Below are 57,671 nucleotides of genomic sequence, written 5' to 3'. Positions count from 1 at the left end.
CAATTCAATTTCCTTATCGGAGTCTTTGAATGGCAGGCGCAGCTCTTTGGCCAGCAAACGGCCGATGGTGCTTTTTCCAGCCCCCATCGGTCCTACAAGAATCAAATTTCGCACAGAATCAACGACTCACAGCAATCGCCTGGTTATTCATAATACGCGGAGTCAGGAATACCAGCAGCTCGGATTTTTTCTCCGAAACCACATCCCGCCGGAAAAGGCGGCCAAGATACGGCACATCGCCCAAAAATGGCACTTTATCTACCACTTTGCTTTGAGTATTGGAGAAAACCCCGCCGATCACGATGGTCTCCCCGTCCTTGACCAGCACCTTGGCATTGACCTCGTTTTTCTTGATCGGCGGCACATCGTTGAGCCTGTTCAGGTAGTCGGGCTCGTCCTTGGTGACCTTGACCTCCATGATCACCCAGCCGTCCGGGGTGATTTGCGGGGTCACTTCCAATGACAAGGAGGCCTCCTTGAACGACACCGAGGTCGCGCCGGTGGAGCTGGACTCCTGATAGGGAATCTCGGTGCCCTTGAGGATTCGCGCGGTTTCCTTGTCGGAGGTGACGACCTTGGGCTGCGAAACGATTTCACCATTGCCGGTTTTTTCCATGGCGGTCAGTTCCAGGTCCAGCAGCAGGTTGTCGGTGATAAACGCGACACCCAGGCCGGCGCTGCCGTTGACCGCCCCCAGATCCACAAACGGCGAGCTGGGCGGGGTTTCAGGCGGCTCGGCCCCCTCCGCCAACGGCTTCCTGATCCCGCCAGCCCCCCAGTTACCCCGATTCAGTTGCCCGCCCCAGCGCACGCCAAGGCTTTTGTCGTAATCCACATTGGCCTCGACGATCCGCGCCTCGATCATCACCTGCCTTACCGGAATATCCAGTTGCGCCACAATCGTGCGCAGCTCCTCCAGCCGCTCCCGGGTCTGGTAGGCGATGATGTTGTTGGTGCGGTCATCCACCGCCACCGAGCCGCGCTCATCGGTGGCGCCTTCCAGGCCCACGGCCGACTGGAAGAGCTTGGCCAGGTCCGACGCCTTGGCGTAATTGACTTGCAGCAACTCGCGGCGCAGCGGTGCCAACTCAGTCATTTGCTTGCGCGACTCCATCGCCAGCAACTCGCGGGCGGCCAACTCCTCGGCCGGCGCGACCAGCAGCACATTGGCCGTCACACGCTTGTCCAGCCCCTTGGTTTGCAGCACCAGGTCCAGGGCCTGGTCCCAGGGCACGTCCTTGAGGCGCAGGGTGATCGAACCCTGCACGTCGTCGCTGGTCACCAGATTGAGGCCGGCAACGTCAGCAATCTGCTGCAACACCGCGCGCAACTCGATGTTCTGGAAGTTGAGGGACAGCTTGTCCCCGGTGAATGCCACGCGTCCGGTACTCAGGGGCGCATTGCCAGGTGGCGGCAGGTGAATCAAGTCGATTCGATTGGGCACAGCCATGACCATCGGTGCCGTGAACGCTATCCATAGCGCCACACCGAAGGACGAAAAAGTCCTTTTCATTGTTTGTTTCCGTTATGAGTTCACGTTCAGGGCAAGGGTTTGCGAGCGTTCCAGCCACGCGCCCTGGCCATCCGGGAAAAGCTCGGCCAGTTCGACATGGGAGTCATGAATCGCCGTGATGCGCCCGTGGTCCGGGCCCAGGTAATCGCCGATTGCCAGCCGATGGACAGACGACGCTCCGCGCAGCAGGGCGAAGGTTTGGGCCCCCAGGGACAGGGTCCCGACCATTTCGAACTGCTCCACGGCGAAGCCTTCGAGGATTCCGCGAGGCCTGGCGAGATCAGGTCCGGCAGCCGGTCGCCCGGCGGGTCGAACCAGTTGGCGAGAGGGCGGCTGGAAAGGGTCGCGCAAGGCTGCAAAATCGTACGCCACTTGCTGCGGCCCGGGCTCGGCGACAGCCTGTGCCGGCGGGTGCAAATCAACCTCTAGGTCATCGCCCGCCTGGCGGTTGTGACGATAGGTCCTGGCTACCAGACTGAGATGCAACTCCGAGGGGTCGACAGGACTGAATGCCAAGTCATGCACCGTGACAATTCCCGGCAAGCTGGCCATGCCGTTGATGAACGCCGCCAGGTCGTGAAAAGTCCCGGTGACGCCAATCTGCATGGGCGATTCGATGTACAGGGCGCGAGGCTGGTCATCCCGAAGTTCGATGGCCTCCAGCACCAAGCCATTGGCGGCACTCAGGCGGCCAATATCTTCAAGCAGGCCGGGTACCTGGGTGTCGGCAGGCAACCGCCGTAACAGGTTGGCGAAATGGCCTCGCGTTGTTTCGAATTCGCGGACCAGGGACTCCAGGCCGGCAGCCTGGATGGTTTTCAGCGCGACCTGCTGTTCAAGCGCCACTTCCTGCGACTCAAGCTGGCGCAGTTGCTCCCGCGCCCCACTCAAGTAGAAGGTATTGCCCACCGCCCACAGCAGGCAAACCACCGCGCCAGCCAGCAACGCCTTGCCCGGCAAGGGCCAGTTGGCGGCGTTCTGGCAGAGCTGGGTTATATCGGATTCCGTCAGCCCTGGCAGGCCTGACGCCCCTCTCATTGGCGCACCTCATCCGAGTGACCATGGCGAACCGTCAACTGGAAGCCATTGTCGTCGCCCTCCTGCGCGCCGCGAACCCGTTGAAGCCGGGGCGCTTCCAAGTCTTCGGCAGCTTCGAGGCCTCGCATGAACTGAGCAATGTCCCGGTTCGATCCGGCCGTACCGCTGATGGAAACAGAACCGCCGTCGACGCTCACTTCGCGCAACTGCACCCCCTCCGGCACGGCACGGGCCAACTGGTCCAGCAACTGAGCACCCGCCGCACGATCGTCCTGCAAACCCTGCACAACTTTCATCCGTTCCATCAACTGCTGGCGCTGCTCATGCAGTTCGTCGATTGCCTTGATCCGCGAGTCGAGCCCGGTGACACCCTGGCTCAACTGGTTATTGCGAGCCAACTGCCGATCGATTGCACGGTCGATCACCTGGTCTGCCAGCCAAACCGCAGCCAGCGCCACCGCTGCAGCCCCCGCCAAAAACACCAGAAAATATTTGCGCCGCCGCTCATTCCGTTCTGCGCGCCACGGCAACAGGTTGATTCGTGTCATCAGTCGAAACTCCTCAGGGCCAGCCCGCAGGCCACTCCCATTCCCTGGGCATCCACGGCCCATTGCGCGCCATCGACACGACGGCCTGGCGTGATGCTGTCCGAAGCCTGCCTGCCCGCGCGAGCCAATGCAAATGCTTCGACATCCACTATCCGCGTCGCCAGCCCCGCAAGGGCCAAAACCGCCTCACGGGCCTCTACCTGTTCCTTGAGGCAGGCAACCAGCAGCACATCGACGCTTTGCGGGTCATGGGCCGACGGGCCCTGCACCTGGAAGTCGATAGCCACATCCTCCAGCGGATAAGGAATGTACTGGTCTGCTTCCCCATGGATTCGACGCACCATTTCAGCATCCGTCAGCCCCGTGTCCATCTCCAGCACGCGGGTAATCACCGAGGGCCCTGCCACGGCCACGGCGGCATGCCTGAGTGATGTATGCGCCTGTACCAGCGCCCGGGAAAGTGCCTGCGCGACGGCATCGAAATCAACCACGCTGCTGTCGACCACCGCATGGGCCGGCAAGTGCTGCATGGCGTAGCCGCGTACGCTGTAGCCAGTGCCTGAAGCCTCCAGCTCCACCAGCCTGACGCCGGTGTCATTGATGTCGACACCCAGGACGGCATCGGCTTTTCGCCTGAAAAATCCCTTTCTCATAAAACTCCCCAAAACTTTCCCTGTCTTACGGACTGATTGCTGCCAGGCTTCCTGCATTCGGTCGGCTTGTGTGAGCGGCACGAATGACGCCCGAAGCCGAAAAATGCTTTAATGCCCAGCGTTTTTTCCCGCGTTTATCTGCTGGCCGGGTCGATCCACCACTTGCCGTGCATGTCCCGACGCCTAACCCATTCTTTTCCTTGGAAATCCAAAAGCCTTGATTCGTCTGCTGAAGTTTTTCGGGTACTCCATTGTCGCGATCGTCTGCGGGCTGATGCTCGTGCTCAGCGGGGCCTATCTCTACCTTAGTCCGGGTTTGCCCTCCGTAGAGGCCCTGAGAAGTATCCAGTTGCAGATTCCTTTGCGGGTCTACAGCAGCGATGAAAAACTGATCGCGGAGTTCGGCGAAATGCGCCGCACACCGATCCGTTTCGCCGACATTCCACCCAATTTCATCAACGCCCTGCTGTCGGCTGAAGACGATAACTTCGCCAATCACTATGGCGTCGACCCAAGCAGCCTGGTGCGGGCGGCCACGCAGTTGGTAAAAAGCGGACACATTCAATCCGGTGGCAGCACCATCACCATGCAGGTGGCGAAGAACTTCTTCCTCACCAGCGAACGCAGCTTTTCCCGCAAAGCCACGGAAATCCTCCTGGCGTTGCAGATCGAACGTCAGCTGACCAAGGACGAGATCCTTGAGCTGTACGTCAACAAGATCTATCTGGGCAACCGCGCCTACGGCATCGAGGCGGCTTCGCAGGTTTACTACGGCAAGTCGATTCGTGACGCCAGCCTGGCGCAGATGGCGATGATTGCCGGCCTGCCCAAGGCGCCTTCACGCTTTAACCCGCTGGCCAACCCGGCGCGCAGCAAAGAGCGCCGCGACTGGATCCTGGGCCGCATGTACAAGCTGGGCAAGATCGACCAGGCCGCGTACGAAAGTGCGGTGGCCGAGCCGCTGAACGCCAGCTATCACGTGCCGACCCCGGAAGTGAATGCCCCGTATATCGCCGAAATGGCCCGTGCCGAGATGGTCGGCCGCTATGGCAGCGAGGCGTACACCGAAGGTTTCCGCGTGACCACGACGATTCCGAGCAACCTGCAGGAAATCGCCAACAAGTCTGTACACGATGGCCTGGTCGCCTATGACCAGCGCCATGGCTACCGCGGCCCTGAATCGCGCCTGCCGGGCAAGACCCTGAGCGCCTGGACCGTCGAGCTGGGCAAACAGCGCCCGATCAGCGGCCTTGAACCCGCCATCGTCACCCAGGTGAAGAAAGATGGCGTGCAGGTACTGACCCGCACCGGCGAAGAGCATGTGTCGTGGGACAGCATGAAATGGGCCCGCCCTTTCCTGAACACCAACAGCATGGGCCCGATGCCCAAGCAGCCGTCGGACGTGGCCCAGGTCGGTGACCTGGTTCGCGTGCAGCGCCAGAAGGACGACAGCCTGAAATTCAGCCAGGTGCCCGTGGCACAGGGCGCGCTGGTGTCGCTTGACCCGCAGAACGGTGCAATCCGTGCCCTGGTCGGCGGCTTTGCCTTCGAGCAGAGCAACTACAACCGCGCCACCCAGGCCAAGCGCCAGCCGGGTTCCAGCTTCAAGCCGTTCATCTACAGCGCTGCACTGGATAACGGCTACACCGCCGCCAGCCTGGTCAACGATGCACCGATCGTGTTCGTCGACGAGTACCTGGACAAAGTCTGGCGCCCGAAGAACGACACCAACACCTTCCTCGGCCCGATCCGCGTCCGCGAGGCGCTGTACAAGTCGCGTAACCTGGTGTCGATCCGCCTGCTGCAGGCGATGGGCGTAGGCAAGACCATCGACTACATCACCCGCTTCGGCTTCAACAAGTCGGACCTGCCGCCCAACCTGTCCCTGGCACTGGGTACCGCCACGCTGACGCCGATGGAAATCGCCACCGGCTGGAGCACCTTTGCCAACGGCGGCTACAAGATCACCCCGTACCTGATCGACAAGATCGAAAGCCGTAGCGGCGAAACCCTGTTCACCGCCAACCCGCCACGGGTCCCGGGCGACGTGGTCAATGGCGTCGCGGCCACTGACGGCCAGGCAGCACCGGCCAACGGCGGCATCACCATCGAGCCGACGCCAGGCGAAGCGCCGGCAGCTGGTGCACCCGCCGCACCACAGGCGCCAGCCGTGGCCGAGCGTGTGGTGGATGGCCGTACCACTTACATCCTCAACAGCATCCTGGAAGACGTGATCAAGAAGGGTACTGGGCGTCGCGCCCTGGCCCTGGGCCGTGCCGATATCGCCGGCAAGACCGGTACCACCAACGATTCCAAGGATGCCTGGTTCTCCGGCTACAACGCCGACTACGTGACCACCGTATGGACCGGTTACGACCAGCCGGAAAGCCTCGGTCGCCGGGAGTTCGGCGGCACCGTCGCGCTGCCGATCTGGATGAGCTACATGGGCGCCGCGCTGAAGGATATGCCGCTGCATACCCAGCCGGAACCGGAAGGCATCCTGAGCCTGCGGATCGACCCGATCAGCGGCCGTGCAGCAGCGCCGAGCACGCCGAATGCGTACTTCGAGCTGTTCAAGAGCGAGGACACGCCGCCGTCGGTCAACGAGCTGGGCAATGGTGTTGCACCGGGCAGCCCGCTGCCGGCGGACGAGGCGGCGCCGATCGATTTGTTCTAACACGCAGTTCCAATGTGGGAGCGGGCTTGCTCGCGAAAGCGGAGTATCAGGCTCAGATGGGCCGACTGACACACCGTCTTCGCGAGCAAGCCCGCTCCCACAGTTGGATCACTGCCAGGCTCGAGCCAATTGCCAGCCACAAAAAAAGCCCCGACTCGCAAGAGCCGGGGCTTTTTGGTGGTGCGCTACAACGGCTTAGCCGTTGAACACATCATCCACGCTTTGCAGCGGGTAGTTCTTCGGATACGGCAGGGTGGCCACACCCGTCTCGATTGCGGCTTTGGCCACGGCATCGGAGATCAGGGTGATCAGGCGCTTGTCCATTGGTTTCGGGATGATGTACTCACGACCGAATTCCAGCTTGATGCCGCCGTAGGCGTCGCACACTTCCTGAGGAACCGGCAGCTTGGCCAGTTCGCGCAGGGCGTTGGCGGCCGCGACTTTCATCTCTTCGTTGATGCGCTTGGCGCGAACGTCCAGGGCACCACGGAAGATGAACGGGAAGCCCAGTACGTTGTTGACCTGGTTCGGGTAGTCCGAACGGCCGGTGGCCATGATCACGTCGTTACGGGTGGCGTGGGCCAGTTCCGGGGAGATTTCCGGATCCGGGTTGGAGCACGCGAACACGATCGGGTTGGCCGCCATGGACTTGAGGCCTTCGGCGCTCAGCAGGTTCGGGCCGGACAGGCCAACGAACACGTCTGCACCGTCCAGGGCATCAGCCAGGGTACGCTTGGAGGACGGATGCGCGAACATCGCCTTGTACTGGTTCAGGTCGGTACGCTCGGACTGCACAACGCCCTTGCTGTCGACCATGTAGATGTTTTCCAGCTTGGCGCCCATGCTCACCAGCAACTTCATGCAGGAGATGGCCGCGGCGCCGGCGCCCAGGCAAACGATCTTGGCTTCGCCAAGGGTTTTGCCGGCGATTTCCAGGGCGTTGATCATGCCGGCCGCGGTAACGATCGCGGTGCCGTGCTGGTCATCGTGGAATACCGGGATGTCGCACTGTTCGATCAGGGCCTTTTCGATCTCGAAGCACTCAGGTGCCTTGATGTCTTCCAGGTTGATGCCACCGAAGGTGATGGAGATGCGCTTGACGGTGTCGATGAAAGCCTGCGGGCTTTCGGAATCCACTTCGATATCGAATACGTCAATGCCGGCGAAGCGCTTGAACAGCACGCCTTTACCTTCCATGACTGGCTTGGAAGCCAATGGGCCGAGGTTACCCAGGCCGAGGATCGCGGTGCCATCAGAGATCACTGCAACCAGGTTGCCTTTGCCGGTGTACTTGTAGGCCAGTTCAGGATCGCGGGCGATTTCACGTACGGGCTCGGCAACGCCAGGGCTGTAGGCCAGCGACAGGTCGCGGGCGGTGGCAGTGGCTTTGGTGAGCTCTACACTCAGCTTTCCTGGACGAGGATGGGCATGATATTCGAGAGCGGCAGTTTTCAAATCAGACATATCGGCATTCCGCTTTTACTGTTGGTCGACGGACCGCCGAGGATACGCGTGTCGCAAAGTCCCCACAAGACTGGGCAGTCACAGGTGTCAAGGGCCCTGCCCTACGACTTTTGGCCAAGAGCCACGGGATACAAGGGCTCAACTGTTCACAATCGACCTGAAAAATGTCTACAATTTTTTCTTACGGCGCCTGCTCGAGCATGCCGGGATCGGTCAGTGGCAACAGCCAGCGTGCCTGGCCCTTTTCCAGGCCGCCGCGTCGGGAGCGGTCCAGCACCCAGCCGCGGGCTTCGATGGACTGGCCCTGCAAACCTTTCAACAGCGCACTGTCGAATCGGCCCACCAGATTGGGTGCAATGCGCAGTACCAGCGAGCCCTGCAACTCAATCCAGACTCCGCCGCGATTGCGTTCGATTTTGCTCACTCGGCCGTTGACCACGGCAAAGCCCGAGCGCTGGATCTTCGCCGCATCGACCACCGGTGACCGGCGCCACACCCCCAGCCGGGCCTGCCGGGCGCTGCGTTCGGCGGCTTGCTGGCAGGCCACCAGTTCCACATTCGGCGCGACCGCCACCTGGAAGCCAAGGCCTTCGGCGAGCAACTGCGCTTCCAGATTTGCTCCATTGGCACCGTAGAGATGGGCCAGGGTGCGGCCGTAACGGTCCTTGCTCTCCCGTCCGGGCACCACGCCAACGCGCCCACCGCTCGCGCCCACAAGACTTTGCAGGCGCTCGCGAGCGGCCACGGCGAAGGGCTCGTCAGTGCGCCCCTGCTTGCCGGTTTCCGGGGCATTGACGCCGATCATGCGTATGCTGCGGCCATCCTTGAGGCGCACGGTGTCGCCATCCACTACCCGCTGCACGTCGAAGGTCGCGACATCGCCGGGCGCCGGGCAGAACACCTCGGCCTGGGCGGGCGCCAGCCAAATCGCAGACACAAAAAAGGCGCCCACAAGGGACGCCTTTTTCATCAGCGAGGACAAGCCATACAGGCCATCCAAGCGGACCAGCCTTACTCGGCTTTAGGAGCAGCTTTAGCGCCGAAAGCACCGAAGCGGGTCTTGAAGCGGTCAACACGGCCGCCAACATCCAGAGTCTTCTGCTTACCGGTGTAGAACGGGTGGCACTCGTTGCACACGTCGATTGGCAGAGCTTTGCCGAAAGTCGAACGGGTTTCGAACTTGTTACCGCAGCTGCAGGTAACGTCGATGGCAACATAGTTTGGATGGATATCGGCTTTCATGGTGTATTCCTCAGGCTAGCGTGCCGCCAATCAACACTATTGTTGAATACCGCACGTAATTAGGCCGCGGATTCTACCAGACCTTTTTAAACGCGCAAGAAGCACAACGGCCCCTTTCATCAGAAAAGCGCGGCATACACAAGGCCCTGTGGGAGCCGGGCTTGCCCGCGATGCAGGCGCCGCGGTGCCTCAGGTGCACCGTGTCGATACTATCGCGGGCAAGCCCGGCTCCCACATCCACCGCTGGTCTGCTAGGCTCCCGCCCTTCTTCGCCGCCCGTCATATGAGAACCCCCGCGTGCCCGACGCCATTTTGCGCCTCGCCCTGCCCTCGCCCCTGCGCCGCCTGTTCGATTATCGGGCCCCTGCCGGCGTATTGCGGTCGCAGTTGCAGCCCGGCATGCGCGTACGGGTACCGTTTGGCCGGCGGGAGATGATCGGCATCCTGGTGGAGGTCGCCGATCACAGCGAAGTGTCCGCCGAGAAGCTCAAGCCGGCCGTGGCCATCCTCGACAGCACGCCGCCGCTGCCGCCTGCGCTGTTCAAGCTGTGCCTGTGGACCTCGCAGTATTACCAGCACAGCCTCGGCGACACCTTGAGCTGGGCGCTGCCGGTGCTGTTGCGCCAGGGCGAACTGGCCGAGGCGCGCCAGGAGCGTTTCTGGTCGATGGTCCCGGGGGCGCGCATGGACGACCCGCGCATCGCCCGCGCCCCGCGCCAGCGTGAAGCCCTGGCAACCCTGGCCCAGCATCCCCACGGCGTCGCCCATCAGCTGTTAAGCAAGCTGATGCTGAGCAAGGACAGCCTGGACTTGCTGCTGGCCAAGGGCCTGGTGCAGGTGGAAATCCGCAAGCACGCCCCCGGCGAGCGCCACGAACACTGGCTGGCTCAGCCGGAATTGCCGCTCAACCCCGAACAACGCGCCGCCTACGAGGCAATTCGCGCCGGCTTCGACAGCTTCCACGCGTTCCTGCTGGCCGGCGTCACCGGCAGCGGCAAGACCGAAGTCTATTTGCAACTGATCCGCGAAACCCTCGAAGCCGGCAAACAGGCACTGGTGCTGATCCCCGAGATCAACCTCGGCCCGCAAACCCTGGCGCGTTTCGAGCAGCGTTTCAACGCGCGCATCGCCCTGGTGCACTCGGCGGTCAACGACCGCGAGCGCCTGGAATCCTGGCTCGCCGCCCGGGACGGCGAGGCCGACATTATTATCGGCACCCGTTCGGCGCTGTTCACCCCGATGAAAAATCCCGGGCTGATCATCATCGACGAAGAACACGACGGCTCCTATAAACAGCAGGAAGGCCTGCGCTACCACGCCCGCGACCTGGCGCTGGTGCGCGCCCGCCAGGAAAACATCCCGATTGTGCTGGGCTCGGCCACGCCTTCCCTGGAAAGCCTGCACAACGCCTACACCGGGCGCTACGGCCTGCTGCGTCTCAATGAACGTGCCGGCGGTGCCAAGCAGCCCCGCTTCCTGCGCCTGGATGTAAAAAGTCGCCCGCTGGACAGCGGCATTTCCGGGCCGATGCAGCAAGCCATCGGGCAAACCCTCGCGGCGGGCCAGCAAGTGCTGGTGTTCCTCAACCGCCGGGGTTTTGCGCCGACGCTGCTGTGCCACGACTGCGGCTGGATGTCCGAGTGCAATCGCTGCGATGCGCGAATGACCGTGCACCAGCGCTCCGGCGAGTTGCGCTGCCATCACTGCGGCCATGTGGAACGGGTGCCGCGTCACTGCCCGCAGTGCGGCAAAGTCGACTTGCGACCGGTGGGTGCGGGCACCGAGCGCGCCGAAGAACGACTGGGCATCCTGTTCCCGGATTACCCGGTGCTGCGGGTCGACCGCGACAGCACCTCGCGAAAGGACGCGATGAATCAGTTGTTCGCCACGATCCAGAAGGGCCAGCCGTGCATTCTGGTGGGCACGCAGATGCTTGCCAAAGGGCATCACTTCCCACGGGTGACCCTGGTGTCGATCCTGGATGCCGACGGCGGGCTGTTCTCCGGGGATTTTCGCGCCAGCGAGCGCATGGCGCAGTTGATCGTGCAGGTCGCAGGCCGGGCCGGGCGGGCCGAAGAGCCGGGCAAGGTGATCATCCAGACGCACCTGGCCGACCACCCGCTGCTGATTCAACTGACAGAACAAGGCTACTTTGCCTTCGCCGAACAGGCCTTGAGCGAGCGACGCTCGGCAGGTCTGCCACCGTTTGCGCATCTGGCGCTGCTGCGGGCCGAAGCGCACAAGCCGGGGCAGGCCGAAGGTTTCCTGGATGAAGCGTGCAGCGAGGCTGAACGTTTGCTGGGGGAACTGGGTCTGACCGGCATCGAGCTATTGGGCCCGGTGCCAGCACCGATGGAACGCCGCGCCGGGCGTTACCGCGCCCAGCTACTCTTGCAAGCCAGCGCCCGCGCGCCGCTGCATCGTTTATTAAGCAGCTGGTTACTTGCGCTGGAGCAAATGCCCAGTGGTCGCCAGGTGAGATGGTCGCTGGACGTAGACCCGGTAGATTTGTATTAACCCCCTGTGGCGAGGGAGCTTGCTCCCGCTGGGCTGCGTAGCAGCCCCAAAAAAGCCGGGAGCGCTACGCACTCCAGCGGGAGCAAGCTCCCTCGCCAGAGCAAGCTCCCTCGCCACAGGTTAATCGTCCGTCAAGGTCCCGCGAAGGTTGGCAAGCCCGCCCTCGCCACGGATAATGCCCAGTTTTTCCACCTGCGCATCGCGCGCCACCGCTTGCGGTCGAAAGAGAACACCATGAAAGACACCATTCGCCAGCTGATCCAACAAGCCCTCACCCAACTCGTCAACGAAGGTGTGTTGCCTGAAGGCCTGACGCCGGCGATCCAGGTGGAAAATACCCGCGACAAGACCCACGGTGATTTCGCCAGCAACATCGCGATGATGCTGGCCAAGCCGGCCGGCCTGAAGCCGCGCGACCTGGCGGAAAAAATCATCGCCGCGCTGCCGGCCGACCCTCAGGTGACCAAGGCTGAAATCGCCGGCCCAGGCTTCATCAACTTCTTCCAGAACACCCAGGCCCTGGCTTCGCGCCTGGACGCGGCCCTGGCCGACGCGAAAATCGGCGTGCGCAAGGCCGGCCCGGCACAGCGCGTGGCCATCGACCTGTCGGCACCGAACCTGGCCAAGGAAATGCACGTGGGCCACCTGCGCTCCACCATCATTGGCGACGGCGTGGCGCGGGTCCTGGAGTTCCTCGGCGATGACGTGATCCGCCAGAACCACGTGGGCGACTGGGGTACCCAGTTCGGCATGTTGATGGCCTATCTGCAGGAAAACCCGATCACCAGCAACGAGCTGTCGGACCTGGAGAACTTCTACCGCGCCGCCAAGAAGCGTTTCGACGAATCCGAAGAATTCGCCGACCGTGCCCGTGGCCTGGTGGTCAAGCTGCAAGCCGGCGATGCCGAATGCCTGGAACTGTGGGGCCGCTTCCGCGAGATCTCGCTGTCCCACTGCCAGGAAATCTACGAGCTGCTCAACGTCAAATTGACCATGGCCGACGTGATGGGCGAAAGCGCCTACAACGACGACCTGATCAACGTGGTCAACGACCTCAAGGCCAAGGGCCTGCTGGTTGAAAGCAACGGCGCGCAGTGCGTGTTCCTCGAAGAATTCAAGACCGCCGACGGCGACCCGCTGCCGGTGATCATCGTCAAGGCCGATGGCGGCTACCTCTACGCCACCACCGACCTGGCCGCCGTGCGCTACCGCAGCGGCGTGCTGAAAGCCGACCGTGCCCTGTATTTCGTTGACCAGCGCCAGGCCCTGCACTTCCAGCAAGTGTTCGAAGTGGCGCGCCGCGCCGGTTTCGTCACCCACCCGATGCAGATGGAACACATGGGCTTCGGCACCATGAACGGCGCCGATGGCCGCCCGTTCAAGACCCGTGACGGCGGCACCGTGAAGCTGATCGACCTGCTGAACGAAGCCCAGGACCGCGCCTACAACCTGGTGAAGGAAAAGAACCCGGAGCTGGCCGAAGCCGACCTGCGCAACATCGCCCGCGTCGTGGGGATTGGCGCGGTGAAATACGCCGACCTGTCCAAGCACCGCACCAGCGACTACAGCTTCAACTTCGAACTGATGCTCAACTTCGAAGGCAACACCGCGCCGTACCTGCTGTATGCCTACACGCGGGTGGCCGGTGTGTTCCGCAAGCTCGGCAAGGACTTCAGCGAAGTCGAAGGCCAGATCAACCTTGAGGCGCCACACGAGCAGGAACTGGCCGCCAAACTGGCGCAATTCGGCGAAGTGCTGAATAGCGTCGGCGAAAAAGGCACACCGCACATCCTCTGCACCTATTTGTACGAAGTCGCCGGTTTGTTCTCCAGCTTCTACGAGAACTGCCCGATCCTGACCGCAGACGACGAAGCCCAAAAGCAGAGCCGCCTGCGCCTCGCCGCACTGGCAGGACGGACCCTCAAGCAAGGCCTGGAATTGTTGGGCCTGGAAACTCTGGAGCGTATGTAAGTTGGCTGCCAAGAAAAAACCTGCACCCAAGCGCGGCGCCAGCCGCTACCAGGCACCGGCGAAGAAGCCTATTCCGGGCTGGTTGTGGATGGCCATCGGCCTGACGGTCGGCGCGTTTGTGGTGTTCCTGATGAAGCTCGACCCGGGCAAGGGCGATGACGTCAAACGGGTCAAGCAAGAACAGCAGAAGGCCACGAAAATGGCCGAGGCGAACAAGACACCGCCTAGCCCGACTGCGCCGGTGAAGCCGAAGTACGACTTCTACACGCTGCTGCCGGAATCGGAAGTGATCGTGCCGCCGGACGCCGTGCCGGAGAAAACCCTGCCGACGCCGCAGCCGGTGCCGACTACGCCGGTTACCCCGGCGGAAGCAGCGAAGATCGACACGGCCCGGGCCCAGGCTGCGTTGGCCGGGATTACCCCGCCGCCACCGCCGCCGGTTGCCACGACCAAGGCCGCGCCGGTGACCAAGTTCTTCCTGCAGGCGGGCTCGTTCCCGAAACAGGCGGATGCGGACCGTGTGCGCGCGCAGATTATTCTGTTGGGGCAGGCGGTGACGGTGGAGTCCGGGACGGTTAAGGATGCGACCTGGTATCGCGTGCTGGTGGGGCCGTTCAGCAACCGTGAACAGCTGACCGTGGCGCAGAAGCAACTGGCCGGCGCCGGGTTTAGCAACCTGTTGTTACAACAACGCCAGAGCCGCTGATTCCGGAAACAGCATCGGGTTAATGTGGGAGCGGGCTTGCTCGCGAATGCGGTAGATCAGTCAATATTTTAGGTGACTGACACACCGCATTCGCGAGCAAGCCCGCTCCCACATTTGATTTTCATCGGCCTCAGGACCGAGTCCGACACATAAACACCACTCGTCCGCCCTCCCGTCCTACAGTTGAAATCCCCCCCGCCACCCCCATATGAGTTCCATCAGGGCATTTTCGCCCCGCAGCGTGGAGACTCTCCCCTTGACCACCATCGTTTCAGTTCGCCGCCACGGCAAAGTCGTCATGGGCGGCGACGGCCAGGTTTCACTTGGCAATACCGTGATGAAAGGCAACGCGAAAAAAGTCCGTCGCCTGTACCACGGCCAGGTCCTCGCCGGTTTCGCCGGCGCCACCGCTGACGCCTTTACCCTGTTCGAGCGCTTTGAAGGCCAACTTGAGAAGCACCAGGGCCATCTGGTCCGTGCCGCCGTCGAACTCGCCAAAGAATGGCGCACCGACCGCTCCCTCAGCCGCCTGGAAGCCATGTTGGCCGTCGCCAACAAAGACGCCTCGCTGATCATCACCGGCAACGGCGACGTGGTTGAACCCGAAGAAGGCCTGATCGCCATGGGTTCCGGCGGCGGTTACGCCCAGGCCGCTGCCAGCGCCCTGCTGAAGAAAACCGACCTGTCGGCCCGGGAAATCGTCGAGACTGCCCTGGGTATCGCTGGCGACATCTGTGTCTTCACCAACCACAACCTGACCATTGAGGAGCAGGACCTCGCCGAATAAGCCGCAGGCTTATTCCCGCTTGAGGACCGCCAATTACTATGTCCATGACTCCCCGCGAAATCGTCCATGAACTCAATCGCCATATCATCGGCCAGGACGATGCCAAGCGCGCCGTTGCCATCGCCCTGCGTAACCGCTGGCGCCGGATGCAACTGCCCGAAGAATTGCGCGTTGAAGTAACCCCCAAGAACATCCTGATGATCGGCCCGACCGGTGTCGGTAAAACCGAGATCGCCCGGCGCCTGGCCAAGCTGGCCAATGCTCCGTTCATCAAGGTCGAAGCCACCAAGTTCACCGAAGTGGGCTATGTGGGCCGTGACGTCGAGTCGATCATTCGTGACCTGGCCGACGCTGCCCTGAAGCTGCTGCGCGAACAGGAAATGACCAAGGTCAGCCATCGCGCCGAAGACGCCGCTGAAGAACGCATCCTCGACGCCTTGCTGCCACCGGCACGCATGGGCTTCAACGAAGACGCCGCGCCAAGCTCGGATTCCAATACCCGCCAGCTGTTCCGCAAGCGCCTGCGTGAAGGCCAGCTGGACGACAAGGAAATCGAGATTGAAGTCGCCGAAGTGTCCGGCGTCGACATCTCCGCACCGCCTGGCATGGAAGAAATGACCAGCCAGTTGCAGAACCTGTTCGCCAACATGGGCAAGGGCAAGAAGAAAAGCCGCAAGCTCAAGGTGAAGGAAGCGCTGAAACTGGTGCGTGACGAAGAGGCCGGGCGCCTGGTCAATGAGGAAGAACTCAAGGCCAAGGCCCTGGAAGCAGTCGAGCAGCACGGCATCGTGTTCATCGACGAGATCGACAAGGTGGCCAAGCGCGGCAATTCCGGCGGCGTCGACGTGTCCCGCGAAGGCGTGCAGCGCGACCTGCTGCCGCTGATCGAAGGTTGCACCGTCAACACCAAGCTGGGCATGGTCAAGACCGACCACATCCTGTTTATCGCGTCCGGTGCCTTCCACCTGAGCAAGCCAAGCGACCTGGTGCCGGAGCTGCAAGGTCGCCTGCCGATTCGCGTTGAACTGAAAGCGCTGACGCCGGGCGATTTCGAACGCATCCTCAGCGAGCCGCACGCGTCGCTGACCGAGCAATACCGCGAGCTGCTGAAAACCGAAGGCCTGGGGATTGAGTTCCTGCCGGACGGTATCAAGCGTCTGGCGGAGATTGCCTGGCAGGTCAACGAGAAGACCGAGAACATCGGTGCCCGTCGCTTGCACACCCTGCTTGAGCGCCTGCTGGAGGAAGTGTCCTTCAGTGCCGGCGACATGGCGGGCGCGCAGAATGGCGTGGCAATCAAGATCGACGCCGACTACGTCAACAGCCACCTGGGCGAATTGGCGCAGAACGAAGATCTGTCTCGTTATATCCTGTAAGCCTCACGCAGGAACCGCTCTGCTTTAATGTGGGAGCGGGCTTGCTCGCGAATGCGGTGGGTCAGTCACAATTGCATGAACTGACCCACCGCATTCGCGAGCAAGCCCGCTCCCACAGTTTAAAGCCGGTTCCTTCAGGATCATCTCTGAGCGGTTCCCCAAATGACCAAACTGCCTACCGCCATCAACCTGCACAAAGCCTCCAGGACCCTGGGCCTCACCTACGGTCCCGACGAGGTGTATCAACTGCCCGCCGAATTCCTTCGCGTGCACTCCCCCTCCGCCGAGGTCCAGGGCCACGGCAAACCGATCCTGCAATTCGGCAAGCTCAATGTCGGCTTGACCAAGATCGAACCCGCCGGCCAATACGCACTGAAATTGACCTTCGACGATGGCCATGACAGCGGATTGTTCACCTGGGACTACCTCTATCAACTTGCCGTGCGTCAGGACGCGCTGTGGGCTGACTATCTTGCCGAGCTGAAAGCCGCCGGAAAAACCCGCGACCCGAGCCAGTCGGTCGTGCGGCTGATGCTCTAGCCCAGGCCTCTTGCTCATTAGTGGGCATTTTCTAATTCCATCTGCTTGAATGCCCCTCTGTCGTGGCCAACGATTGGCCCGCTTGCGAAAAAAATTAAACTCGGGTAACCAATGGAACTGGCAAGTTCCCTGCATTTGACGATGCGGTATTAACGGTCACCCGAGCAGTAGTACCAGGCTGTGCTGTGTGGCAAGTAGTGGTACACAGCGGTACCCGGTACTCGTCTGTCGGACAATGGAGCGTCGTAGATGAGTAACAAGAACAACGATGACTTGAAACGCCAGGCCTCGGAAAACACCCTGGGGCTGAACCCGATCATCGCGTTACGGAAAAAGGATTTACTGGCATCCGCTCGGATGGTGCTGACCCAGGCCATCAAACAACCGTTGCACAGCGTCAAGCATGTCGCCCATTTCGGCGTCGAATTGAAGAACGTGGTGTTCGGCAAATCACAGCTGACACCCGAGGCCGACGACCGTCGTTTCAACGACCCGGCGTGGACCCAGAACCCGCTCTACAAACGTTACCTGCAAACCTACCTGGCGTGGCGCAAGGAGCTGCACGACTGGATCGGTGACAGCAACCTGTCGGAACACGACATCAGCCGCGGCCACTTCGTCATCAACCTGATGACCGAGGCCATGGCGCCCACCAACAGCGCGGCCAACCCGGCGGCGGTCAAACGCTTCTTTGAAACCGGCGGCAAGAGCCTGCTGGATGGCCTGTCCCACCTGGCCAAGGACATGGTGCACAACGGCGGCATGCCGAGCCAGGTCAACATGGGCGCCTTTGAAGTGGGCAAGAGCCTGGGCACCACCGAAGGCGCCGTAGTGTTTCGCAACGATGTGCTGGAGCTGATCCAGTACCGGCCGATCACCGAGCAGGTGCACGAACGCCCGCTGCTGGTGGTGCCGCCGCAGATCAACAAGTTCTATGTATTCGACCTGAGCCCGGACAAGAGCCTGGCGCGCTTCTGCCTGCGCAATAACCAGCAGACGTTTATCGTCAGTTGGCGCAACCCGACCAAGGCCCAGCGCGAGTGGGGCCTGTCGACCTACATCGAGGCGCTGAAAGAAGCGGTCGATGTGGTGAGCGCGATCACCGGCAGCAAAGACATCAACATGCTCGGCGCCTGCTCCGGCGGCATCACCTGCACCGCCCTGCTGGGCCACTACGCGGCGCTGGGCGAGAAGAAGGTCAACGCCCTGACCCTGCTGGTGAGCGTGCTGGACACCACCCTGGACACCCAGGTGGCGTTGTTCGTCGACGAACAGACCCTGGAAGCGGCCAAGCGCCATTCCTACCAGGCCGGTGTGCTGGAAGGCCGCGACATGGCCAAGGTGTTTGCCTGGATGCGCCCCAATGACCTGATCTGGAACTACTGGGTCAACAACTACCTGCTGGGCAACGAGCCACCGGTGTTCGACATCCTGTTCTGGAACAACGACACCACCCGCTTGCCGGCCGCGTTCCATGGCGACCTGATCGAACTGTTCAAGAACAATCCCTTGGTGCGGGCCAATGCCCTGGAAGTGTGCGGCACGCCGATCGACCTGAAGCAGGTCACTGCCGATATTTATTCTTTGGCCGGCACCAACGACCACATCACACCGTGGCAGTCCTGCTACAAGTCGGCGCAGCTGTTTGGCGGCAAGGTGGAGTTTGTGCTGTCCAGCAGCGGGCATATCCAGAGCATTCTGAACCCGCCGGGCAATCCAAAATCGCGTTACCAGACCAGCGATACGATGCCGGGCAAGGCCCTGGACTGGCAGGAGAACGCCACCAAGCACACCGATTCGTGGTGGTTGCATTGGCAGGCGTGGCAGGCGGAGCGGTCGGGCAAGTTGAAGAAGGCGCCTGCGAACCTGGGCAACAAGACTTATGCAGCGGCGGAAGCGGCGCCGGGCACATACGTTCACGAAAGGTAGGCGGGAATGGGATCAAATGTGGGAGCTGGCTTGCCTGCGATGGCATCAACTCGGTGTGCCTGATACACCGTAGCGTCTGCATCGCAGGCAAGCCAGCTCCCACATTGACCGTGTTCCCGCAGGGAAATAGCGCCATTTTGCAGGGTAAGCCCATGCCGCAACCGTTCATCTTCCGTACCATCGACCTGGATGGCCAAGCCATCCGCACGGCGGTACGCCCGGGCAAGCCTCACTTGACGCCGCTGCTGATTTTCAACGGCATCGGCGCCAACCTTGAGCTGGTGTTTCCGTTCGTCCAGGCCCTGGACCCGGACCTGGAAGTGATTGCCTTTGATGTGCCAGGCGTCGGCGGCTCGTCGACCCCCAGCCGGCCTTATCGCTTTCCCGGCCTGGCCAAACTCACCGCGCGCATGCTCGATTACCTGGACTATGGCCAGGTCAACGCGGTGGGCGTTTCCTGGGGCGGCGCGCTGGCGCAGCAGTTCGCCTATGACTATCCGGAACGCTGCAAGAAGCTGATTCTGGCCGCCACCGCCGCCGGTGCCTTCATGGTGCCGGGCAAGCCGAAGGTCTTGTGGCTGATGGCCAGCCCCCGGCGTTATATCCAACCGTCCCACGTGGTGCGCATTGCACCGATGATCTACGGCGGCTCCTTCCGTCGGGATTCGAAACTGGCCGCCGAACACGCGAGCAAAGTGCGTTCGGCGGGCAAGCTGGGTTACTACTGGCAACTGTTCGCCGGGCTTGGCTGGACCAGCATCCACTGGCTGCACAAGATCAAGCAGCCGACCCTGGTGCTGGCCGGCGACGACGACCCGCTGATCCCGCTGATCAACATGCGCATGCTGGCCTGGCGTATTCCCAACGCCCAATTGCACATCATCGACGACGGCCATCTGTTCCTGATTACCCGGGCCGAGGCCGTGGCGCCGATCATCATGAAGTTTCTCCAGGAGGAACGCCTGAGGGCGGTGATTCACCCGCAACCCGCACTTTAGACGGCGGTGGTCAGGACGACCGCGCCGCGCAACTTGGCCAGAACCGACTATGGTTCTGAATTGGCGTGCTTGTTGATGGCTTGACGAAGGAGTGTTGGCGCATGCGAGAAAGACCCGTATCGAACCCGGTGCCCACACCCGCCGCGTTCATCAATATTGAAAGTGCGATCACCGGCCTGCGCGGCCGGGATTTGCTCTCGACCCTGCGCAGCGTCGCCGCACACGGCTTGCGCAATCCGGTGCACACCGCCCGCCACGCCCTGAAGTTGGGCGGGCAATTGGGCCGCGTGCTGCTCGGGGAAACGGTGCACGAGCCGAACCCGAAGGACAGCCGCTTCGCCGACCCGACCTGGCAGCTCAACCCGTTTTATCGGCGCAGCCTGCAAGCCTACCTGAGCTGGCAAAAACAAACCCGCCACTGGATCGACGACAGCAACCTCAGCGCCGACGACCGGGCGCGGGCGCACTTTGCCTTTGCCCTGCTCAACGATGCGGTGTCGCCATCCAACACCCTGCTCAACCCGCTGGCGATCAAGGAGCTGCTCAACTCCGGCGGCAACAGCGTGGTGCGTGGCGTCAGCAACCTGTTCGACGACCTGCTGCACAACAACGGCTTGCCGCGCCAGGTCACCAAGCAGGCCTTTGAAGTCGGCAAGACGGTGGCCACCACACCCGGTTCGGTGGTGTTTCGCAATGAACTGCTGGAGCTGATCCAGTACAAGCCCATGAGCGAAAAACAGTACGCCAAGCCGCTGCTGGTGGTGCCGCCGCAAATCAACAAGTACTACATTTTCGACCTGAGCCCGAACAACAGCTTCGTCCAGTTCGCCCTGAAAAATGGCCTGCAAGTGTTTATGGTCAGCTGGCGCAACCCGGATGTACGCCACCGCGAATGGGGCTTGTCCACCTACGTCGCGGCTTTGGAAGAAGCGCTGAACGTAACCCGCGCAATCACCGGCGCCCGTGAGGTCAACCTGATGGGCGCCTGCGCCGGTGGCCTGACCATCGCCGCGCTGCAAGGCCATCTGCAGGCCAAGCGCCAGCTGCGCCGCATCTCCAGCGCCAGCTACCTGGTGAGCCTGCTGGACAGCCAGATCGACAGCCCCGCCACCCTGTTCGCCGACGAACAGACGCTGGAAGCCGCCAAGCGCCGCTCTTACCAGCAAGGCGTACTCGACGGCCGGGACATGGCCAAGGTATTCGCCTGGATGCGTCCCAACGACCTGATCTGGAACTACTGGATCAACAATTACCTGCTGGGCAAGGAACCGCCGGCCTTCGACATCCTGTACTGGAACAACGACAACACCCGCCTGCCCGCCGCGCTGCACGGCGACTTGCTGGACTTCTTCAAGCACAACCCGCTGAGCCACCCCGGCGGCCTGGAGGTGTGCGGCACGCCCGTCGACTTACAGAAAGTCACGGTGGACAGCTTCAGCGTGGGCGGCATCAACGACCACATCACGCCGTGGGACGCGGTGTACCGCTCCACCCAGCTGCTGGGCGGCGACAAGCGCTTCATTCTGTCCAACAGCGGGCATGTTCAGAGCATCCTCAACCCGCCGGGCAACCCCAAGGCCAACTACGTCGAGAACCTCAAGCTGAGCAGCGACCCGCGCGCCTGGTACTACGACGCCAATCATGTCGAGGGCAGCTGGTGGCCCAACTGGCTGGCGTGGATCCAGCAGCGCTCCGGTGTGCAGCGCGAAACACTGACCGCCCTGGGCAACCAGAATTACCCACCGATGGAAGCGGCGCCGGGCACCTATGTGCGAGTCCGCTGAGCCCCACGACGACTTTAAGAAGACTGGATGAAGACCCGCGACCGTATCCTTGAATGTGCCTTGCAGTTGTTCAACCACAAGGGCGAGCCGAACGTGTCGACCATGGAGGTGGCCAATGAAATGGGGATCAGCCCCGGCAATCTCTATTACCACTTCCATGGCAAGGAACCGTTGGTGCTCGGGCTGTTCGAGCGCTTTCAAAACGAATTGGCGCCGTTGCTCGATCCGCCGGAAGACGCACAACTGGCGGCCGAGGATTACTGGCTGTTCCTGCACCTGATCGTGGAGCGCATGGCGCACTATCGGTTTCTGTTCCAGGACCTGTCGAACCTGGCGGGCCGCCTGCCGAAATTGGCCAAGGGCATCCGCAACCTGCTGACGGCGCTCAAGCGCACGCTGGCCTCGTTGCTGGCCCGCCTCAAGACGGATGGGCAACTGGTCAGTGAAACCCAGGCGCTGGGGCAGTTGGTGGAACAGATCACCATGACCTTGCTGTTTTCCCTGGACTACCAGCGGATTCTCGACCGAGCAGGTGAGGTGCGGGTGGTGGTGTACCAGATCATGATGCTGGTGGCCCCGCATCTGCTGATGCCGGCGAGGCTGGCGACAGAGAGGTTGGCGCTGCGCTACCTGGACGACGCGGACTAAAATGTGGGAGCGGGCTTGCTCGCGAAAGCGGAGTGTCAGTCAGCACATGTGTGACTGATCCACCGCTTTCGCGAGCAAGCCCGCTCCCACATTGGATTTGTGTTGTTCTGTAGATTCCATAAAAAACGCCCGACCTTCGCAGGCCGGGCGTTTTTATGTGTCCCGTAAAAATCAGGACTGACTGGTAGGCGTCGGGCTTGCCGGCGTTGCAGTCGGGGTAGCAGCAGGCGTCGGTGGCGTGACCGAGTTGGTCGCCGGCGCTGCAGTTGCAGGCTTGGCCGCTACCGCTGGCTTCGGCGCTGCTGGCTTTTTGGCTACGGCAGGCTTCTTCGCCGCAGCCGGTTTTGCAGCTGGCTTGGCCGCTGCAGGTTTTGCAGCCGCAGGCTTGGCGGCGGGTTTGGCAGCAACCGGCTTGGCTGCAGGTTTCGCAGCGGCTGGCTTGGCAGCAGCAGGTTTGGCGGCAGCGGTTTTCGCCGCTGGCTTGGCTGCTGCTTTTGCTGCCGGCTTGGCTGCAGGTTTCGCCGCAGGTTTTGCAGCTGCTTTAGCGGCCACTGGTTTAGCGGCAGGCTTGGCGGCCGGTTTAGCCGCTGCGGTTTTCGCCGCAGGCTTGGCAGCCGGTTTTGCAGCAGCTTTGGCCGGCGCCTTGGCGGCTGGCTTGGCTGCCGGTTTGGCGGCGGCCTTGACCAGCGGTTTAGCGGCGGTTTTAGCAGCAGGCTTGGCCGCGGCAGTTTTTGCGGCAGGCTTGGCAGCCGGTTTAGCCGCTGCAGTTTTAGCCGCAACTGGCGCAGCTTTCAGGCCGGTGAGTTTTTCGATTTGTCTGGTCAAGGTATCGACCTTGCTGTGCAGCGCTTTCACTTCAGTACGGCTAGGTACGCCCAGTCGCGAAATGGCACTGTTCAGGCGCTTGTCAAAAGCCCCTTCCAGTTCGCCCCACTTGTCGCTGATACGTGATTTGGCAGAACCGGCGGAAGCCTTTGCCGCATCGACTTGTTTACCCACTGTGCTCTTGGTCAACTTCTCGGCCTTCTCGCCGTCCTTAACCAAAGTCTCGAAGTATTTACCGCCGTCACTGCTCACCTTCGAGTACACGCCTAAACCGGCCAGCCAGATCTTGCGGGAGTATTTTTCAACTTCCCCGATCCACGAGCTGCCTTCTTTATCAGTAGTCTTTTTACCAGCCATCCCGTTGTCTCCTTAGTGTTTACGCGCGACACGTTCGAGCAATGCCGTCAGCTCATCGAGCTTAGCAGAGAGTGTCTCCACGTCATGTTTAGACGGAATGCCGATCCGATTCAAGGCACTTCCAACACGACTATCAAAAGCGCTTTCAACTTTATCCAGTTGCACTTCGACTCGACCTTTGATGCCGAAGACTTCGCTCTTGACTTGATCAATCTGACTGTTGGCTGCATCAAGTTGTTCAATCACAACTTTTTTGCCTTTACTTTCAACACGTTGACCAGTCTTAACCAGCTCTTTGAAGTACTCGGCGCCCTCGCTTCCGACCTTGGCGTAAGCCCCCAAACCGGCCAGCCAGATCTTGCGGGCATAGGATTTAACGTCAGTCAGGGCGTTAGTTCCGGTAGCAATTTTTTTCTTCAAAATAACTTTGGCCATGGTGCACCTCACGCATAAAGGGGGGAGGAACTGCCCACAGAAGTTGGGGGCTTGGGCACAAAGTAGGCAGAAAAATTAGAATCGGCACCCTAAGAAGGTCGCAAATCAGGCCAGGGCTTTATCCAGTGCCTTCTCGATTTCCGACTTGATGGTGCCACTCATGGCCGACATCAACAGGCCCAGCTCGACTTCAATCCGCAGGGAATCTTCCGCCACTTTCACGGTGCCTTTAACTCCCGAACGTTTGAGGTTCAGTGTGTCGCCGGCCCACGAAGACTCCAGGCCATATTGCTCCTTGAGTTTGCTCGCCAACTTGTCGGCTTTTTCTCGGGCAGCGTCTTTGCCCAGTGTGTGGGCACGTTCAACCTGTATACGGGCCATTTGAATGACTCCTCGTTATAGAGACTTGTCGACCCGCCATGCGGCAAAAGGTCTCGGTGACCACCTATCTTACCTTCAGCCTTGCCAAGACAAAGCATGCCTTGGGGATTAGAATGCCCCCATTCTCTTTTGGTGACAGCGATATGACTGATCAGCGCAAAGGCAGCGATGCCGAACCCACCACTCACTTCGGCTTCAAGAACGTCCCGGAAAGCCAGAAAGCGGAAAAAGTCGCCGAGGTGTTTCACTCGGTCGCCGCCAAGTACGACTTGATGAACGACGTGCTCTCCGGCGGCATGCACCGTCTGTGGAAGCGCTTCACCATTGAGTTGTCGGGTGTACGCACCGGCAACCGTGTGCTGGATATCGCCGGTGGTACGGGCGACCTGGCCGCCAAGTTCTCCAAGCTGGTGGGCCCCACCGGCCAAGTGGTACTGGCCGACATCAACGGCTCGATGCTCAAGGTCGGTCGTGATCGCCTGCTGGACAAAGGTGTGGCGGGCAATATCGAGTTCGTCCAGGCCGACGCTGAAAAGCTGCCGTTCCCGGACAACCACTTCGACTGCGTGACCATCGCCTTCGGCCTGCGTAACGTGACCCACAAGGAAGACGCACTGCGCTCGATGCTGCGCGTACTCAAGCCCGGCGGTCGCCTGCTGGTGCTGGAGTTCTCCAAGCCGACCAACGCACTGATGTCCAAGGTCTACGACACCTACTCGTTCGCCTTCATGCCGTTGATGGGCAAGCTGATCACCAATGACGCCGAAAGCTACCGCTACCTGGCCGAATCGATCCGCATGCACCCGAACCAGGAAACCCTGAAGTCGATGATGGTAGAGGCCGGTTTCGACCGCGTGACCTACCACAACATGACCTCGGGCATCGTCGCCCTGCACCGCGGCATCAAGCCCTGATGCTGTTCGCAGGCCTTCTCGCCAGCGTCGAACACGGCCTCAACCGTGTACTGCGCCTGGACAGCACCGCCCTGGCACGGCTGGCGCACCTGAACGGCAGGATCATCGCCGTCGACTGCACCAGCCCCGCCTTGCAGCTGTTTATCCTGCCCAGCGATGAAGGCCTGTTGCTGGCGTCCCACTGGGCCGCCGACGCCGACTGCACCCTGCGTGCTTCCGGCTCAAGCCTGCTGCGCCTGGCCCTGAGCCGGGACAAGACGGCGATCCTCCACGGCCCGGACGTGGAACTTGAAGGCGACAGCGCGGTGCTGATGGACCTGGCCGCCGTGCTGCAAGACCTGGAACTGGACTGGGAATACGAGCTGTCACGTTGGCTCGGCCCGGTGGCCACCCAACTGATCAGCGGTCATCTGCGCAGCCGTACGCGCTGGTACCAGCAGGGTTTCGCCAGCCTGAACCAGAACCTCGCCGAATACCTGAGCGAAGAATCGCGCACCCTGGTCGGACAACGGGAAGCGGAAGCGCGCTTTCGCGAACTCGACCAGGCCAAACTCGACCTGGAACGACTTGAGGCGCGCTTCGAGCGCCTGAGCCGCTCCCTTGATTCAAGCGATAACGCATGAAGCTGCTCGCCGTCCGCCGTTTGTTTCGTATCCAGCGCGTCGTAATCCGCTACCGCCTCGATGACCTGCTGTTCGCCCTGCCGCTGCCGTGGTTTCTGCTGGCGGTGCGCTATGTGCTGCCGTGGCGCTGGTTCCCGCGCAAGACCCTCGAGCTGAGCCGTGGCGCGCGCCTGCGCCTGGCGTTGCAGGACCTGGGGCCGATCTTCATCAAGTTCGGGCAGATCCTCTCCACCCGCCGCGACCTGTTGCCCGAAGACATCGCCGACGAACTGATGCTGTTGCAGGACCGCGTGCCGCCGTTCGACTCGCAACTGGCAGTCACGCTGATTGAAGAACAGCTGGGCAAGAAGATCAGCGAAGTCTTCAGCCGCTTCGACATCGCGCCGCTGGCCTCGGCCTCGGTGGCCCAGGTGCATGCCGCGCAACTGAAAAGCGGCGAAGAAGTGGTGGTGAAGGTGATCCGCCCGGGCCTCAAGCCGATCATCGGCCAGGACCTGGCGTGGCTGTTCATCCTCGCCCGCGCCGCCGAGCGCTTCTCTGCCGATGCGCGCCTGCTGCACCCGGTGGACGTGGTGCTGGACTACGAAAAAACCATCTACGACGAACTCGACCTGCTGCGCGAAGCGGCCAACGCCAGCCAGCTCAAGCGCAACTTCGAAGGCTCGCAGCTGCTGTACGTGCCGCAAGTCTATTGGGACTGGTGCCGCCCGAAAGTGCTGGTGATGGAGCGCATCTACGGCGTGCAGGTCACCGACCTCGCGACCCTGGCCGACCAGCGCACCGACATGAAGATGCTTGCCGAGCGCGGCGTGGAAATTTTCTTCACCCAGGTATTCCGCGACAGCTTCTTCCATGCCGACATGCACCCCGGCAACATCTTCGTCAGCACCGTGAACCCGTGGAGCCCGCAGTACATTGCGATCGACTGCGGCATCGTCGGCAGCCTGACCCCGGAAGACCAGGATTACCTGGCGCGCAACCTGTTCGCTTTCTTCAAGCGTGATTACCGCCGCGTGGCGCAGTTGCACATCGATTCGGGCTGGGTGCCGGCCGAAACCAAGCTCAACGAATTCGAAGCGGCGATCCGCACTGTGTGCGAGCCGATCTTTGAAAAACCGTTAAAGGATATTTCCTTCGGTCAGGTGCTGATGCGTCTGTTCCAGACGGCGCGGCGCTTCAATATGGAAGTGCAGCCGCAGTTGGTACTGTTGCAAAAGACCCTGCTGAACATCGAAGGCCTGGGCCGCCAGCTGTACCCGGACCTCGACCTGTGGAACACCGCCCAGCCGTTCCTCGAGCGCTGGATGCGGGACCGTATCAGCCCGAAAACCCTGCTGGGCAACCTGCAAAGCCAGGTCGAGCAACTGCCGCACCTGGCCAACATGACCCGCGACCTGCTGGAGCGCATGTCCCAGCCCCACGCCAAGGACCCCGCACCGCCGTGGCACAAGCGCAAGGACGACTGGTTCCTGCGCCTGCTGGGCGCCGCGCACCTGGTGGGCGGTACGATACTGGCCGCCGGCGGGCCGCTGAATGAACTGGGCCACTGGCCGGCCGGCATCATGGTCGCGGTGGGCGTGTATCTGATCGTGCGTCGATAGCCAATCCGGTTATACACTGTCGCAAATTGCCGGAGCCGAAAATGAAAGACTGGCTGGACGAGATCAAGTGGGACAGTGACGGCCTGGTGCCGGCCATTGCCCAGGACTACAAGACCGGGCGCGTGCTGATGATGGCCTGGATGAACCGCGAGGCCCTGAGCCTGACCGCCGCCGAGAACCGCGCCATCTACTGGTCACGTTCCCGTGGCAAACTGTGGCGCAAGGGCGAAGAGTCCGGGCACGTGCAAACCCTGCATGAGATGCGCATCGACTGCGATGCCGATGTGGTGATCCTCAAGGTCGAGCAGATCGGCGATATCGCCTGTCACACCGGCCGTCACAGCTGCTTCTACCGCGTGTTCCAGAACGGCGAGTGGAAGACCGTCGAGCCCGTGCTCAAAGACCCGCACGCTATCTATTCGGCAGGACACTGAACATGAGCGATACCCTCAACCGTGTGGCCCAGGTGCTGGAAGACCGCAAAGGCGCGGACGCCGACAGCTCCTACGTCGCCAGCCTGTACCACAAGGGTCTGAACAAGATCCTGGAAAAACTCGGCGAAGAATCCGTCGAGACGATTATTGCGGCCAAGGACGCGCAAATCAGCGGCGACTGCAGCGACGTGATCTACGAAACTGCCGACTTGTGGTTCCACAGTCTGGTCATGCTCGCCCAACTGGGGCAGCATCCACAGGCAGTGCTTGATGAACTGGACCGTCGCTTCGGCTTGTCCGGGCATGCCGAAAAGGCCTCGCGCCCGTCCGCCTGACCAACTTTTACAGAGGAATTGCAGCATGGGCATTTTTGACTGGAAACACTGGATCGTCATTCTTGTGGTCGTTGTGCTGGTGTTCGGCACCAAGAAACTGAAAAACCTCGGCACCGACGTCGGTGAATCGATCAAGGGCTTTCGCAAGGCCATGAACGACGACGAAAAGCCTGCCGACCCGGCCGTCAATCCGGTGCCACCGGCGCAGCCTGTACACCCGCAGGCCACTCAGCCGATCACTGAACGTCGCACCTTCGACGTGCAGGCCGAGCACGTCAAAGAGCAGAACCAAAAAGACTCGTGAGTACTGAATAATGTTTGGTATCAGCTTCTCTGAACTGCTGCTCGTCGGCCTCGTGGCCCTGCTGGTACTGGGGCCGGAACGCCTGCCCGGTGCCGCGCGCACGGCCGGCCTGTGGATCGGGCGCCTGAAACGCAGTTTCAACGCCATCAAACAGGAAGTTGAACGGGAAATCGGCGCCGACGAGATTCGCCGGCAACTGCACAACGAACACATTCTGTCGTTGGAGCAGGAGGCACGGAAGATTCTCTCGCCGGTGCAGGAAACGCCCAAGCCGGTCGAGCCTGTGGCCGAGCATTCGATTGCTCCGCCCGCCGCACCCGCGTCTGCACCGGTCGCTGAACCCGTGCACGCCGTCGAGCCTGCGCCCACTGCGCCCGTGACCCCGACCGAACCCGCGCCGACACCTGCCGTGTCGCCCGCGCCCCACGACCCTACATTGCCGCCGCGAGCCCCATGAGCGCTGATAAACCGGAAACCGACCAGCACATGCCACTGGTCTCGCACCTCACCGAGTTGCGCACCCGCCTGCTGCGCTGTGTCGCGGCGATCTTCATCATCTTTGCCGGGCTGTTTGCCTTCACCCAGCAGATCTACACCTTCGTCTCCACGCCGCTGCGCGACTACTTGCCGGCTGGCGCGACGATGATCGCCACCGACGTGTCATCGCCGTTCCTCACGCCGTTGAAGCTGACGATGATGGTTTCGCTGTTCCTGGCGATCCCGGTGATCCTGCATCAGATCTGGGGCTTTATCGCGCCGGGCCTGTACAAGCATGAAAAACGCATCGCCGTGCCGCTGCTGGTGTCGAGCATCCTGCTGTTCTACACCGGGATGGCCTTCGCCTACTTCCTGGTGTTCCCGCTGATCTTCAAGTTCTTCGCCGCCGCCACCCCGGCCGGCGTGGAAATGATGACCGACATCACCAGCTACCTCGACTTCGTGATGACGCTGTTCTTCGCCTTCGGCGTGGCGTTCGAAATCCCGGTGGCCGTGGTGCTGCTGGTGTGGATCGGCGTGGTCGACGTCAAATACCTGAAGAAGATCCGCCCGTACGTGATCATCGGCTGCTTCGTGGTCGGCATGATCCTGACCCCGCCGGACATCTTCTCCCAGACCCTGCTGGCCGTACCCATGTGGATGCTGTTCGAGATTGGCATCCTGTTTGGCAGCCTGGTGAGCAAGCGTGGCGATCACCCCGATGACCAACCCGCCGACGACGACCAGCCGCCAGCGACCCAGCCGTGAACCTGCTGCTGCTTGAGGAGGCCGACTTTATCGCGGCCGACCGGGTGGTGCTGCGTGATCGGCGCCTGGTGCATATGCAGGAAGTCCACCGTGCCGCCGTAGGCGACAGCCTGCGGGTCGGACGGATTGGCGGGTTGATGGGCAACGCGCAGTTGCTGCGCCTGGAAGCCCGGGAAGCCGAGCTGGAAGTGACCTTCGACCAGCCGCCGCCGGCCAAACTGCCCCTGACCCTGCTGCTGGCCCTGCCCCGTCCGAAAATGCTGCGCCGGGTTCTGCAAACCGTGGCGTCCATGGGCGTGCCGCGAGTGGTGCTGGTGAACAGCTATCGCGTGGAAAAAAGCTTCTGGCAGACGCCGTTCCTGGAGCCGGAAGCGATTCGCGAGCAATTGATCCTCGGCCTGGAACAGGCCCGGGACACGGTGCTGCCCGAGATCGTGATCGAAAAGCGCTTCAAGCCATTCGTCGAAGACCGCCTGCCCGCCATGGCGCAAGGCACCCTCGGCCTGATTGGTCACCCCGGCGACTATCCGCCCTGCCCTCGCGGGCTGGATGAACCGGTCACCCTGGCCATCGGGCCGGAAGGCGGCTGGATTCCCTACGAGGTGGACCTGCTGGCCAAGGCCGGGTTGCAGCCGGTGCAACTCGGCGCGCGCATCCTGAGAGTCGAAACCGCCGTCACCGCGCTGCTCGCCCGCCTTTTCTAACACCGCCCTCTCCTGTAGGAGCGAGCTTGCTCGCGAAAAACTCAAGGACACCGCGCTCACTCAGAATGCCCGCGTTATCGTTGACGACCTTCGCGAGCAAGCTCGCTCCTACAGAAACATCCGAATCTGCCGATACGCTCTGAATAAGTCCAAGCCTTGTTCCAGGGGAGTTCGCAGCATGTATCGTTGGTTAGCCGAGAAACTGGGGAATGTCAGCGTCAACCGCAAGCTGAGCATAGGCTTCGGCCTGGTATTGGTCTTGACCCTATTGATCACCTTCACCGGCTGGACCGGCCTCAGCGGCGTGATCAGCCGTGGCGACAAGCTGGGCTACATCTCCAGCCTCAACGGGCTGACCAAGGACCTGCGCCTGGCGCGACTGGACTTCGAAATGCGCCGTGGCGAACAAGGCACCAGCGCGGTCAACGACCTGATCACCCAGCTGGACAGTGGCCTGAAAACCGCCGCAGACCTGATCGAGCAACCCGACGACAAGCTCGTGGTAGAGCAGCAACAGGATGCCTTGGGCCAATACAAAAAAGCCTTCGGCGCCATGGTGCAGGCCGGCCTCAAGCGTGAAGGCGCCCGCAGCAAACTGGGCGATACCGCCGACAACGCCGTCGCGAAAATCAACGAAGTGGAAAAATCCCTGCTGCAAGGCGACAGCGTCACCCTGTTCAACAGCGTGGTCGACCTGAGCAAACTGATCCAGCAAGCGCGCTTCCAGGTGCGCGGCTACACCTACAGCGGCAAGGTCGAGGCCGAACAACCGGCCCTGGATGCCATCGACAACGCCCTGAAGAAAATCACCGACCTCAACGACCCGTTGCCCGAGCAATATCGGGCCAACCTGCAAGAAGCCAGCGTCTCGCTGCAGGCCTACCGCGCCGCCGTGAGCCAGTACCGCGACTCCCAGGTGGCCAGTGCCGCCGCGATGAAAATCATGGGCGAGCAGGGCGATATCCTGCTCGACCGCAGTAACAAACTCACCACTTCGCAAACCGTGGTGCGTGATACCGATGCCGCCCACGCCAAGAACCTGCTGTTACTGGCCACCGCCCTCGCGCTGGCGTTTGGTGTACTCGCCGCCTGGGCCATTACCCGGCAGATCGTGATTCCACTGAACCAGACCCTCAAAGTCGCCGAGCGCGTGGCGTCCGGCGACCTGAGCCACAACCTGATCTCCCGGCGCCAGGATGAACTGGGGCAACTGCAACGGTCGATGCAAAGCATGACCGTGGGCCTGCGGGAGCTGATTGGCGGTATCAGCGACGGCGTCACCCAGATCGCCAGTGCCGCCGAGCAGCTATCGGCCGTTACCGAGCAGACCAGCGCCGGGGTCAACAGCCAGAAGGTCGAGACCGACCAGGTGGCCACCGCCATGAACGAAATGGCCGCTACCGTGCAGGAAGTCGCCCGTAACGCTGAAGAAGCCTCGGAAGCCGCCGTAGCCGCCGACCAACAGGCCCGTGAAGGCGACAAGGTGGTCGGCGAGGCCATCGCCCAGATCGAGCGCCTGGCCAGCGAGGTGGGCAACTCCACCGAAGCCATGGGCCATCTCAAGCGTGAGAGCGACAAGATCGGCAGTGTGCTGGACGTCATCAAGTCGGTGGCCCAGCAAACCAACCTGCTGGCCCTTAACGCAGCGATTGAAGCGGCGCGCGCCGGTGAAGCAGGACGCGGTTTTGCGGTGGTTGCCGATGAAGTGCGCAGCCTGGCCCAGCGGACGCAGAAGTCCACCGAGGAAATCGAAGAGTTGATCGTCGGCCTGCAAAGCGGCACCCAGCAGGTGGCAACCATCATGGACAACAGTCGCGGCCTGACCGACAGCAGCGTCGAGCTGACCCGTCGGGCCGGCAATGCCCTGGAGAACATCACCCGTACCGTCTCGGCGATCCAGGCGATGAACCAGCAGATCGCCACCGCCGCCGAGCAGCAAAGCGCCGTGGCCGAAGAGATCAACCGCAGCGTGCTCAACGTGCGGGACGTTTCCGAACAAACCTCGGCGGCCAGCGAAGAAACTGCGGCTTCCAGTGCAGAGCTGGCGCGCCTGGGGGTTTACCTGCAAAGCCTGGTAGGTCGCTTCAAGGTCTGACCCGCTTGCGGCGGCCATCAGGGCCGCCGCTCCGACAATATGTGAAATTTCCTACGCGTTTTTCAGGTCGTGGATCACACACCTGGCGCCGAATAAAAGTAGCGTTTCAACTCCCCTGACCATTGTTGGCCGGACGCTTGAGACGCTCCTTTTGATTCGTTGGAGGTTCACCATGTTTCGTCCACTGACCCGCCTGCTCGGAAACATCAGCATCAGCCTCAAACTTGCCCTGGGCTTTGGCCTGGTGCTCAGCCTCAGCCTGATCATCGCCTCTACCGGTTGGCAAGCCTTGAGCGCATCCCTCGAGCGCTCCCAAAAACTCACGCTGCTCTCGCAATTGGCAGTCGTCGGCGAAGAGTTGCGCGCTGATCGCATCGTCTATCGCACCCTTAACGACCCGGCCAGCCTGTCCAAAATAGAGCTGCATATGGACAAGATCGACCAGTTCCTGGTGGATCTTTCCCCGCGATTTACCGACCCGGTCAACCAACAACAGCTGCAGGAAAGCCGACGCTTCGTCACCAGTTTCAAGACCGCCTTAAGCGGCCTGGAGGGGCTGATCAAGCAACGTGAAAACGCCCGTGAACAGCTCAAGCGCAGCTCAGTCCAGAGCAGTGACAGCCTCTCTGAACTGTCGAGCAACCTGCCCAATCAAGACGATGAAAAGGCTCTCGATGCCGTGGAACAATTGCGCCAGGCCCTGGAACAAGCCGAAGACCGCGCCCAGAGCCCCGCCTGGGCCGCTGCGTCATTGGACGCCTACGCCAAGGGCGTGAGTGATGCGCTACTGGCCCTGGATGGCGCCCAGGCGGCGGTAGGCGCGCTGCCGGTTGACGCCAGCGCCCTGAAAAAAGTCCTGCTCGACTTTCGGACTCACCTGACACGCCTCAAGGACGCCCAACTCAGCGCCGAAACCACCCAGAACCAGCTTGAACAGTGGCTGGATCAATTGCTCACGGAAAGCGACCTGCTGAGCCAGGACCAGACCGCCAAGCGTGACAACGAAGCCAGCCTCGCCCGCACCCTGCTGCTCAACGTTACTGCAGCGGCGCTGTTGCTCGGCGTCGTGGCCGCCTGGTTGATCGCCGGCCAGATCGTCGCGCCGCTGCGCCAGGCCCTGTCCGTAGCCAACCGGATCGCCGAAGGTGACCTGAGCCACGACATCCAGGCCTCGCGCCAGGATGAACTGGGGCAGTTGCAGCGCAGCATCGGGCAAATGACCCTCAACCTGCGGGGCTTGATCAGCGGCATCGGCGACAGCGCCCAGCAGATCGCCAGCGCCGCCGAGCAACTCTCGGCGGTCACCGAGCAAACCCGCGACGGGGTCGACGGCCAGAAGCAGGAAACCGAACAGGTGGCCACCGCCATGAACGAGATGCTCGCCACCTCCCAGGAAGTTGCGCGCCATGCCGAGCAAGCGTCGCTGGCTGCTGCCGAGGCCGACCGGCAGGCGGCCCAGGGCGATCAGGTGGTGGCTGAGGCCATTACCCACATCGAGCACCTGGCTCAGGAGATGGCTCGTTCAAGCCAGGCCATGCAAGGCCTGCAACAGGAAAGCCGGAAGATCGGCAGCGTGCTGGAAGTGATCAAGTCGGTATCGGAACAGACCAACTTGCTGGCCCTCAACGCCGCGATTGAGGCGGCTCGCGCAGGCGAAGCCGGCAGGGGGTTTGCCGTGGTCGCCGATGAAGTGCGCAGCCTGGCACAACGCACCCAGCAGTCGGCCGAGGAAATCGAGGAGTTGATCAGCGGCCTGCACCGGGGCACGCAGCAGGTGGCCGACATCATGGACAACAGTCGCAGCCTCACCGACAACAGCGTGCAACTGACCCGTCGCGCAGGAGACGCACTGGCGGGTATCACCCGTACCGTGTCAGTGATTCAGGAGATGAACCCGCAGATTGCCGCTGCCGCCGAGGAACAAACCGCGGTCGCCGAGGAGATCAACCGCAGCGTGTTGAAGGTCAAGGATGTATCGGAACAGACCTGGGCCGCGAGTCAGGACACAGCGGCGGCCAGTGTCGAACTGGCGCGCCTGGGGGCGGATTTGCAGGTGTGGGTGGGCAAGTTCAAGGTCTGAAAAAACCCAACCTGTGGCGAGGGAGCTTGCTCCCGCTGGAGTGCGCAGCGCTCCTATCTTTTTTGGGAGCCGCTACGCAGCCCAGCGGGAGCAAGCTCCCTCGCCACAAGAAGCATTCCCACGCATTTATAGAACCTGGCGCAGGAAGGCTTGGGCGCGAGGGTCCTTCGGCGCATCGAAGAATTGCGCCGGGGCGGCGTCCTCCAACAGTTTGCCGTGATCGAAGAACAGCACGCGATCAGCCACTTCTCGGGCAAAGCCCATTTCATGGGTGACGCAGACCATGGTCATGCCTTCCAGGGCCAGGGTCTTCATCACGTCCAGCACTTCGCCGACCATTTCCGGGTCCAGGGCCGAGGTGGGCTCGTCAAACAGCATCACCTTGGGCTCCATCGCCAGCGCGCGGGCAATCGCGACGCGTTGCTGCTGGCCACCGGAAAGCCGCGACGGGAACTCGTGGGCTTTCTGGGCAATGCCGACTTTCTCCAGGAGCGCCAGGGCCTTGGCCTCGCGCTCTTTCTTGCCGCGCTTGCGCACGACTTTTTGCGCCAGGCAGAGGTTTTCCAGCACGGTCATGTGGGGGAACAGGTTGAAGTGCTGGAACACCATGCCGACTTCACGGCGGTAGGCGTTCACGTCGGTTTTCGGGTCTGCCAGTTGCAGGCCGTCGATGCTTACCGAGCCGGAATCGAATTCCTCCAGGCCGTTAAGGCAGCGCAGGAACGTCGACTTGCCGGAACCGGACGGGCCGATCACCACCAGCACTTCACCCCTGGCCACCTGCGTGGTCACGTTATCCACCGCGCGCACGACGTGGCCACGGGTGTCGAAGACTTTTACCAGATCGCGGACTTCAATCACTTTGCGCGAGCCTCCGCTCAAGCCGGCTGGCGATTTTCGACAGCGGCAGGTTGATCAGCAGGTACAGGCCTGCGACGCAGAACAGGATTTCGAACGGCGAGAACGAGGTGGTGATGACCTCGCGGCCGCTTTTGAGCAGCTCGGTAATCGCGATCACCGACACCAGGGACGTGTCCTTCACCAGGCTGATAAATTGCCCGGCCAGGGGCGGCAGCACGCGCTTGAAGGCTTGCGGCAACACCACATGGCGCATCGACTGGCCAGCACTGAGCCCCAGGGAACGTGCCGCTTCATTCTGGCCCCGGGCAATCGACTGCACGCCGGCACGGATGATTTCCGCCACATACGCGCCGGTAAACAGTGACAGCGCGGCGATCCCGGCGAATTCCCGGGACAGGTTGAGCACCGTGCCGATAAAGAAATAGAAAATGAAGATCTGCACCAATAGTGGCGTACCGCGTACCAGTTCGACGTAGATCGTCGACAGATCGCGTAAAGTCGGGTTGTTCGACAGGCGACACAATCCGGTCGCTAGGCCGATCAACAGTCCCAGCACCCCGGACACCACCGATAGCCACAACGTAGTCCACAAGCCCCACAGCAGAGGGCCCGCAGCCCAATGCCGGGTGACGCCGACCACATCGCCCTCGGCCACGTCATCGCCCTTGGCCACTTGCAGACTGTTCTCGGCCACGGTCAGGTGCTGTTCGTTGCCCTCGTCATTACGCAGGGTGACGTCAGCCACATCGCCCTTGCGTACCAACTCGCTGACGGTGGAAATGTCCGACGCACGCTGGGATTCTTCGGCCTGGTAGACGAAGTACTGCGGCACGCGGTTCCAGCGCCATTCGTAGGACATCAGCGAGGTGGCGTAATACAACGCGCCGGCCAGGCCGACCAGCACCAGCACCGTCAGCAGGTGCCAGGGCCATTGGGCTTTTTTCTGTTTCATTTCAGGTTCCGGGATGTGTATCGCCTGGCAGGCCCTATTCGCGAGCAAGCCCGCTCCCACATTTCGACCGCGATCTAATGTGGGAGCGGGCTTGCTCGCGAAGGGCTCGACTCGGTATTAAGCCAACCTTATTCCATGTCCTTGAGCCACTCAGAGCTCTTGAACCACTTGTCATGGATGCGATCGTAGGTGCCGTCGTTGCGGATCTGGTGCAGGAAGTTGTTGATGAAGTTGATGCTGTCGTAGTCGCCCTTCTTCAGGCCGAACGCCAGGGGTTCAAAGGTGAACGGCTGATCAAGGAACACCAGTTTGCCGGCGCCGACCTTGTTCACGGCCACCACGTTGTACGGGGCGTCATAGACGAAGGCGTCAGCCTTGCCGTTGACCACGTCCAGAACAGCTTCCTGCTCGTTGTCATAGCCGTGGTACTTGGCTTTGGAGATCAGCTTCTTGGCCACCATCTCGCCGGTGGTGCCGAGCTTGGAGGTCAGGCGGTATTTCTCGTCATTCAGGTCTTTGTAGGACTTGATGGTGCCCTCCAGCTCCTTGCGGATCAGCAGGGTCTGGCCGACCACGATGAACGGTTCGCTGAAGTTCAGGCGCAGGTTGCGTTCCTGAGTCAGGGTCATGCCGCTGCCGATCATGTCGAACTTGTCGGTCAACAGGGCCGGGATGATGCCGTCGTAACCGGTGGAAATCGGCTCGAACTTCACGCCCATCGACTTGGCCATGGCCTTGAGGATGTCGACTTCAAAGCCGATGATTTCACCGCGTTTGTTGGTCATCTGGAACGGCATGTAAGTCGGGTCCATGCCGACTTTCAGCGTACCGCGCTTGACCGCATCATCGATGGCGCCGGCATGTGCCGCGTTGACCGCCACCAGTGCGGTGACACCCAGCAGCAGCATCGAAAGATACTTTTTCATCATCAAGTCCCCTGAACTCATTTTCTTGTGAGGTCGGCGCGCAAAAGGGCTGCACCATTTCGGGGTGCGATCCTAACTCACTCACCGCCGGGTACAAAGGTTTCGCCGGGATTTGTTGCCAAGGTATGACAGAAAAGCCCCACAACCGTGCAGAGAAAGGCATGGCTAGACACCTCGACCCACGGCCCAGCCAATTGCTTGATGTGTAAGCAGTTATGACTACCAGCCCACTTCCGCCATCCAGCCCGAGTCCTTGAACCACTTGTCATGCAGCCGATCGTAGGTGCCGTCCTGGGCCACCTGGTTGAGGAAATGATTGATCCAGTTGAGGCTGTCGTAATCGCCCTTTTTCAAGCCGAACGCCAGGGGCTCGTAGGTGAAGGGTTGCTCCAGCGCCAACAGCGCACTGTTCTGGGGCTTGGTAATGGCGATCAGGTTATACGGCGCATCATGGATAAACGCATCGGCCTTGCCCTCCACCACCTGGCGCACGCCTTCTTCAGGTGTTGGAAAACTGCGCAGCCGTGCAGTGCCGAGAAACCTTTTCGCCGCCGCCTCGCCTGTGGTGCCTTCGGCGGCCACGATCCGGTAACCGGCCTCGTTCAAGTCCTCGATGCTCTGGACCTTGTCGGCCAACCGAGGGTTCAGCAGCACGGTCTGGCCGACGATGATGAACGAGTCGCTGAAATTGAGGGTCAGGTTGCGCTCCTGCGTGACAGTCATGCCGCTGCCGATCAGGTCGAACCGGCTGGCCAGCAGGCCGGGAATCAGGTCGATATACGGTACCGAAACCAGCTCCAGCTTGACCCCCAGCGCCTTGCTCATCTCCCGAAGCAGGTCAATTTCAAACCCGACGATCCGGCCTTTCTTGTCGGTCATCTCAAAGGGCACGTAGGCCGGATTGGTGCCGACTTTCAACACACCCCGCCGAACGGCCTCATCTATGGCTCCGGCATGCGCCAGGTAACCGTGGGAAAATGTGACGATGCCGAGCAGCAGCATCGACAAATACCTTTTGATCATGAAAAAAGCCCCTGTTCCATTTAACACTCCCACACCCGGCCACGCGCAAGATCGCGTAAGCCGCAGGCTTCGAGTCAGATTTGGGGGGCGATGCTAACCCACTCGCAGGCACGGCAATATGCCTCGGAGAAGGGTCTTTTGTTTCGAAATAACAAGGAGTTAGCGCGATGCAGCAGAAGGGAAAAACAACGTAGGACGGTTATCGCAAACGCCCCCGAGGTGGCACCTCGGGGGCGTCGGAATCAGGCCGGTTGAGCCTGGGACGACAGCGGCTTCAATGGCAGCAATGGCGCATGCGGATCGGCCTTGACCGATTCGCGCCAGGCGCTCAGCCACTCGGCGTGGCCTTCGCTCCAGACCTGCTCGTGCAAGCGTGCCAGGGCGACCGGGTCGCTGAGCAAGGCCAGGCGTTCACCGTTGTTGAGGCCGGCCGGGCCGACTTTCAACGCGTGGCGAACCCGGTCAACACGCAGCCACTCAATCGGCTCCGCCTGCCCGTGACGGGAAGTTGCCAAGGCGCACGCCAGGGCGTTCTGCTGCGGATCGACCACCGCCCGCACAAAACCGTCATTGAGCGCATGCCAACGGTTTTCGTGGGTGTACTTGTCGGTCGACAACAGCGCCTGGGGCGGATTGTATTCCTCGGGGATCAGGAACAGGCTCTCGTCGCGAGACTTGAGGCCCAGTTTGACCCGGCTGGAAATCACCGACACCGGAATCGACAGCATCAGCGAACCGACGATCGGCACCAGCCACCACAGGAAGCTTGGGTTCAACCACACCACCAGCAGCGCCCAGAAGAAGCCGAGCAGGGTCTGCGGACCGTGGCGCTTGACTGCCTCGCTCCATGGTGTGGAGTCGTCGTCACGCTGTGGCGAGTTCCAGGTCGCCGCCCAGCCGAGGAACGCGGCCAGTACGAAACGGGTGTGGAAAATCATCCGCACCGGCGCCAGCAACATGGAGAACAGCATCTCCAGCAGCATCGACAGGGTCACCTTGAACTTGCCGCCGAACTCTTTCGCGCCCTTGGCCCAGATCAGGATGATGCTCAGCAATTTAGGCAGGAACAGCAAAACGATGGTGGTGGAGAACAGCGCCACCGCCTTGTCCGGATGCCATTGTGGCCACAACGGATACAACTGGCGCGGCGCCATGAAGTACTGCGGCTCCATCAGTGTGTTGACCGCCAGCAAGGCCGTGGACAGCACCAGGAAGAAGAACCACAACGGCGCCGACAGGTACGACATCACGCCGGTGAGGAACACCGCACGGTGCACCGGGTGCATGCCTTTTACCAAAAACAGGCGGAAGTTCATCAGGTTGCCGTGGCACCAGCGACGGTCACGCTTGAGTTCGTCCAGCAGGTTCGGCGGCAGCTCTTCGTAGCTGCCCGGCAAATCGTAGGCAATCCACACGCCCCAGCCGGCACGGCGCATCAGCGCAGCTTCAACGAAGTCGTGGGAAAGAATCGCACCGGCAAACGCACCTTTACCCGGCAACGGCGCCAGGGCGCAGTGCTCGATAAACGGCTTCATGCGGATGATCGCGTTGTGACCCCAGTAGTGGGATTCACCCAGCTGCCAGAAGTGCAGACCGGCGGTAAACAGCGGGCCGTACACCCGGGTGGCGAACTGCTGCATGCGCGCATACAGGGTATCCATGCCCGACGCACGTGGCGCGGTCTGGATAATCCCGGCATCCGGCGTGGCTTCCATCAGGCGCACCAGGCTGGTCAGGCATTCGCCGCTCATCACGCTGTCGGCGTCGAGCACCACCATGTACTTGTAGTCACCGCCCCAGCGACGGCAGAAGTCGTCGAGGTTGCCGCTCTTGCGTTTGACGCGACGGCGACGGCGGCGATAGAAGATCTTGCCGAAGCCACCGGCTTCGCGGCACACGTCGAGCCAGGCTTGCTGCTCGGCGATGCAGATGTCGGCCTCGTTGCTGTCGCTGAGGACGAAGAAGTCGAAACGGTCCAGGTCACCGGTGGCAGCCACCGATTCGAACGTCGCGCGCAGGCCGGCAAATACCCGGGGCACGTCTTCGTTGCAGATCGGCATGACCAGGGCGGTGCGGGCGTCTTTCGGAATCGGCTCGTCACCGGCACTTTTACCGGAGATACGGTATTTATCGTGACCGGTCAGCAGTTCCAGGAAGCCCATCAGCGCGGTCCAGAAACCGGCAGAGACCCAGCAGAACAGAATCCCGAACAGCACCAGGATGCTGGTTTGCAGGGCGTAAGGCAGTACCTGGGTCGCGGTTTGCAGCAGGGTCTGGTTGCGGATCTCGTCAAAGTCGACGAAGGACCAGCCCTGGTACGGCATGATGCCTTTCATGTACCAGCCGGCAACGATCGTCTGGCCGAGCATCAGCACCAGCAGGATATAGCGACGGATCGAACCGACGGTGCGCCAGCGGGCGGCCGGCAGTACGCGCTCATCCTTCGGCGGGGCCGGTGGATTCGTGCGGCCGGTCAGGCGGCGCCAGCCACGCACCAGGATATTGGTGCGCCACGGCTCAGGCACGACCTTGGTCCGACGGATCGGCGGCGTGGCCTTGAGGCAAACCCGGCCGCTGGCGTCGAGCACCAGCATTTCGGCGTCTTGCAGCTCTTCGGCAGTGTTGAGGGTCAGCCGGGCGCCTACCGATGCCTGGGCAGCGTCGGCAGGCGCGTCGAACGTGGACGATGACAGGCGCTTGTGCAATTCACTGAAGGACTCGCAGCCCGCCAGTTCGGCGCGCTGCTCATCGGTCATCGGTAGATGCGCCAGGTACTCGGCAAGAGTCTCTGGCTGGACTTGAGAATTACTCATCGGCAGGCAACTGATAGCTCCAGGTTTCGGTCAGGACTTGCTCTGTCTTGGCCTGATCCTGGGTAGGGAGTGGTGTGGCTGGGGCAGCCGCTTCCGGCTGCTTGGCGTCCTTGTCCTTGGCGTCTTTCTTGGCCGCTTTCTCGTGCTGTTTAGCCAGTACTTTGTCGGCTTTCAGCACTTGGGTCGAAACCTTCTCCGGTTCCGGCTGCACGATGTCCTGAACCAGAGCAGCGCGCATTTCAGTCGGTTTGCCTGCGTCCTTGATCTTCATGCGCAGGGTCAAGCGCCAGCCTTGGGTGTGCGGGTTGTAGCGCACGCTGTTTTCAACGATTTCGGCGTTGTCGCCCACGCTGACCTGGCTGCGAACCGGTGCGTCAGCTGGCAGTTTCTTCAGGGACGGGCCCTCGAAGTCCACCAGGTAAGCCACGCTGCCGTCTGGCTGACGGATCAGGTTGGATTGCTTGACGTCGCCGGTGGAACGCAGGGTCTGCTTGACCCAGGCGCTTTCTGGCGAATGGAACTCGGCGTCTTGCAATGTCCAGTGCAGGCGGTAGGCAACGTCCAGCGGCTTGCCTGGCTCCGGCAGTGTTTCCGGGCTCCAGAACGCAACGATGTTGTCGTTGGTTTCATCGGCGGTCGGAATCTCTACCAGGTCGACGGAGCCCTTGCCCCAATCGCCTTCAGGCTCGATCCAGGCGCTTGGGCGCTTGTCGTAGTTGTCGTCGAGGTCTTCGTAGTGGCTGAAGTTGCGGCCGCGTTGCAGCAGGCCGAAACCACGCGGGTTTTCCACGGTGAAGTTGCTGACCGACAGGTGTTTGGGGTTGTTCAGTGGGCGCCAGATCCACTCGCCGTTGCCGGCATGGATCGACAGGCCGCTGGAATCGTGCAGCTCGCGACGGTAGTTGAGGACCTTGGACGGCTGGTTGGCGCCGAACAGGAACATGCTGGTCAGCGGGGCGATGCCCAGCTTGGTGACCTTGTCACGCAGGTACATCTGGGATTTGACGTCGACGATGGTGTCGGTACCCGGGCGCAGGATCAGGCGATAAGCGCCGGTGGCCCGCGGCGAATCCAGCAGGGCGTAGATCACCAGCTGTTTCTCACCCGGTTTTGGACGCTCGATCCAGAACTCGGTGAAACGCGGGAATTCTTCGCCGGACGGCAACGCGGTGTCGATCGCCATGCCGCGGGCAGACAGGCCGTAGACCTGGTCCTTGCCCACGACGCGGAAATAGCTGGCGCCGAGCATGGTCATGATTTCGTCTTGCTTGTCACCCTTGTTGATCGGGTACAGCACACGGAAACCGGCATAACCCAGCTGTTCGGTGGATTTGGGATCAAACTTGACGTCGCCGAAATCGAAGCGGGACGGGTCGTACTTGATTTCCTGAACGCTGTCGGCGGTGACTTCGTTGATTTTCACCGGTGTATCGAAATGCATACCCTGGTGGTAGAAGGACAGCTTGAACGGGGTGTTCTGATCGGCCCACTCGGCTTTTTCGTTGCGGAAACGAATTTTCTGGTAATCAGCGAATTTCATTTCGCGGAATTCGTTCGGCAAATTGCTGCGCGGAGCTTCGTATTTCTGCCCGGCCAGCTCTTTTGCCTTGGCCGACACATCATCCAGACTGAATGCCCACAGTTGACCCGCGCCGAACAGGCAAAACAGGGCAGAGCCCGTCACCAGTACGTTTCGTAACCGTTTGGCAGACAATTTTGGTGCATTACAGGGACTAACAATCACGAGCAACCCTCGCCGAAAACAGATCAAAAAACCAACGGCCAGCTATCTATATGCCAGGTTGGCGAGCATTGTTCCGACTCCCATGGGGCTAAATGATTCCCCAATGGCTATCGGACAAGTCTCTACCTAAGTCAAAAATGGACCAATTAACGCTGATCCCCGTAGCGCGCGATTATCTAGTAGCCCGCGTGACAACGCATCAGGGTCAGCGAAGTATTTGTAGCGAAAACCCGGTTTTTTGGGCATCACAAGTCGTTTTCAGTACATTCACGTCTGTAACAGGAAGGTGACCGGCCCATCATTGACCAAATGCACCTGCATATCAGCGCCAAAACGCCCTGCCGCTACCGTGCCATGCAATTGTTGCGCTTGTAACAGCAGATAGTCGAAAAGCGCCTCGCCCAACGCCGGCGGTGCCGCCGTGGAGAAGCTCGGCCTCAGCCCACTCTTGGTGTCTGCCGCCAGGGTGAACTGCGACACCAGCAGCAAACCGCCGCCAATGTCTTTCAAGGACAGGTTCATCTTGCCCTCGTCGTCGCTGAACACCCGATAGTTAAGCAGCTTATGCAGCAGCTTGTCGGCGCTGGCTTGCGTATCCGAAGGCTCGACAGCCACCAGCACCAGCAAACCCTGGTCTATCGCCCCGACCACCTGCCCTTCTACCTCGACCCGGGCGCCGCGCACCCGTTGCAAAAGCCCCTTCATGCTTCTTCAGGCGGCAAATCAAGCAGGCGCCGTGCCATTTCACTCGCCGCACGCACCAGCGCATCGGTGATTCCGGGTTCGGAAGCCGCATGGCCGGCCTCGCGGATGATCTGCAGCTCACTGTTGGGCCAGGCCTGATGCAGCTCCCAGGCATTGTCCAGCGGGCAGATCATATCGTAGCGGCCATGCACGATTACGCCAGGCAGGTGGGCGATCTTGTGCATGTCGCGGATCAACTGGTCAGGTTCAAGGAACGAGTTATTGGTGAAGTAATGGCATTCGATACGGGCAATCGACAGGGCGCGCTGGGGTTCGGAGAAACGCTCGATCAATTGCGGGTTCGGGCACAGGCCCAACATGCGCCCTTCCCACGTGGACCAGGCCTTGGCGGCGTGCATCTGGGCGATCTGGTCGTTGCCGGTCAGGCGCTTGTGGTAGGCGCTGAGCAGGTCGTGCCGCTCCTCCGCCGGGATAGGCGCCAGGTAGTCCTGCCAGTAATCCGGGAACAGGCGGCTGGCGCCGGCCTGGTAGAACCATTGAATGTCCTGGGGGCGGGCCAGGAAAATGCCCCGCACGATCAGGCCGTGCACACGCTCCGGGTGGGTTTGCGCGTAGGCCAGGGCCAGGGTCGAGCCCCAGGAACCGCCGAACAGCACCCATTTTTCGATGCCCAGGTGTTCGCGAATCCGCTCAAGGTCGGCCACCAGGTCCCAGGTGGTGTTGTTTTCCAGGCTGGCCCGTGGGGTGGAGCGCCCGCAGCCACGCTGATCAAAAGTAACAATTCGGTACAGATTAGGATCGAAATAGCAGCGGCTATTGGCATCACACCCGGCGCCGGGGCCGCCATGGATGAACACAACGGGCAAGCCTTCCGGGGAACCGCTTTCGTCGACGTACAGGACGTGGGTTTCATCGACGGCCAGATCGTGCCGGGCGTAGGGTTTGATCTGCGGGTACAAAGTCTGCATTGCGCGCTCCGTAAGGGGTCGAGTTCATCCCTGGGGGGACGTCTATTATTTTGCCGTCTGGCATCATAAACCCGAATTGTGCAATGAGCATGTCCTCGTGGACCTAGACCTGTGTCAGCAGAACACCACGCAGGTAGTCCAGCAGATAAACGTACAGCCGGTCGACCTCCAACACCTGGCCCCGGGCCCGCAGGCAGCCGTGAACCAGGCCTTTGCCGGGATACAGCGTGGCCGCCACCCCGGCGCCTTGCAGGCGTTCGGCGTAGAGCATGCCGTCGTCCCGCAACGGGTCGAACTGGGCGACAGCGATCAAAGCCTGCGGCAACCCGCTGAAATCCACGGCCAGCAATGGCATGGCGTAGGGCGACGGCTTGTCCGGCCCACGCAGGTAAAGGGCGAGGTAGCACTCGGTGTCGGCGGTACTGAGCAGCGGCGCGTCGACGCAATCGCGGCGGGACGGCAGGTCGGCGGGGCCGCCCAGGCCGGGGTAGATCAGGACTTGCGCCAGGGGCTGCGGCTGATGGTCATCCCGCAGGCCCAGGCACAGGGCCGCCGCCAGGTTACCGCCGGCGCTGTCACCAGCCACAACCAGACGCTGAAGGTTGATCGGCTGGGGCGCTTCGCCCACCTGGATCGCCTGCCAGACCGCACGGCAATCCTCAAAGGCGGCCGGAAACGGGTGTTCGGGTGCCAGGCGGTAATCGATGGCGATCACCAGCACCTGCAGTGAGTCGGCCAGCTCAGCACACATGAAGTCATGGGAATCCAGGCCGCCGACCACCCAGCCGCCACCGTGCATATAAAGGATGCATGGCCAGCCGCCATCAGGGATTGGCGTCGCCGGCTGATAAATGCGTACGCCCACGCCACCCAGGGAAACGTCTGACACCTGTAACCCTTCGGGCCGCGCCGGGGTGAACGCCTGGCACATGCGGTCATAGCCTCGGCGCAATCCGGCCAGCGATGTGTCGTCGCTGGTGAAGGATTCGGTTTTTTCGACGAAGGCGCACATCTGCGCGGAAATCGGGTAATGGGACATCGAAGGATCGTCCTGAAGATAAGGATTTAACAGCCGCCACGAATCCAATGTGGGAGCGGGCTTGCTCGCTCCCACATTTTGATCTTCATTTGCTCAGGGCTTGAGGCTGGCCTGCACCGCCGCCACGCCGTCCTTGCCATCCAGGGTCGTTACACCCGCCAGCCAGCGCTGCAAATCCTCGTGGTTGTCGCGCAGCCACTGTCTGGCCACATCCTGCGGCGTCTTGCGGTCCATGATCGGCACCATCAACTGGCTTTCCTGGGCCGCGGTGTAGGTCAGGTTCTCCAGCAGGCGGGTCACATTGGGGCAACGTTCGGCGTAATCCGGCGCCGTCACCGTGGAGACCGTGGCCATGCCTTCGTTGGCACCGAACACATCTTCACTGCCGGTCAGGTACGCCATTTTCATGTTGATGTTCATCGGGTGTGGGGTCCAGCCGACAAACACCACGAACTCCTTGCGATTCACTGCCCGCTGCACCGCCGCCAGCATGCCCGCCTCGCCGGACGCCACCAGCTTGAAGCCGCCGAGGCCAAAACGGTTGCTGTCGATCATTTTCTGGATATCGGTATTGGCACCGCTGCCCGGCTCGATGCCATAGATCTTGCCGCCCAGCTTGTCCTTGAAGCGGGCAATGTCGGCAAAGGTTTTCAAGCCGGCGTCGGCAACGTACTGCGGCACCGCCAGCGTCGCCTGGGCGTCGGACAGGCTCGGCTTGTCGAACACCTTGACCTGCTTGGCCGCGAGGAATGGCGCGATGTTGTTGTCCATCGCCGGTTTCCAGTAGCCGAGGAAGATATCCAGGCGTTTGTCGCGGATGCCGGCAAAGATGATTTGCTGCACGGCGCTGGTTTGCTTGCTGTCATAGCCCAGGCCATTGAGCAGCACATCGGCCATGCCGCTGGTGGCGATCACGTCGGTCCAGCTGACCACGCCCATGCGCACGACCTTGCACGAGGCCGGGTCGGCAGCCATCGCGTTGGCACTCAAGAGTGCGGCGCCGGTGAGAATCAACAGACAACGGTTGAACAGTCTTTTCATCGATGCGGTCTCACTCGGCAGTTTTTATTGTGGGAGTGGCGTCTGACGCGCCGTGCCCAACACCTTACCCAGCGAGACCTTGATCAAAGCGAACTGTGGCGACAGGGATTTGCACACAGACGACTTGGGAGGTGTGTTGCTGTTGAGGGCCTCTTCGCGAGCAAGCCCGCTCCCACATTCGACCGTGTTCCTCCTGAAGAAACACGGTCGAATGTGGGAGCGGGCTTGCTCGCGAAGGCTATCTCAGCAGCGACGCCACTCAGGAGTAATGCCGCTTGCCCCACGCCAGGAACCCTTCCAGCAGTTCCTTCAACACCACCCGCGTCGGCTCGGCCAGGTCGGCGCGATAACGGAAGGGCTCAAACTCTTCCATGTAGGTGCACTGCCCCAACTCCAGCTGCACGGCGTGGATGTTCTCGGCCGGGTTGCCGTAGTGCCGGGTGATGTGCCCGCCCTTGAAGCGCCCGTTGAGCACATGGCTGTACTGCGGGTGGCCGGCACAGATGGCTTCCAGTTCGCTGGCCAGCTGCGGATCGCAGGCCGCGCCGTTGAAGGTGCCGAGGTTGAAGTCCGGCAGCTTGCCTTCGAACAGGTGCGGGATCACCGAGCGGATCGAGTGCGCATCAAACAGCAGCGCATAACCGAACTCGGCCTTGAGCCGGGCCAGTTCGTTTTGCAGGGTGCGGTGATACGGCGTCCACACCTGCTCCAGGTACGTGGCGCGCTCGGCCTTGGACGGTTCCAGGCCTTCGCGGAACAGCGGCACACCGTCAAACAGTGTCGCCGGGTACAGGCCGGTGGTTGCGCCAACGTACAGCGGCTTGTCGTCTGAAGGCCGGTTCAGGTCGATGACAAAGCGCGAATACTCCGCCGCCAGGGTGCTGGCGCCCAGCGCTTCGGCGAAGTCGTACAGCGTGGGAATGTGCCAGTCGGTGTCCGGCAGGCTTTGCGCCTCGGGGATCAGCCCGGCTTGCACCGCCGGCGTCAGGCGCAGGCCCGCGTGGGGCATGCTGATCAGCAGCGGCACACGGCCTTGTTTGAAGTTCAGAACCTTATCCACAGCGGTACTCCTTAAACGGTGACTTCGACGCCGTGGAGCACGACGCGTTTATCCAGCTCGCCACCCAGCCAGTAGGCCAGGTCGGCGGGACGATCAATCTGCCAGGCGACAAAATCCGCGACCTTGCCCACTTCCAGCGAGCCATGGCTGTTGCCCAGGCCCAGGGCGGTGGCCGCGTGTTGCGTGGCGCCGGCCAGGGCTTCTTCCGGGGTCATGCGGAACAGGGTGCAGGCCATGTTCAGCATCAAGCGCACCGACAACGCCGGCGAGGTGCCCGGGTTGAGGTCGCTGGCGATCGCGATCTTCACGCCGTGCTTGCGCAGGGCATCCATCGGCGGCAACTGGGTTTCCCGCAGGAAGTAGAACGCGCCCGGCAGCAGCACCGCGACGGTGCCGGAAGCAGCCATGGCGATGGCGTCTTCCTCGGTCATGAATTCCAGGTGGTCCGCCGACAGCGCCTGGTAACGCGCCGCCAGGCTGGAGCCATGCAGGGACGACAACTGTTCGGCGTGCAGCTTTACCGGCAAGCCAAGTTTCCGGGCGGCGATGAACACGCGCTCCACCTGCTCCGGTGAGAACGCCAGGTACTCACAGAAGGCGTCGACCGCGTCCACCAGGCCTTCCGCTGCCAGCGCCGGGAGCATTTCGGTGCAGATGTGATCGATGTAGGCATCGGCCCGGTCCACGTACTCCGGCGGCAACGCATGCGCCGCCAGGCAGGTGCTGCGCACACTGACCGGCAACTCGGCGCCGAGGCGACGGATCACCCGCAGGATCTTGCGCTCGCTGGCCAGGTCCAGGCCGTAGCCGGACTTGATCTCGACGGTGGTTACACCGTCGCGCAGCAAACTGCGCAGGCGCTTGTGGCCGCTGGCAAACAGTTCATCTTCGCTCGCCGCACGCGTGGCGCGCACGGTGCTGGCAATACCGCCACCGGCCGCTGCGATCTCGGCGTAGCTCACGCCTTGCAGCCGCTGCTCGAACTCGCCGCTGCGATTGCCGCCGAACACCGTGTGGGTGTGGCAGTCGATCAGCCCGGGCGTGACCCACGCCCCTTGCAGGTCATGGGTGGTTGCGTAGTTCGCATCCGGCAGATCGGCGCGCGGGCCGATCCACTCGATGAGCGTGCCCGAGGTAACAATGGCGGCGTCCTCGATGATCGAGTAGTTGCCCTGGGCCATGGTTGCAACGTGGCAGTGTTGCCAAAGCGTTTTCATCAACGCCTCCATTAGGTTATCGATGAGACAAAGCCGGGTCGTAGTGGACCTTGGCCGTTTGCCCGGCGGCGGGCTTGACCCACAGCAGATAGGCGACGATCAGCAAGACGATCCACACGGCGCCGACCATAAGAGCGGCCTGGGTGTCCGGGAAGTAACCCAGCACGCCGAAGATGAACAGCATGAACACGATGGCGGCCGCTGGCGCGTAGGGCCAGAACGGCACCGGGAATTTCAGCTCGGCAATCTGTTCCCTGGTCATCGAGCGACGCATGGCCACCTGGGTGACCAGGATCATCAGCCATACCCACACCGTGGCGAAGGTCGCAATCGAGGCGATGACCAGGAACACGTTTTCCGGGATCAGGTAATTGAGCACCACACCGCCGAGCAACGCGGCGCCCATCACCACTACGGTCATCCACGGCACGCCCTGGCTCGACAGTTGGGCAAAACCCTTGGGCGCCTGCCCTTGCTGGGCCAGGCCATACATCATGCGACCGGCGCCGAAGATGTCGCTGTTGATGGCCGAGACGGCGGCCGAGATCACCACAATGTTAAGAATGGTCGCCGCCGAGCCTATCCCCAGGTTGCTGAAGATCTGCACGAACGGGCTGCCCTGGCTGCCGATCTGCGGCCACGGGTAGATCGCCATCAGCACAAACAACGTCAGCACGTAGAACAGCAGGATACGCAGCGGCACGGCGTTGATTGCCTTGGGGATCACCCGCTGCGGGTCCTTGGCTTCGCCGGCGGTGATGCCGATGATTTCGATGCCGCCAAACGCAAACATCACCACCGCGAAGGACGCGATCAAGCCACCCACGCCGTTAGGCATGAAGCCACCGTGGGCCCACAGGTTGCTGAGGCCGGTAGCGGGTGCTTCGCCCGCCGAGTGAATACCGAACAGCATGATGCCGAAGCCGCCGAGGATCATTGCGACAATGGCACCGACCTTGAGCAGCGACAGCCAGAACTCCATTTCACCAAAGACTTTGACGTTGCACAGGTTCAGGCCGCCGATCAGCAACACGATGCCCAGCACCCAGACCCAGCGCGCGACTTCGGGAAACCAGAAGCCCATGTAGATGCCGAAGGCGGTGACGTCGGCGAGGCAGACGATGATCATTTCAAAGGCGTAGGTCCAGCCGAGGATAAAGCCGGCCATCGGGCCCAGGTAGGTACTGGCGTACTGGCCGAAGGAGCCGGACACCGGGTTATGCACGGCCATTTCGCCGAGGGCGCGCATGACCATGAACACCGCGGCGCCACCGATCAGGTAGGCCAGGAGCACGGCCGGGCCGGCCATCTGGATGGCGGAGGCAGAGCCGTAGAACAGCCCGGTACCGATCGCGGAACCGAGGGCCATGAAGCGAATATGTCGGGCGGAGAGCCCGCGGTTTAAACCTTTTTCCGAGTGCATTTCTCGTCCCTAATTATTTTTATCCTGAGAAAATTCGAATCTGTAGAAGATCAAATGTGGGAGCTGTCGAGCCCCAGCGAGGCTGCGATAGCGGTGGGTCAGGCTACGAAAGTGTTGCCTGTTCCGGCGCCATCGCAGCCTCGCCGGGGCTCGACAGCTCCCACACTGGATCGGTGTCGCTCTTACAAGCTCGGCAACAATTTCGCCGGCACCAGCTCGTTCAGGCAACGCGTTGCCAGCAGCTCACTGGCGGCATTGATGTCCGGCGCAAAGAAGCGGTCCTTCTCATAAAACGCGACTTTGCTGCGCAGGATCCCGCGCGCCTTTTCCAGCGCCGGCGAGGTTTTCAAACCATTGCGCAGGTCCAGGCCCTGGCAAGCCGCCAACCATTCCACCGCCAGCACACCGCGGGTGTTCTCGGCCATTTCCCACAGGCGCTTGCCCGCCGCCGGGGCCATCGACACGTGGTCTTCCTGGTTGGCTGACGTCGGCAGGCTGTCGACGCTATGGGGATGCGCCAGTGCCTTGTTCTCGCTGGCCAATGCCGCCGCCGTCACCTGGGCGATCATAAAGCCGGAGTTCACACCGCCATTGCCCACCAGGAATGGCGGCAGTTGCGACATGTGCTTGTCCATCATCAACGAGATGCGACGTTCGCTCAGGGAGCCGATTTCCGCGATGGCCAGCGCCATGTTGTCCGCCGCCATGGCCACCGGTTCGGCGTGGAAGTTGCCACCGGAAATCACGTCACCTTCAGCCGCAAACACCAGCGGGTTATCCGACACAGCGTTGGCTTCCACCACCAGCACTTCGGCCGCCTGGCGGAACTGGGTCAGGCAGGCGCCCATGACTTGTGGCTGGCAACGCAGGGAGTACGGGTCCTGGACCTTGTCGCAGTTCTCGTGGGATTGCGACACTTCGCTGCTTTCACCCAGCAGGGCGCGATACGCGGCCGCAGAGTCGATCTGGCCGCGCTGGCCCCGGGCAGCGTGAATGCGTGCGTCGAACGGCGAGCGCGAACCCAGCACGGCTTCCACCGTCAGGGCGCCACAGGCCAGGGCACCGGCGAACAGATCTTCGCCCTCGAACAGCCCACGCAATGCATAAGCGGTGGAAACCTGGGTGCCGTTGAGCAGCGCCAGGCCTTCCTTGGCCGCCAGGGTCAGCGGCGTCAGGCCGGCAACTTTCAGCGCTTCGGTAGCTTCCAGCCATTCGCCTTTGTAGCGGGCCTTGCCTTCGCCCAGCAGCACCAGCGACATGTGGGCCAATGGCGCCAGGTCACCGGAGGCGCCCACCGAACCCTTCAGCGGAATGTGCGGGTAGACCTCGGCATTGATCAGGGCGATCAGCGCGTCGATGACCTGCCGGCGAATCCCGGAAAAACCCCGGCTCAGGCTGTTGACCTTGAGCACCATGACCAGCCGTACCAGCGCATCGCTGATGGGCTCACCGACGCCGGCGGCGTGGGACAGCACCAGGGAACGCTGGAGGTTTTCCAGGTCTTCGCTGGCGATGCGGGTCGAGGCCAGCAGGCCGAAACCGGTGTTGATGCCGTAGGCGGTGCGGTTCTCGGCGAGAATCTGCTCCACACAGGCGACACTGGCTTCGATCTGGGCCGAGGCGCTGTCATCCAGACTGAGGGTTACCGGCTGCTGGTAGATGGCCCGCAGTTGGGCAAGGCTCAGTTGGCCTGGAATCAGGTTTAGCGCAGTCACATTCATGCTCCTTTTGAGAGTGTTGTTAACTACCAGTCGCTCCGGATGCTTCCGTTATCCGCCGCTGTGCTCTTTTAGAGGATCAGTCGGCTTGGCACGCTGGTTATTGTTGGGAAAAGGTCAGTGCAAATTCGGTAGCGTGCGTTGCAGTAAATCGGCGTCCTTGAGCAACGCGGCGGTGGCTGCGATGTCTGGCGCCAGCCAGCGGTCCTGGTCGTAGGCCGGGACGTGTTCGCGCAGTAAACGCCAGGCGGCATCGGTGCCGGCGCCGAAGCGTTGCTCCTGGAGGAACTCGAACGCCTGGGCCGCCAGCAAGTACTCGATGGCGAGGATCTGGATGACGTTTTCCAGCACCGAATACAGCTTCAGCGCGGCGTTGGTGCCCATGCTCAGGTGGTCTTCCTGCAGGCCCGAGGTGACGAAGTTGTCGAGCACCGCCGGTTGCGCCAACTGGCGGTTTTGCCCGCACAGCGAGGCGGCGACGTACTGCACGATCATCATCCCGGAGTTGACCCCGGGGTTGCTTACCAGGAACGCCGGCAAACCACTGACGTGCGGGTTGATCAGACGGTCCAGGCGACGCTCGGCGATGGAGCCGATTTCGGCCATGGCGATGGCCAGCATGTCTGCCGCCAGGGCCACGGACTGCCCGTGGGGATTGGCCTGGGACACCACGCGGTAGTTGTCTGGCGTGCCGAGCACCAGCGGGTTATCGGTGGCGCCGTTGAGTTCGGTTTCGATCTGCCGGGTGGCGTGTTCCAGTTGGTCGCGGGCGGCGCCGTGCACCTGGGGAATCGAACGGATGCTCAGGGCGTCCTGGGTACGAATGCCTTTGCTGCTGGCGATCACTTCGCTGCCGTCCAGCAACGCGCGCAGGTTGATGCCCACTTGCTGCATGCCCGGGTGCTGCTTGAGCGCGATGATTTCTTCGTCGAAGGCGTCGATCTGGCCGCGCTGGCCTTCGAAGCTCATGGCACCGATCACGTCGGCCCATTGCAGCAGGCGGTGCGCATCGGCTAGGGCCAGGCTGCTGAGGCCGGTCATGCACGGCGTGCCGTTGACCAGGCACAGCCCGTCCTTGGCGCCAAGCACTACCGGCTGCAAACCTTCTTCAGCCAGCGCCTGGTGTGCGGGAACGATACGGCCTCGATAGCTGACGTCGCCGACGCCGAGCAAGGCGACGCCAATGTGCGCCATGTGGGTCAGGTAACCCACGGACCCCTGGGACGGCACTTGCGGCGTGATGCCATGGTTGAGCAGCCCCAGCAGCGAATGCACCACCTGCGGATGCAAGCCGGATTTGCCGTGGCTGTAGTTAATGATCGCCGCGCAAATGATCGCGCGGGTTTGCTCCACACTCAGTGGCGCACCGACGCCGCAGGCATGGCTGAGCAAGGTATTGCGCGACAGCCGGCTCAGTTGTTCGTCCTTGAGCGACACGTTGCACAAGGCGCCCAGGCCGGTGTTGATGCCGTAGGCGCGCTCGCCGCTGGTGACGATGCGCTGGACGATGGCCTGTGCATTGTCGATGCGAGCCCAGGCCTGGCCCGAGAGTTCGAGGATCGCACCGTGGCGAGCCACGGCGACCACGTCCTGCCAACGCATCGGGGCGTCGGCGATGATGATTTTTTCAGCCTGGGACATCGTTGACCTCTTCATGAAATTCGCAATTGTTGTGCAGCTTCACTGGCCTCATCGCAAGCGAGCCAGCTTCCACAGGGGAAACGCATTCCAAATGTGGGAGCTGGCTTGCCTGCGATAGCCTCAGCCAACCCACCACAAATATCGGATCAAACCACCGCCACCCGCCGCTGGACAAACCGGTTCACGTACTCATCCGCCGGTGAATGCAAAATCTCGCGGGGCGTGCCGACCTGGATCAGCTTGCCGTCCTTGAGGATCGCAATGCGGTTGCCGATGCGCACCGCCTCATCGAGGTCGTGGGTAATGAACACGATCGTCTTGTGCAGGGTCTTTTGCAGCTCCAATAACTGGTCTTGCATCTCGGCACGGATAAGCGGGTCGAGCGCACTGAACGCCTCGTCCATCAGGATGATGTCAGTGTCGGCCGCCAGCGCCCGGGCCAGGCCTACACGCTGACGCATGCCGCCGGAAAGTTGATGCGGGTATTTGTTTTCATAGCCCTTGAGGCCCACGGTTTCGATCCAGTGCAGCGCACGCTCGGCGCACACTTGCCTGGTTTCGCCACGCACTTTCAGGCCGTAGGCAACGTTGTCCAGCACACTCTTGTGAGGCAGCAGGCCAAAGCTCTGGAACACCATGCTGATCTTGTGCCGGCGGAATTGGCGCAAGGCTTCCATGTCCAGTTGCAGGATGTCTTCACCGTCCACCAGGATCGCACCGCTGGTAGGGTCGATCAGCCGGTTGAAGTGACGCACCAGGGTCGACTTGCCGGAACCCGACAGCCCCATGATCACGAAGATTTCACCGGTGTCGACGCTCAGGGACAGGTCGTTCACGCCCACCACGCAACCGGTCTCGGCCAGCACCTCGTCCTTGCTCTTGCCCTGGCCAATCAACGCCAGTGCATCCTTGGAGCGGTTGCCGAAAATCTTGAATACGTTTTTGACTTCAATTTTGCTGACAGTAGTCATTTGCTCGCCTCATGCCGTGGACGACCATAGGCTTGCGTAATGCGGTCGATGACCACGGCAAGAATCACGATCGCCAGACCGGCTTCAAGGCCGCGTCCAACGTTGAGGGTCTGGATGCCCACCAGTACATCTTCACCCAGGCCACGGGCGCCGATCATCGAGGCGATCACCACCATCGACAGGGCCATCATGGTGGTCTGGTTGATCCCGGCCATGATGCTCGGCAGGGCCAGCGGCAGTTGCACGCCGAACAGTTGCTGCCAGCGGTTGGCACCGAAGGCGTTGATCGCTTCCATGACTTCACCGTCCACCTGGCGAATGCCCAGGTCGGTAAGACGAATCAGCGGCGGTGCGGCGTAGATCACCGTGGCGAAAATCGCCGGGACCTTGCCCAGGCCGAACAGCATCAACACCGGGATCAGGTACACGAAGCTGGGCATGGTCTGCATGATGTCCAGCAGCGGCATCAGCACCGAACGCAGGCGGTTGCTGCGGGCCGACAGAATCCCCAGGGGAATGCCGATCAGCACCGAGATCACCGTGGCCACCATCATCAGCGCCAGGGTTTGCATCAGCTTGTCCCACAGCCCGACCGCGCCCACCAGAAACAGCAGGCCGACGATCACGACGGTGGTGAACCACTTGCGAGTGGCATGCCAGGCAATACCGCCGACAATCAGCAACATCAACCACCAGGGCGCTGCGCGCAGCAAACCTTCCAGGTTAACGATGGCCCACAGCAACGTATCGGAGATGTGCCGGAACACATCGCCGTAGTTGGTCACCAGCGCATCGACCCAACTGTTGACCCAGTCGGCGATGGAAAACGTAAAACTCTCAGGAAACATAGTGTGCTCTCGATCCAGTGGATTGTGGCCGGGCGCCCGGTTGCCTGTGGCGGCAACCGGAAAAGCTCAACCTACAAGGCCGCGTCGATTTTCTTGGCTGCGTTGTCGCTCACCATGCGTGCCAGAGTTCAGGATGTCCCTTGAGGAAAGTTTTCGCCAGTTTTGCTGTTTCAATTCGCTGTTTGTCATGCGTACCGGGTTCTGGTTAAGCAGGTTGAGCAGCGGCGCCCTGCACATCGGGCAGCACGAGGCGCTCAGGAATCGGGCTGTGCCATTTTTTCGCAGCCCAGTAGTACAACGCCGCCGGCACCACCAGCCCGATGATCCACGAGATATCGGTGTCGCCCAGGCTCGCGACCAGTGGGCCGGTGTAGAAATGCGTCGAGATGAACGGCATCTGAATCAGCACGCCGAACACGTAGATGCTGATGCCCATCAGGTTCCAGCGACCGTAGCGACCGTTGGGGTTGGACAGGGCCGGGATGTCATAGCGCTCTTTGGTGATGCAGTAGAAGTCCACCAGGTTGATCGCACTCCAGGGCGTGAAAAACGCCAGCAGGAACAGGATGAACGCGGAGAAATCCTTGAGGAACGAGTCCTTGCCCAGCAACGCCAGCGCGGCGGCAATCGACACCATCACGAAGATGTACAACAGCCGCGTGCCACTGCCGATATGCCGGCTGCCACGGAAACCACTGATGATTGTCGCGATCGACATGAAGCTGCCGTAGGCGTTGAGGGTGGTGACGGTGACCTTGCCGAAGGCGATGCTGAAATACAGCAGCGCCGCGACGATCCCGGTGCCGCCCAGGCCGACGATAAACGACACTTCGTGGTGAGCGAATTGCGAGCCTGCCAGGGCTGCCGCAAACACACCGAACACCATCGAAGCCTGCGCGCCGATCACCGAACCGAGGCCCACGGCCCAGAAGGTTTTCGAGGCCTGCGTGCTGCGCGGCAAGTAGCGCGAGTAGTCCGCTACATACGGGCCGAACGCAATCTGCCAGGACGCCGAGAGGGAAATCGCCAGCAGGAAACTGCTGAGGGAAAAATGCTTGTTGCCCAGCAACGCACCGATGTCGTTACCGGCCAGCAGCCTGTAGAACAGGTACACGAAGGCAACCACCCCCAGCACGCTGGCGATGCGACCGATGCCGTGGATCACCCGGTAGCCGAAGATCGTAAACACCATGATCAGCCCCGCGAACAATACGATGCCGACCCAGTCTTCAACGTGAAGCAACTGCGCCACCGCCTGCCCCGCCAGCAATGAGCCGCTGGCGGAAAAACCGATGTACATCAGGCACACCAGCACCAGTGGAATCACCGCGCCATACACGCCGAACTGCACGCGGCTGGAGATCATCTGCGGCAAGCCCAGTTGCGGGCCTTGCGCCGCATGCAGGGCCATGACGCCACCGCCCAGCAGTTGACCGATCAACAGACCGATCAACGACCAGAACACATCACCGCCCAGCACCACGGCCAGGGCCCCGGTGACAATCGCAGTGATTTGCAGGTTGGCACCCAACCACAGGGTGAACTGACTCAATAGACGGCCGTGTCTTTCCGCTTCCGGGATGTAGTCGATCGAACGCCTTTCGATCAACGGGGTGGTGCTTGCACGAGCGTCTTTTACTGCCATTTATGTTCAACCTCTGATGGATTGTTTTTGGGTGAAACGCAGATCACATGTGGGAGCGGGCTTGCTCGCGAAAGCGATGGGTCAGCTAACGACTTCAGTGACTGATACACCGCATTCGCGAGCAAGCTCGCTCCCACATTAGTTATTTGATCATCGGGAGATTGAGGCCCTGCTCTTTGGCGCAGTCGATGGCGATCTGGTAGCCCGCATCCGCATGACGCATCACGCCGGTCGCCGGGTCGTTGTGCAGCACGCGAGCGATACGCTCGGCGGCTTCGTCGGTACCGTCGCAGACAATCACCATGCCCGAGTGCTGGGAGAAGCCCATGCCGACGCCGCCGCCGTGGTGCAA

General features: G+C 61.7%; 50 protein-coding genes and 4 pseudogenes (1 of these 54 running past the window's edge). 23 read left to right on the top strand and 31 right to left on the bottom strand.

Translation table 11 applies throughout. The annotated features are described in order from the left end of the window. The 5 genes from aroK to pilM all read right to left on the bottom strand — a co-directional run. Positions 1-114, bottom strand: partial view of a shikimate kinase AroK gene (gene aroK, locus ACIOMR_RS22345; protein WP_003209345.1) — the 5' portion only. Its footprint begins 405 nt before the window's first position; the window shows 114 of its 519 coding nt (coding positions 1-114); it begins with the start codon at positions 112-114; its stop codon lies off the left edge, out of view. 4 nt (positions 115-118) lie between these two features. Then, positions 119-1,456 (bottom strand): type IV pilus secretin PilQ, encoded by a 1,338-nt coding sequence (locus ACIOMR_RS22340; RefSeq protein ID WP_401196426.1) that lies wholly within the window; start codon positions 1,454-1,456, stop codon positions 119-121. A 69-nt stretch (positions 1,457-1,525) separates the two neighbouring features. Further along, the gene (locus ACIOMR_RS22335; protein WP_401196419.1) at positions 1,526-2,551 is read right to left on the bottom strand and encodes a pilus assembly protein PilP; all 1,026 of its coding nucleotides are present in this window, start codon (positions 2,549-2,551) and stop codon (positions 1,526-1,528) included. Continuing rightward, positions 2,548-3,099: a PilN domain-containing protein gene (locus ACIOMR_RS22330; protein WP_003209339.1), complete on the bottom strand. Its 552-nt coding sequence runs from the start codon at positions 3,097-3,099 to the stop codon at positions 2,548-2,550. The genes ACIOMR_RS22335 and ACIOMR_RS22330 overlap by 4 nt, the downstream gene beginning before the upstream one ends. Continuing rightward, the gene (gene pilM / locus ACIOMR_RS22325) at positions 3,099-3,752 is read right to left on the bottom strand and encodes a type IV pilus biogenesis protein PilM (protein WP_177020732.1); all 654 of its coding nucleotides are present in this window, start codon (positions 3,750-3,752) and stop codon (positions 3,099-3,101) included. The genes ACIOMR_RS22330 and pilM overlap by 1 nt, the downstream gene beginning before the upstream one ends. A 220-nt stretch (positions 3,753-3,972) precedes the next feature. Between pilM and ACIOMR_RS22320 the strand changes: the two genes are divergently transcribed. Beyond that, positions 3,973-6,429 carry a penicillin-binding protein 1A gene (locus tag ACIOMR_RS22320; RefSeq protein ID WP_371132925.1) on the top strand — a complete coding sequence of 819 codons (2,457 nt, stop codon included), beginning with the start codon at positions 3,973-3,975 and terminating at the stop codon, positions 6,427-6,429. A 195-nt stretch (positions 6,430-6,624) separates the two neighbouring features. Here the strand turns inward: ACIOMR_RS22320 and ACIOMR_RS22315 are convergent, their stop codons facing one another. From ACIOMR_RS22315 to rpmE, 3 genes are all read right to left on the bottom strand, one after another. Further along, positions 6,625-7,893, bottom strand: coding sequence for a malic enzyme-like NAD(P)-binding protein (locus ACIOMR_RS22315; RefSeq protein WP_102367939.1), 1,269 nt, complete (start codon positions 7,891-7,893; stop codon positions 6,625-6,627). A gap of 181 nt (positions 7,894-8,074) precedes the next feature. After that, a complete protein-coding gene (locus ACIOMR_RS22310; protein ID WP_134327619.1) occupies positions 8,075-8,863 on the bottom strand; it encodes a thermonuclease family protein in 789 nt (262 codons plus the stop codon). A gap of 41 nt (positions 8,864-8,904) precedes the next feature. Then, complete coding sequence (rpmE, locus tag ACIOMR_RS22305; RefSeq protein ID WP_003209330.1) at positions 8,905-9,135, bottom strand: 50S ribosomal protein L31; 231 nt, start codon at positions 9,133-9,135, stop codon at positions 8,905-8,907. Between the two features lie 297 nt (positions 9,136-9,432). On the opposite strand from rpmE, the gene ACIOMR_RS22300 reads away from it, so the two are divergent. The 10 genes from ACIOMR_RS22300 to ACIOMR_RS22255 all read left to right on the top strand — a co-directional run bounded on the left by ACIOMR_RS22300 (position 9,433) and on the right by ACIOMR_RS22255 (position 22,391). Then, entirely contained in the window at positions 9,433-11,652 is a 2,220-nt protein-coding gene (locus ACIOMR_RS22300) for a primosomal protein N' (protein WP_178902867.1), read from the top strand. Between the two features lie 234 nt (positions 11,653-11,886). Next, positions 11,887-13,623, top strand: coding sequence for an arginine--tRNA ligase (argS, locus tag ACIOMR_RS22295; protein WP_003209327.1), 1,737 nt, complete (start codon positions 11,887-11,889; stop codon positions 13,621-13,623). 1 nt (position 13,624) lies between these two features. Then, the gene (locus ACIOMR_RS22290; protein ID WP_003209324.1) at positions 13,625-14,329 is read left to right on the top strand and encodes an SPOR domain-containing protein; all 705 of its coding nucleotides are present in this window, start codon (positions 13,625-13,627) and stop codon (positions 14,327-14,329) included. A gap of 256 nt (positions 14,330-14,585) precedes the next feature. Further along, the gene (gene hslV, locus ACIOMR_RS22285; RefSeq protein WP_003209323.1) at positions 14,586-15,116 is read left to right on the top strand and encodes an ATP-dependent protease subunit HslV; all 531 of its coding nucleotides are present in this window, start codon (positions 14,586-14,588) and stop codon (positions 15,114-15,116) included. A 38-nt stretch (positions 15,117-15,154) separates the two neighbouring features. After that, positions 15,155-16,492, top strand: a complete 1,338-nt coding sequence (gene hslU / locus ACIOMR_RS22280) for an ATP-dependent protease ATPase subunit HslU (RefSeq protein ID WP_003209321.1) — start codon at positions 15,155-15,157, stop codon at positions 16,490-16,492. Between the two features lie 162 nt (positions 16,493-16,654). Further along, the gene (locus tag ACIOMR_RS22275) at positions 16,655-17,032 is read left to right on the top strand and encodes a gamma-butyrobetaine hydroxylase-like domain-containing protein (protein WP_003209319.1); all 378 of its coding nucleotides are present in this window, start codon (positions 16,655-16,657) and stop codon (positions 17,030-17,032) included. 249 nt (positions 17,033-17,281) lie between these two features. Then, complete coding sequence (phaC, locus tag ACIOMR_RS22270; protein WP_003209318.1) at positions 17,282-18,961, top strand: class II poly(R)-hydroxyalkanoic acid synthase; 1,680 nt, start codon at positions 17,282-17,284, stop codon at positions 18,959-18,961. A gap of 152 nt (positions 18,962-19,113) precedes the next feature. Next, on the top strand, positions 19,114-19,959 hold the full coding sequence (gene phaZ, locus ACIOMR_RS22265; protein ID WP_003209316.1) for a poly(3-hydroxyalkanoate) depolymerase: 846 nt from the start codon (positions 19,114-19,116) through the stop codon (positions 19,957-19,959). Positions 19,960-20,060: 101 nt separating this feature from the next. Continuing rightward, positions 20,061-21,743 (top strand): class II poly(R)-hydroxyalkanoic acid synthase, encoded by a 1,683-nt coding sequence (phaC, locus tag ACIOMR_RS22260; RefSeq protein ID WP_003209314.1) that lies wholly within the window; start codon positions 20,061-20,063, stop codon positions 21,741-21,743. Positions 21,744-21,770: 27 nt separating this feature from the next. Then, positions 21,771-22,391, top strand: a complete 621-nt coding sequence (locus ACIOMR_RS22255) for a TetR/AcrR family transcriptional regulator (protein WP_008439270.1) — start codon at positions 21,771-21,773, stop codon at positions 22,389-22,391. Positions 22,392-22,562: 171 nt separating this feature from the next. Here ACIOMR_RS22255 and ACIOMR_RS22250 read toward each other — a convergent pair whose 3' ends face one another. The 3 genes from ACIOMR_RS22250 to ACIOMR_RS22240 form a co-directional block, all read right to left on the bottom strand. Then, a complete protein-coding gene (locus ACIOMR_RS22250; protein WP_102367937.1) occupies positions 22,563-23,573 on the bottom strand; it encodes a phasin family protein in 1,011 nt (336 codons plus the stop codon). Positions 23,574-23,585: 12 nt separating this feature from the next. Then, positions 23,586-24,008, bottom strand: coding sequence for a phasin family protein (locus tag ACIOMR_RS22245; protein ID WP_401196409.1), 423 nt, complete (start codon positions 24,006-24,008; stop codon positions 23,586-23,588). A gap of 105 nt (positions 24,009-24,113) precedes the next feature. Further along, the gene (locus ACIOMR_RS22240; RefSeq protein ID WP_008439272.1) at positions 24,114-24,389 is read right to left on the bottom strand and encodes a polyhydroxyalkanoic acid system family protein; all 276 of its coding nucleotides are present in this window, start codon (positions 24,387-24,389) and stop codon (positions 24,114-24,116) included. A gap of 143 nt (positions 24,390-24,532) precedes the next feature. Here ACIOMR_RS22240 and ubiE point away from each other — a divergent pair, with 143 nt between their 5' ends. The 12 genes and pseudogenes from ubiE to ACIOMR_RS22180 all read left to right on the top strand — a co-directional run bounded on the left by ubiE (position 24,533) and on the right by ACIOMR_RS22180 (position 34,724). Beyond that, positions 24,533-25,303, top strand: coding sequence for a bifunctional demethylmenaquinone methyltransferase/2-methoxy-6-polyprenyl-1,4-benzoquinol methylase UbiE (gene ubiE / locus ACIOMR_RS22235; protein WP_003209306.1), 771 nt, complete (start codon positions 24,533-24,535; stop codon positions 25,301-25,303). Then, positions 25,303-25,926 (top strand): SCP2 domain-containing protein, encoded by a 624-nt coding sequence (locus tag ACIOMR_RS22230; RefSeq protein WP_003209304.1) that lies wholly within the window; start codon positions 25,303-25,305, stop codon positions 25,924-25,926. Before ubiE ends, ACIOMR_RS22230 begins: the two co-directional genes overlap by 1 nt. Next, on the top strand, positions 25,923-27,527 hold the full coding sequence (ubiB, locus tag ACIOMR_RS22225; RefSeq protein ID WP_003209302.1) for a ubiquinone biosynthesis regulatory protein kinase UbiB: 1,605 nt from the start codon (positions 25,923-25,925) through the stop codon (positions 27,525-27,527). Before ACIOMR_RS22230 ends, ubiB begins: the two co-directional genes overlap by 4 nt. 41 nt (positions 27,528-27,568) lie before the next feature. Continuing rightward, a complete protein-coding gene (gene hisI, locus ACIOMR_RS22220) occupies positions 27,569-27,961 on the top strand; it encodes a phosphoribosyl-AMP cyclohydrolase (RefSeq protein WP_003209300.1) in 393 nt (130 codons plus the stop codon). Positions 27,962-27,963: 2 nt separating this feature from the next. Then, entirely contained in the window at positions 27,964-28,296 is a 333-nt protein-coding gene (locus ACIOMR_RS22215; RefSeq protein WP_003209299.1) for a phosphoribosyl-ATP diphosphatase, read from the top strand. 25 nt (positions 28,297-28,321) lie between these two features. Further along, positions 28,322-28,600: a twin-arginine translocase TatA/TatE family subunit gene (locus tag ACIOMR_RS22210; protein WP_003209298.1), complete on the top strand. Its 279-nt coding sequence runs from the start codon at positions 28,322-28,324 to the stop codon at positions 28,598-28,600. Between the two features lie 10 nt (positions 28,601-28,610). Next, the gene (tatB, locus tag ACIOMR_RS22205) at positions 28,611-29,057 is read left to right on the top strand and encodes a Sec-independent protein translocase protein TatB (RefSeq protein ID WP_008439274.1); all 447 of its coding nucleotides are present in this window, start codon (positions 28,611-28,613) and stop codon (positions 29,055-29,057) included. Next, positions 29,054-29,845, top strand: coding sequence for a twin-arginine translocase subunit TatC (gene tatC, locus ACIOMR_RS22200; protein WP_026078063.1), 792 nt, complete (start codon positions 29,054-29,056; stop codon positions 29,843-29,845). Before tatB ends, tatC begins: the two co-directional genes overlap by 4 nt. After that, positions 29,842-30,549 (top strand): 16S rRNA (uracil(1498)-N(3))-methyltransferase, encoded by a 708-nt coding sequence (locus ACIOMR_RS22195; RefSeq protein ID WP_003209293.1) that lies wholly within the window; start codon positions 29,842-29,844, stop codon positions 30,547-30,549. Before tatC ends, ACIOMR_RS22195 begins: the two co-directional genes overlap by 4 nt. A 178-nt stretch (positions 30,550-30,727) precedes the next feature. Beyond that, positions 30,728-31,786, top strand: a pseudogene (locus tag ACIOMR_RS22190) (methyl-accepting chemotaxis protein); the annotation flags it as partial. Beyond that, positions 31,772-32,644 (top strand): methyl-accepting chemotaxis protein, encoded by an 873-nt coding sequence (locus ACIOMR_RS22185; protein WP_371103578.1) that lies wholly within the window; start codon positions 31,772-31,774, stop codon positions 32,642-32,644. The pseudogene ACIOMR_RS22190 and the gene ACIOMR_RS22185, both read left to right, overlap by 15 nt. Before the next feature lie 172 nt (positions 32,645-32,816). Continuing rightward, positions 32,817-34,724 carry a methyl-accepting chemotaxis protein gene (locus ACIOMR_RS22180; RefSeq protein ID WP_401196401.1) on the top strand — a complete coding sequence of 636 codons (1,908 nt, stop codon included), beginning with the start codon at positions 32,817-32,819 and terminating at the stop codon, positions 34,722-34,724. Between the two features lie 126 nt (positions 34,725-34,850). On the opposite strand, the gene ACIOMR_RS22175 is transcribed toward ACIOMR_RS22180, so the two are convergent. The 20 genes and pseudogenes from ACIOMR_RS22175 to ACIOMR_RS22080 all read right to left on the bottom strand — a co-directional run. Continuing rightward, a complete protein-coding gene (locus ACIOMR_RS22175) occupies positions 34,851-35,585 on the bottom strand; it encodes an amino acid ABC transporter ATP-binding protein (RefSeq protein ID WP_087692909.1) in 735 nt (244 codons plus the stop codon). Continuing rightward, positions 35,578-36,537 (bottom strand): amino acid ABC transporter permease, encoded by a 960-nt coding sequence (locus ACIOMR_RS22170; RefSeq protein WP_003209286.1) that lies wholly within the window; start codon positions 36,535-36,537, stop codon positions 35,578-35,580. The genes ACIOMR_RS22175 and ACIOMR_RS22170 overlap by 8 nt, the downstream gene beginning before the upstream one ends. A gap of 128 nt (positions 36,538-36,665) precedes the next feature. Next, positions 36,666-37,463 (bottom strand): transporter substrate-binding domain-containing protein, encoded by a 798-nt coding sequence (locus tag ACIOMR_RS22165; RefSeq protein WP_003209284.1) that lies wholly within the window; start codon positions 37,461-37,463, stop codon positions 36,666-36,668. Positions 37,464-37,682: 219 nt separating this feature from the next. Beyond that, complete coding sequence (locus ACIOMR_RS22160) at positions 37,683-38,486, bottom strand: transporter substrate-binding domain-containing protein (protein ID WP_102605846.1); 804 nt, start codon at positions 38,484-38,486, stop codon at positions 37,683-37,685. A gap of 237 nt (positions 38,487-38,723) precedes the next feature. Then, positions 38,724-41,299, bottom strand: a pseudogene (gene mdoH, locus ACIOMR_RS22155) (glucans biosynthesis glucosyltransferase MdoH); the annotation flags it as partial. Beyond that, the gene (locus ACIOMR_RS22150; RefSeq protein ID WP_008439280.1) at positions 41,292-43,043 is read right to left on the bottom strand and encodes a glucan biosynthesis protein G; all 1,752 of its coding nucleotides are present in this window, start codon (positions 43,041-43,043) and stop codon (positions 41,292-41,294) included. The pseudogene mdoH and the gene ACIOMR_RS22150, both read right to left, overlap by 8 nt. A 267-nt stretch (positions 43,044-43,310) precedes the next feature. Then, a complete protein-coding gene (gene dtd / locus ACIOMR_RS22145; protein ID WP_087692908.1) occupies positions 43,311-43,748 on the bottom strand; it encodes a D-aminoacyl-tRNA deacylase in 438 nt (145 codons plus the stop codon). Next, positions 43,745-44,716, bottom strand: coding sequence for a prolyl aminopeptidase (gene pip, locus ACIOMR_RS22140; RefSeq protein WP_008439282.1), 972 nt, complete (start codon positions 44,714-44,716; stop codon positions 43,745-43,747). The genes dtd and pip overlap by 4 nt, the downstream gene beginning before the upstream one ends. Positions 44,717-44,819: 103 nt before the next feature. Next, entirely contained in the window at positions 44,820-45,755 is a 936-nt protein-coding gene (locus ACIOMR_RS22135; RefSeq protein ID WP_134325597.1) for an alpha/beta hydrolase, read from the bottom strand. Between the two features lie 93 nt (positions 45,756-45,848). Next, positions 45,849-46,796, bottom strand: a complete 948-nt coding sequence (locus ACIOMR_RS22130; protein WP_401196394.1) for a choline ABC transporter substrate-binding protein — start codon at positions 46,794-46,796, stop codon at positions 45,849-45,851. 259 nt (positions 46,797-47,055) lie between these two features. Further along, the gene (gene hutG / locus ACIOMR_RS22125) at positions 47,056-47,856 is read right to left on the bottom strand and encodes an N-formylglutamate deformylase (RefSeq protein WP_087692905.1); all 801 of its coding nucleotides are present in this window, start codon (positions 47,854-47,856) and stop codon (positions 47,056-47,058) included. Positions 47,857-47,867: 11 nt separating this feature from the next. Further along, complete coding sequence (gene hutI, locus ACIOMR_RS22120) at positions 47,868-49,073, bottom strand: imidazolonepropionase (RefSeq protein WP_401196390.1); 1,206 nt, start codon at positions 49,071-49,073, stop codon at positions 47,868-47,870. 16 nt (positions 49,074-49,089) lie between these two features. After that, a complete protein-coding gene (locus tag ACIOMR_RS22115; protein WP_214499642.1) occupies positions 49,090-50,496 on the bottom strand; it encodes an amino acid permease in 1,407 nt (468 codons plus the stop codon). Between the two features lie 182 nt (positions 50,497-50,678). Next, complete coding sequence (gene hutH, locus ACIOMR_RS22110) at positions 50,679-52,217, bottom strand: histidine ammonia-lyase (RefSeq protein ID WP_085984627.1); 1,539 nt, start codon at positions 52,215-52,217, stop codon at positions 50,679-50,681. Between the two features lie 114 nt (positions 52,218-52,331). Beyond that, positions 52,332-53,855 (bottom strand): histidine ammonia-lyase, encoded by a 1,524-nt coding sequence (hutH, locus tag ACIOMR_RS22105; protein WP_401196386.1) that lies wholly within the window; start codon positions 53,853-53,855, stop codon positions 52,332-52,334. Positions 53,856-54,001: 146 nt separating this feature from the next. Next, the gene (locus ACIOMR_RS22100; RefSeq protein ID WP_003209262.1) at positions 54,002-54,826 is read right to left on the bottom strand and encodes a glycine betaine/L-proline ABC transporter ATP-binding protein; all 825 of its coding nucleotides are present in this window, start codon (positions 54,824-54,826) and stop codon (positions 54,002-54,004) included. Continuing rightward, positions 54,823-55,674: a proline/glycine betaine ABC transporter permease gene (locus tag ACIOMR_RS22095; protein ID WP_003209260.1), complete on the bottom strand. Its 852-nt coding sequence runs from the start codon at positions 55,672-55,674 to the stop codon at positions 54,823-54,825. Before ACIOMR_RS22095 ends, ACIOMR_RS22100 begins: the two co-directional genes overlap by 4 nt. 71 nt (positions 55,675-55,745) lie before the next feature. Then, a pseudogene (locus tag ACIOMR_RS22090) lies at positions 55,746-55,893 on the bottom strand (histidine ABC transporter substrate-binding protein); the annotation flags it as partial. Continuing rightward, positions 55,880-57,319, bottom strand: coding sequence for a cytosine permease (locus ACIOMR_RS22085; protein ID WP_087692903.1), 1,440 nt, complete (start codon positions 57,317-57,319; stop codon positions 55,880-55,882). The gene ACIOMR_RS22085 and the pseudogene ACIOMR_RS22090, both read right to left, overlap by 14 nt. Before the next feature lie 142 nt (positions 57,320-57,461). After that, positions 57,462-57,671 (bottom strand): annotated as a pseudogene (locus ACIOMR_RS22080) (urocanate hydratase); the annotation flags it as partial.

Source organism: Pseudomonas sp. NPDC087814, assembly GCF_044742865.1.
Taxonomy (GTDB): domain Bacteria; phylum Pseudomonadota; class Gammaproteobacteria; order Pseudomonadales; family Pseudomonadaceae; genus Aquipseudomonas.
Note: the sequence above shows the minus strand (reverse complement) of the source record. Positions and strands in the feature narration are given on the sequence as shown.

What these genes read in the sequence shown, in the direction of transcription:
- ACIOMR_RS22340 (WP_401196426.1), bottom strand. Translation starts at nt 1,456, where the DNA reads ATGGTCATGGCTGTGCCCAATCGAATCGACTTGATTCACCTGCCGCCA.
- ACIOMR_RS22335 (WP_401196419.1), bottom strand. Translation starts at nt 2,551, where the DNA reads ATGAGAGGGGCGTCAGGCCTGCCAGGGCTGACGGAATCCGATATAACC.
- ACIOMR_RS22330 (WP_003209339.1), bottom strand. Translation starts at nt 3,099, where the DNA reads ATGACACGAATCAACCTGTTGCCGTGGCGCGCAGAACGGAATGAGCGG.
- pilM (WP_177020732.1), bottom strand. Translation starts at nt 3,752, where the DNA reads ATGAGAAAGGGATTTTTCAGGCGAAAAGCCGATGCCGTCCTGGGTGTC.
- ACIOMR_RS22315 (WP_102367939.1), bottom strand. Translation starts at nt 7,893, where the DNA reads ATGTCTGATTTGAAAACTGCCGCTCTCGAATATCATGCCCATCCTCGT.
- ACIOMR_RS22310 (WP_134327619.1), bottom strand. Translation starts at nt 8,863, where the DNA reads ATGAAAAAGGCGTCCCTTGTGGGCGCCTTTTTTGTGTCTGCGATTTGG.
- rpmE (WP_003209330.1), bottom strand. Translation starts at nt 9,135, where the DNA reads ATGAAAGCCGATATCCATCCAAACTATGTTGCCATCGACGTTACCTGC.
- argS (WP_003209327.1), top strand. Translation starts at nt 11,887, where the DNA reads ATGAAAGACACCATTCGCCAGCTGATCCAACAAGCCCTCACCCAACTC.
- hslU (WP_003209321.1), top strand. Translation starts at nt 15,155, where the DNA reads ATGTCCATGACTCCCCGCGAAATCGTCCATGAACTCAATCGCCATATC.
- ACIOMR_RS22275 (WP_003209319.1), top strand. Translation starts at nt 16,655, where the DNA reads ATGACCAAACTGCCTACCGCCATCAACCTGCACAAAGCCTCCAGGACC.
- phaC (WP_003209318.1), top strand. Translation starts at nt 17,282, where the DNA reads ATGAGTAACAAGAACAACGATGACTTGAAACGCCAGGCCTCGGAAAAC.
- phaZ (WP_003209316.1), top strand. Translation starts at nt 19,114, where the DNA reads ATGCCGCAACCGTTCATCTTCCGTACCATCGACCTGGATGGCCAAGCC.
- phaC (WP_003209314.1), top strand. Translation starts at nt 20,061, where the DNA reads ATGCGAGAAAGACCCGTATCGAACCCGGTGCCCACACCCGCCGCGTTC.
- ACIOMR_RS22255 (WP_008439270.1), top strand. Translation starts at nt 21,771, where the DNA reads ATGAAGACCCGCGACCGTATCCTTGAATGTGCCTTGCAGTTGTTCAAC.
- ACIOMR_RS22250 (WP_102367937.1), bottom strand. Translation starts at nt 23,573, where the DNA reads ATGGCTGGTAAAAAGACTACTGATAAAGAAGGCAGCTCGTGGATCGGG.
- ACIOMR_RS22245 (WP_401196409.1), bottom strand. Translation starts at nt 24,008, where the DNA reads ATGGCCAAAGTTATTTTGAAGAAAAAAATTGCTACCGGAACTAACGCC.
- ACIOMR_RS22240 (WP_008439272.1), bottom strand. Translation starts at nt 24,389, where the DNA reads ATGGCCCGTATACAGGTTGAACGTGCCCACACACTGGGCAAAGACGCT.
- ubiE (WP_003209306.1), top strand. Translation starts at nt 24,533, where the DNA reads ATGACTGATCAGCGCAAAGGCAGCGATGCCGAACCCACCACTCACTTC.
- ACIOMR_RS22230 (WP_003209304.1), top strand. Translation starts at nt 25,303, where the DNA reads ATGCTGTTCGCAGGCCTTCTCGCCAGCGTCGAACACGGCCTCAACCGT.
- ubiB (WP_003209302.1), top strand. Translation starts at nt 25,923, where the DNA reads ATGAAGCTGCTCGCCGTCCGCCGTTTGTTTCGTATCCAGCGCGTCGTA.
- hisI (WP_003209300.1), top strand. Translation starts at nt 27,569, where the DNA reads ATGAAAGACTGGCTGGACGAGATCAAGTGGGACAGTGACGGCCTGGTG.
- ACIOMR_RS22215 (WP_003209299.1), top strand. Translation starts at nt 27,964, where the DNA reads ATGAGCGATACCCTCAACCGTGTGGCCCAGGTGCTGGAAGACCGCAAA.
- ACIOMR_RS22210 (WP_003209298.1), top strand. Translation starts at nt 28,322, where the DNA reads ATGGGCATTTTTGACTGGAAACACTGGATCGTCATTCTTGTGGTCGTT.
- tatB (WP_008439274.1), top strand. Translation starts at nt 28,611, where the DNA reads ATGTTTGGTATCAGCTTCTCTGAACTGCTGCTCGTCGGCCTCGTGGCC.
- tatC (WP_026078063.1), top strand. Translation starts at nt 29,054, where the DNA reads ATGAGCGCTGATAAACCGGAAACCGACCAGCACATGCCACTGGTCTCG.
- ACIOMR_RS22185 (WP_371103578.1), top strand. Translation starts at nt 31,772, where the DNA reads ATGCAAAGCATGACCGTGGGCCTGCGGGAGCTGATTGGCGGTATCAGC.
- ACIOMR_RS22180 (WP_401196401.1), top strand. Translation starts at nt 32,817, where the DNA reads ATGTTTCGTCCACTGACCCGCCTGCTCGGAAACATCAGCATCAGCCTC.
- ACIOMR_RS22170 (WP_003209286.1), bottom strand. Translation starts at nt 36,537, where the DNA reads ATGAAACAGAAAAAAGCCCAATGGCCCTGGCACCTGCTGACGGTGCTG.
- ACIOMR_RS22165 (WP_003209284.1), bottom strand. Translation starts at nt 37,463, where the DNA reads ATGAAAAAGTATCTTTCGATGCTGCTGCTGGGTGTCACCGCACTGGTG.
- ACIOMR_RS22160 (WP_102605846.1), bottom strand. Translation starts at nt 38,486, where the DNA reads ATGATCAAAAGGTATTTGTCGATGCTGCTGCTCGGCATCGTCACATTT.
- dtd (WP_087692908.1), bottom strand. Translation starts at nt 43,748, where the DNA reads ATGAAGGGGCTTTTGCAACGGGTGCGCGGCGCCCGGGTCGAGGTAGAA.
- pip (WP_008439282.1), bottom strand. Translation starts at nt 44,716, where the DNA reads ATGCAGACTTTGTACCCGCAGATCAAACCCTACGCCCGGCACGATCTG.
- ACIOMR_RS22135 (WP_134325597.1), bottom strand. Translation starts at nt 45,755, where the DNA reads ATGTCCCATTACCCGATTTCCGCGCAGATGTGCGCCTTCGTCGAAAAA.
- ACIOMR_RS22130 (WP_401196394.1), bottom strand. Translation starts at nt 46,796, where the DNA reads ATGAAAAGACTGTTCAACCGTTGTCTGTTGATTCTCACCGGCGCCGCA.
- hutI (WP_401196390.1), bottom strand. Translation starts at nt 49,073, where the DNA reads ATGAAAACGCTTTGGCAACACTGCCACGTTGCAACCATGGCCCAGGGC.
- ACIOMR_RS22115 (WP_214499642.1), bottom strand. Translation starts at nt 50,496, where the DNA reads ATGCACTCGGAAAAAGGTTTAAACCGCGGGCTCTCCGCCCGACATATT.
- hutH (WP_085984627.1), bottom strand. Translation starts at nt 52,217, where the DNA reads ATGAATGTGACTGCGCTAAACCTGATTCCAGGCCAACTGAGCCTTGCC.
- hutH (WP_401196386.1), bottom strand. Translation starts at nt 53,855, where the DNA reads ATGTCCCAGGCTGAAAAAATCATCATCGCCGACGCCCCGATGCGTTGG.
- ACIOMR_RS22100 (WP_003209262.1), bottom strand. Translation starts at nt 54,826, where the DNA reads ATGACTACTGTCAGCAAAATTGAAGTCAAAAACGTATTCAAGATTTTC.
- ACIOMR_RS22095 (WP_003209260.1), bottom strand. Translation starts at nt 55,674, where the DNA reads ATGTTTCCTGAGAGTTTTACGTTTTCCATCGCCGACTGGGTCAACAGT.
- ACIOMR_RS22085 (WP_087692903.1), bottom strand. Translation starts at nt 57,319, where the DNA reads ATGGCAGTAAAAGACGCTCGTGCAAGCACCACCCCGTTGATCGAAAGG.